Origin of the sequence: Bradyrhizobium sediminis (assembly GCF_018736105.1) — a bacterium.
GTDB lineage: Bacteria > Pseudomonadota > Alphaproteobacteria > Rhizobiales > Xanthobacteraceae > Bradyrhizobium.
The window spans coordinates 3,364,925-3,421,868 of the sequence record NZ_CP076135.1 but is presented as its reverse complement, the minus strand read 5'-3'; the positions used below and the strand labels follow the sequence as shown (position 1 = coordinate 3,421,868).

Annotated in this window: 51 protein-coding genes and 2 tRNA genes (1 of these 53 only partly in view); 33 read left to right on the top strand and 20 right to left on the bottom strand. The window is 63.6% G+C overall.

Annotation, left to right across the window (positions count from 1 at the left end; all coding sequences use genetic code 11):
* Positions 1-134: 134 nt before the first annotated feature.
* The gene (locus tag KMZ68_RS16400) at positions 135-521 is read right to left on the bottom strand and encodes a hypothetical protein (RefSeq protein ID WP_215612281.1); all 387 of its coding nucleotides are present in this window, start codon (positions 519-521) and stop codon (positions 135-137) included.
* 129 nt (positions 522-650) lie between these two features.
* On the opposite strand from KMZ68_RS16400, the gene KMZ68_RS16395 reads away from it, so the two are divergent.
* Complete coding sequence (locus KMZ68_RS16395) at positions 651-1,298, top strand: trimeric intracellular cation channel family protein (protein WP_215612280.1); 648 nt, start codon at positions 651-653, stop codon at positions 1,296-1,298.
* Between the two features lie 19 nt (positions 1,299-1,317).
* Here KMZ68_RS16395 and KMZ68_RS16390 read toward each other — a convergent pair whose 3' ends face one another.
* Positions 1,318-2,541 carry a cytochrome c gene (locus KMZ68_RS16390; RefSeq protein WP_215612279.1) on the bottom strand — a complete coding sequence of 408 codons (1,224 nt, stop codon included), beginning with the start codon at positions 2,539-2,541 and terminating at the stop codon, positions 1,318-1,320.
* A 265-nt stretch (positions 2,542-2,806) separates the two neighbouring features.
* On the opposite strand from KMZ68_RS16390, the gene KMZ68_RS16385 reads away from it, so the two are divergent.
* The 9 genes from KMZ68_RS16385 to KMZ68_RS16345 all read left to right on the top strand — a co-directional run bounded on the left by KMZ68_RS16385 (position 2,807) and on the right by KMZ68_RS16345 (position 13,840).
* Positions 2,807-6,298, top strand: coding sequence for an indolepyruvate ferredoxin oxidoreductase family protein (locus tag KMZ68_RS16385; RefSeq protein ID WP_215612278.1), 3,492 nt, complete (start codon positions 2,807-2,809; stop codon positions 6,296-6,298).
* An 83-nt stretch (positions 6,299-6,381) separates the two neighbouring features.
* Positions 6,382-7,530 carry a thiolase domain-containing protein gene (locus KMZ68_RS16380; protein ID WP_215612277.1) on the top strand — a complete coding sequence of 383 codons (1,149 nt, stop codon included), beginning with the start codon at positions 6,382-6,384 and terminating at the stop codon, positions 7,528-7,530.
* Positions 7,530-7,919, top strand: coding sequence for a Zn-ribbon domain-containing OB-fold protein (locus tag KMZ68_RS16375; RefSeq protein WP_215612276.1), 390 nt, complete (start codon positions 7,530-7,532; stop codon positions 7,917-7,919). The genes KMZ68_RS16380 and KMZ68_RS16375 overlap by 1 nt, the downstream gene beginning before the upstream one ends.
* A 150-nt stretch (positions 7,920-8,069) precedes the next feature.
* On the top strand, positions 8,070-8,930 hold the full coding sequence (locus KMZ68_RS16370; protein ID WP_215612275.1) for a MaoC family dehydratase: 861 nt from the start codon (positions 8,070-8,072) through the stop codon (positions 8,928-8,930).
* A gap of 23 nt (positions 8,931-8,953) precedes the next feature.
* Positions 8,954-9,835, top strand: a complete 882-nt coding sequence (locus KMZ68_RS16365) for an SDR family oxidoreductase (protein ID WP_215612274.1) — start codon at positions 8,954-8,956, stop codon at positions 9,833-9,835.
* A 126-nt stretch (positions 9,836-9,961) separates the two neighbouring features.
* Positions 9,962-10,918, top strand: coding sequence for a dihydrodipicolinate synthase family protein (locus tag KMZ68_RS16360; RefSeq protein ID WP_215612273.1), 957 nt, complete (start codon positions 9,962-9,964; stop codon positions 10,916-10,918).
* Positions 10,919-11,044: 126 nt separating this feature from the next.
* Complete coding sequence (locus tag KMZ68_RS16355) at positions 11,045-11,854, top strand: NUDIX hydrolase (RefSeq protein ID WP_215612272.1); 810 nt, start codon at positions 11,045-11,047, stop codon at positions 11,852-11,854.
* A 118-nt stretch (positions 11,855-11,972) separates the two neighbouring features.
* Positions 11,973-12,905: an alpha/beta hydrolase gene (locus tag KMZ68_RS16350; protein WP_215612271.1), complete on the top strand. Its 933-nt coding sequence runs from the start codon at positions 11,973-11,975 to the stop codon at positions 12,903-12,905.
* Between the two features lie 35 nt (positions 12,906-12,940).
* A complete protein-coding gene (locus tag KMZ68_RS16345; protein WP_215616365.1) occupies positions 12,941-13,840 on the top strand; it encodes a DMT family transporter in 900 nt (299 codons plus the stop codon).
* Here KMZ68_RS16345 and KMZ68_RS16340 read toward each other — a convergent pair.
* Positions 13,837-14,259 carry a nuclear transport factor 2 family protein gene (locus KMZ68_RS16340; RefSeq protein WP_215612270.1) on the bottom strand — a complete coding sequence of 141 codons (423 nt, stop codon included), beginning with the start codon at positions 14,257-14,259 and terminating at the stop codon, positions 13,837-13,839. The genes KMZ68_RS16345 and KMZ68_RS16340 overlap by 4 nt on opposite strands.
* Before the next feature lie 78 nt (positions 14,260-14,337).
* On the opposite strand from KMZ68_RS16340, the gene KMZ68_RS16335 reads away from it, so the two are divergent.
* Positions 14,338-15,102 (top strand): helix-turn-helix domain-containing protein, encoded by a 765-nt coding sequence (locus tag KMZ68_RS16335; protein WP_215612269.1) that lies wholly within the window; start codon positions 14,338-14,340, stop codon positions 15,100-15,102.
* Between the two features lie 735 nt (positions 15,103-15,837).
* On the opposite strand, the gene KMZ68_RS16330 is transcribed toward KMZ68_RS16335, so the two are convergent.
* On the bottom strand, positions 15,838-17,403 hold the full coding sequence (locus KMZ68_RS16330) for an acyl-CoA synthetase (protein WP_215612268.1): 1,566 nt from the start codon (positions 17,401-17,403) through the stop codon (positions 15,838-15,840).
* A gap of 236 nt (positions 17,404-17,639) precedes the next feature.
* Between KMZ68_RS16330 and KMZ68_RS16325 the strand changes: the two genes are divergently transcribed.
* Entirely contained in the window at positions 17,640-20,312 is a 2,673-nt protein-coding gene (locus tag KMZ68_RS16325; RefSeq protein WP_215612267.1) for a PAS domain S-box protein, read from the top strand.
* A 65-nt stretch (positions 20,313-20,377) separates the two neighbouring features.
* Here the strand turns inward: KMZ68_RS16325 and KMZ68_RS16320 are convergent, their stop codons facing one another.
* Positions 20,378-20,725, bottom strand: coding sequence for a GrlR family regulatory protein (locus KMZ68_RS16320; protein ID WP_215612266.1), 348 nt, complete (start codon positions 20,723-20,725; stop codon positions 20,378-20,380).
* A gap of 260 nt (positions 20,726-20,985) precedes the next feature.
* Between KMZ68_RS16320 and KMZ68_RS16315 the strand changes: the two genes are divergently transcribed.
* A complete protein-coding gene (locus KMZ68_RS16315; protein WP_249779643.1) occupies positions 20,986-21,384 on the top strand; it encodes a hypothetical protein in 399 nt (132 codons plus the stop codon).
* A 13-nt stretch (positions 21,385-21,397) separates the two neighbouring features.
* On the opposite strand, the gene KMZ68_RS16310 is transcribed toward KMZ68_RS16315, so the two are convergent.
* Positions 21,398-21,781, bottom strand: a complete 384-nt coding sequence (locus KMZ68_RS16310; protein WP_215612265.1) for a VOC family protein — start codon at positions 21,779-21,781, stop codon at positions 21,398-21,400.
* 199 nt (positions 21,782-21,980) lie between these two features.
* Here KMZ68_RS16310 and KMZ68_RS16305 point away from each other — a divergent pair, with 199 nt between their 5' ends.
* Together KMZ68_RS16305 and KMZ68_RS16300 are read left to right on the top strand one after the other, a co-directional pair.
* Complete coding sequence (locus KMZ68_RS16305; RefSeq protein WP_215616364.1) at positions 21,981-22,589, top strand: hypothetical protein; 609 nt, start codon at positions 21,981-21,983, stop codon at positions 22,587-22,589.
* Positions 22,590-22,730: 141 nt separating this feature from the next.
* A complete protein-coding gene (locus tag KMZ68_RS16300; protein WP_215612264.1) occupies positions 22,731-23,180 on the top strand; it encodes a hypothetical protein in 450 nt (149 codons plus the stop codon).
* Between the two features lie 71 nt (positions 23,181-23,251).
* On the opposite strand, the gene KMZ68_RS16295 is transcribed toward KMZ68_RS16300, so the two are convergent.
* Both KMZ68_RS16295 and KMZ68_RS16290 read right to left on the bottom strand, forming a co-directional pair.
* Positions 23,252-23,521: a DUF3551 domain-containing protein gene (locus KMZ68_RS16295; RefSeq protein ID WP_215612263.1), complete on the bottom strand. Its 270-nt coding sequence runs from the start codon at positions 23,519-23,521 to the stop codon at positions 23,252-23,254.
* 184 nt (positions 23,522-23,705) lie between these two features.
* Positions 23,706-23,782, bottom strand: a tRNA-Arg gene (locus KMZ68_RS16290).
* Positions 23,783-24,123: 341 nt separating this feature from the next.
* On the opposite strand from KMZ68_RS16290, the gene KMZ68_RS16285 reads away from it, so the two are divergent.
* The gene (locus KMZ68_RS16285) at positions 24,124-24,570 is read left to right on the top strand and encodes a hypothetical protein (protein ID WP_215612262.1); all 447 of its coding nucleotides are present in this window, start codon (positions 24,124-24,126) and stop codon (positions 24,568-24,570) included.
* 5 nt (positions 24,571-24,575) lie between these two features.
* Here KMZ68_RS16285 and KMZ68_RS16280 read toward each other — a convergent pair whose 3' ends face one another.
* Positions 24,576-25,484 carry a PhzF family phenazine biosynthesis protein gene (locus tag KMZ68_RS16280; RefSeq protein ID WP_215612261.1) on the bottom strand — a complete coding sequence of 303 codons (909 nt, stop codon included), beginning with the start codon at positions 25,482-25,484 and terminating at the stop codon, positions 24,576-24,578.
* 12 nt (positions 25,485-25,496) lie between these two features.
* Positions 25,497-26,624, bottom strand: coding sequence for an S-(hydroxymethyl)glutathione dehydrogenase/class III alcohol dehydrogenase (locus tag KMZ68_RS16275; RefSeq protein ID WP_215612260.1), 1,128 nt, complete (start codon positions 26,622-26,624; stop codon positions 25,497-25,499).
* Between the two features lie 96 nt (positions 26,625-26,720).
* Here KMZ68_RS16275 and KMZ68_RS16270 point away from each other — a divergent pair, with 96 nt between their 5' ends.
* Positions 26,721-27,593, top strand: a complete 873-nt coding sequence (locus KMZ68_RS16270) for a DMT family transporter (protein ID WP_215612259.1) — start codon at positions 26,721-26,723, stop codon at positions 27,591-27,593.
* A gap of 74 nt (positions 27,594-27,667) precedes the next feature.
* Here KMZ68_RS16270 and KMZ68_RS16265 read toward each other — a convergent pair whose 3' ends face one another.
* Complete coding sequence (locus KMZ68_RS16265; RefSeq protein ID WP_249779375.1) at positions 27,668-27,943, bottom strand: hypothetical protein; 276 nt, start codon at positions 27,941-27,943, stop codon at positions 27,668-27,670.
* Positions 27,944-28,105: 162 nt separating this feature from the next.
* Here KMZ68_RS16265 and KMZ68_RS16260 point away from each other — a divergent pair, with 162 nt between their 5' ends.
* The gene (locus tag KMZ68_RS16260) at positions 28,106-28,507 is read left to right on the top strand and encodes a DUF2177 family protein (protein ID WP_215612257.1); all 402 of its coding nucleotides are present in this window, start codon (positions 28,106-28,108) and stop codon (positions 28,505-28,507) included.
* A gap of 67 nt (positions 28,508-28,574) precedes the next feature.
* Here KMZ68_RS16260 and KMZ68_RS16255 read toward each other — a convergent pair whose 3' ends face one another.
* Entirely contained in the window at positions 28,575-29,234 is a 660-nt protein-coding gene (locus tag KMZ68_RS16255; protein WP_215612256.1) for a peroxiredoxin, read from the bottom strand.
* A 376-nt stretch (positions 29,235-29,610) separates the two neighbouring features.
* Between KMZ68_RS16255 and KMZ68_RS16250 the strand changes: the two genes are divergently transcribed.
* Positions 29,611-30,186, top strand: a complete 576-nt coding sequence (locus KMZ68_RS16250) for a hypothetical protein (RefSeq protein WP_371741341.1) — start codon at positions 29,611-29,613, stop codon at positions 30,184-30,186.
* A gap of 34 nt (positions 30,187-30,220) precedes the next feature.
* Here the strand turns inward: KMZ68_RS16250 and KMZ68_RS16245 are convergent, their stop codons facing one another.
* Positions 30,221-32,056, bottom strand: a complete 1,836-nt coding sequence (locus tag KMZ68_RS16245) for an alkaline phosphatase family protein (RefSeq protein ID WP_215612254.1) — start codon at positions 32,054-32,056, stop codon at positions 30,221-30,223.
* Positions 32,057-32,343: 287 nt separating this feature from the next.
* Between KMZ68_RS16245 and KMZ68_RS16240 the strand changes: the two genes are divergently transcribed.
* Positions 32,344-34,992 carry a bifunctional diguanylate cyclase/phosphodiesterase gene (locus KMZ68_RS16240; protein ID WP_215612253.1) on the top strand — a complete coding sequence of 883 codons (2,649 nt, stop codon included), beginning with the start codon at positions 32,344-32,346 and terminating at the stop codon, positions 34,990-34,992.
* 42 nt (positions 34,993-35,034) lie between these two features.
* On the opposite strand, the gene KMZ68_RS16235 is transcribed toward KMZ68_RS16240, so the two are convergent.
* On the bottom strand, positions 35,035-35,778 hold the full coding sequence (locus KMZ68_RS16235; RefSeq protein ID WP_215612252.1) for a thermonuclease family protein: 744 nt from the start codon (positions 35,776-35,778) through the stop codon (positions 35,035-35,037).
* A 241-nt stretch (positions 35,779-36,019) separates the two neighbouring features.
* On the opposite strand from KMZ68_RS16235, the gene KMZ68_RS16230 reads away from it, so the two are divergent.
* The 5 genes from KMZ68_RS16230 to KMZ68_RS16210 all read left to right on the top strand — a co-directional run bounded on the left by KMZ68_RS16230 (position 36,020) and on the right by KMZ68_RS16210 (position 40,592).
* Positions 36,020-36,655: an HAD family hydrolase gene (locus KMZ68_RS16230; protein ID WP_215612251.1), complete on the top strand. Its 636-nt coding sequence runs from the start codon at positions 36,020-36,022 to the stop codon at positions 36,653-36,655.
* Positions 36,656-36,892: 237 nt separating this feature from the next.
* The gene (locus KMZ68_RS16225; RefSeq protein WP_215612250.1) at positions 36,893-38,908 is read left to right on the top strand and encodes an acetyl-CoA carboxylase biotin carboxylase subunit; all 2,016 of its coding nucleotides are present in this window, start codon (positions 36,893-36,895) and stop codon (positions 38,906-38,908) included.
* Positions 38,909-39,043: 135 nt separating this feature from the next.
* Positions 39,044-39,925: an isocitrate lyase/PEP mutase family protein gene (locus KMZ68_RS16220; RefSeq protein ID WP_215612249.1), complete on the top strand. Its 882-nt coding sequence runs from the start codon at positions 39,044-39,046 to the stop codon at positions 39,923-39,925.
* Positions 39,926-40,228 (top strand): acylphosphatase, encoded by a 303-nt coding sequence (locus tag KMZ68_RS16215; protein WP_215612248.1) that lies wholly within the window; start codon positions 39,926-39,928, stop codon positions 40,226-40,228. It abuts the gene before it with no gap.
* Between the two features lie 13 nt (positions 40,229-40,241).
* Positions 40,242-40,592 carry a DUF3147 family protein gene (locus KMZ68_RS16210; RefSeq protein ID WP_215606288.1) on the top strand — a complete coding sequence of 117 codons (351 nt, stop codon included), beginning with the start codon at positions 40,242-40,244 and terminating at the stop codon, positions 40,590-40,592.
* A gap of 145 nt (positions 40,593-40,737) precedes the next feature.
* On the opposite strand, the gene lipB is transcribed toward KMZ68_RS16210, so the two are convergent.
* Positions 40,738-41,466, bottom strand: coding sequence for a lipoyl(octanoyl) transferase LipB (gene lipB / locus KMZ68_RS16205; protein ID WP_215612247.1), 729 nt, complete (start codon positions 41,464-41,466; stop codon positions 40,738-40,740).
* 67 nt (positions 41,467-41,533) lie between these two features.
* Between lipB and KMZ68_RS16200 the strand changes: the two genes are divergently transcribed.
* Entirely contained in the window at positions 41,534-41,776 is a 243-nt protein-coding gene (locus KMZ68_RS16200; RefSeq protein WP_029584764.1) for a FliM/FliN family flagellar motor switch protein, read from the top strand.
* Between the two features lie 148 nt (positions 41,777-41,924).
* Positions 41,925-42,009: transfer RNA gene (locus KMZ68_RS16195), tRNA-Leu, on the top strand.
* 46 nt (positions 42,010-42,055) lie between these two features.
* Here the strand turns inward: KMZ68_RS16195 and KMZ68_RS16190 are convergent.
* A complete protein-coding gene (locus KMZ68_RS16190) occupies positions 42,056-42,283 on the bottom strand; it encodes a hypothetical protein (protein ID WP_215612246.1) in 228 nt (75 codons plus the stop codon).
* Positions 42,284-42,287: 4 nt separating this feature from the next.
* On the bottom strand, positions 42,288-46,343 hold the full coding sequence (locus KMZ68_RS16185; RefSeq protein ID WP_215612245.1) for a BTAD domain-containing putative transcriptional regulator: 4,056 nt from the start codon (positions 46,341-46,343) through the stop codon (positions 42,288-42,290).
* Between the two features lie 163 nt (positions 46,344-46,506).
* Between KMZ68_RS16185 and KMZ68_RS16180 the strand changes: the two genes are divergently transcribed.
* The 4 genes from KMZ68_RS16180 (at position 46,507) to KMZ68_RS16165 (ending at position 49,213) form a co-directional block, all read left to right on the top strand.
* The gene (locus KMZ68_RS16180) at positions 46,507-46,704 is read left to right on the top strand and encodes a hypothetical protein (RefSeq protein ID WP_215612244.1); all 198 of its coding nucleotides are present in this window, start codon (positions 46,507-46,509) and stop codon (positions 46,702-46,704) included.
* Between the two features lie 68 nt (positions 46,705-46,772).
* The gene (locus KMZ68_RS16175) at positions 46,773-46,934 is read left to right on the top strand and encodes a hypothetical protein (RefSeq protein WP_215612243.1); all 162 of its coding nucleotides are present in this window, start codon (positions 46,773-46,775) and stop codon (positions 46,932-46,934) included.
* Between the two features lie 119 nt (positions 46,935-47,053).
* Positions 47,054-47,293, top strand: a complete 240-nt coding sequence (locus KMZ68_RS16170) for a hypothetical protein (RefSeq protein WP_215612242.1) — start codon at positions 47,054-47,056, stop codon at positions 47,291-47,293.
* 1,773 nt (positions 47,294-49,066) lie between these two features.
* A complete protein-coding gene (locus KMZ68_RS16165) occupies positions 49,067-49,213 on the top strand; it encodes a hypothetical protein (RefSeq protein WP_215612241.1) in 147 nt (48 codons plus the stop codon).
* On the opposite strand, the gene KMZ68_RS16160 is transcribed toward KMZ68_RS16165, so the two are convergent.
* Entirely contained in the window at positions 49,210-53,328 is a 4,119-nt protein-coding gene (locus KMZ68_RS16160) for a VCBS domain-containing protein (RefSeq protein ID WP_215612240.1), read from the bottom strand. The genes KMZ68_RS16165 and KMZ68_RS16160 overlap by 4 nt on opposite strands.
* Positions 53,329-53,901: 573 nt before the next feature.
* On the opposite strand from KMZ68_RS16160, the gene KMZ68_RS16155 reads away from it, so the two are divergent.
* Positions 53,902-54,276 (top strand): hypothetical protein, encoded by a 375-nt coding sequence (locus KMZ68_RS16155; protein ID WP_215612239.1) that lies wholly within the window; start codon positions 53,902-53,904, stop codon positions 54,274-54,276.
* A 4-nt stretch (positions 54,277-54,280) separates the two neighbouring features.
* On the opposite strand, the gene KMZ68_RS16150 is transcribed toward KMZ68_RS16155, so the two are convergent.
* Positions 54,281-55,645, bottom strand: a complete 1,365-nt coding sequence (locus KMZ68_RS16150; RefSeq protein WP_215612238.1) for a polysaccharide deacetylase family protein — start codon at positions 55,643-55,645, stop codon at positions 54,281-54,283.
* 89 nt (positions 55,646-55,734) lie between these two features.
* Positions 55,735-56,505, bottom strand: coding sequence for a polysaccharide deacetylase family protein (locus KMZ68_RS16145; RefSeq protein WP_215616363.1), 771 nt, complete (start codon positions 56,503-56,505; stop codon positions 55,735-55,737).
* A gap of 127 nt (positions 56,506-56,632) precedes the next feature.
* Here KMZ68_RS16145 and mgtE point away from each other — a divergent pair, with 127 nt between their 5' ends.
* Positions 56,633-56,944, top strand: the 5' portion of a protein-coding gene (gene mgtE, locus KMZ68_RS16140) for a magnesium transporter (RefSeq protein WP_215612237.1). It continues 1,110 nt past the right edge of the window; the window shows 312 of its 1,422 coding nt (coding positions 1-312); its start codon is at positions 56,633-56,635; its stop codon lies off the right edge, out of view.

Genomic DNA, 56,944 nt, shown 5'->3' with positions numbered 1-56,944 from the left:
AATTCGGTGCCCGCCACGCAGTTTGTCAGCTAGAGCATGATCCGGAAAAGTGGGAACCGGTTTTCCCTCGGGACAAACGCGAAGCGTTTGCCCGGAGATCATGCTCCAACAAAGACATGCGGAATCTTCAGCCGTTACTTGCCGGCCGGGTTCGAAGCCGGCGGGCTCTGCGGGCGCGACGGAGCGGCGCCGGTGGTCGTTCCCGGCTGGCTGTTGGCCCTCGGGGTCACGTCACGCATCCCCGGAGGGGCCGCGGGAGGCGACGACTGGGTGTTCTGCGCCGTCGCCGACGACGGCGAGGTTCCGGCCTGCTCGACCGACGAGCTATTGAGGCCGTAGAAGACCGCGCCCAGCACCACCGCGATGGCGATGGCGAACATCGCTATCTTGCCGCCGCTGACGGCGCTCTCGGCGAGTTCCGGATCGGCCCGCAGCTGATTGTTGAGACGGGCCTGGCGGCTGAATTCGTCGTCGCTCAGGTTGGCGCGATAGGGATCGTTCGGATTGGATTGGGTGGCCATGAGTTGGTTCCTCCATTGCGGCACGACAATCGCCGGAGTCCGCGGAGGTTCCCGGAACCGGGTAACTTTCAGCCTGTTCAGAATGGAACCCGCCACGTAAGTTCCACGAATCTTTTCCATGGGGTTGCGATGTGGAGCCTGCCTGCCAGCGATGTCGTGTTGTACGGGCTCTCGCTGGTGGCGCTCACGGCGCAGGCGATGACCGCGGCGTTGGCTGCCGGAAAGCGCAGCATGGACTGGGCCGGGGTCTGCATGCTCGGCTGCATCACCGCGCTCGGCGGCGGCACCATCCGCGATGTGCTGCTCGGGCATTACCCGCTGGTCTGGGTGCAACACCCGTCCTACCTGCTGCTGACGGCGGGCGCTGCGCTCGCCACCATCCTGATCGCGCGCGTGGTGCACCGGCTGAACACGGCGTTTCTGGTGCTCGATGCGATCGGCCTTGTGGTGTTCACCATGGCCGGCTGCGACGTTGCCTGGCAGATCGACCCATCGTTGCCACTCGTGATCGTTGTGGTGGCGGGGATGATCACCGGCTGCGCCGGCGGCGTGCTGCGCGACATCCTCTGTAACGACGTGCCGCTGTTGTTTCGCGCCGAGCTCTACGCCAGCGTCTCCATCGTCACCGGGCTGTTCTACGCGACGGGTTTCGGGCTGAAGCTGAATGACGAACTCTGGACGGCCCTGACCTTCGTGCTCGGCCTGTCGTTTCGCCTGCTGGCGATCCGTTACAAATGGGAAATGCCGAAATTCGTCTTTGACGAGGAACGCCGGTAGACGCGCGGGAGGTGAAGTCCTATCGGCGCGCTTTCCTGACCTGCGCCGGCGTCACCAGCGGCGCGGCGTTGCCCCAGGAATTGCGGATGTAGTTCGTGACATCGGCGACCTCTCGATCGGACAACTGCCTGGCGTAGGCCGGCATCGATCCGGTGTTGGGCGCGCGCGGCGTCGTCACCGTCTGCGCGCCGTCGAGGATGATGCGGAGCGTGCTCGAGGGATCGGCCGCCTGCAGGTTGGCGTTGCCGGGCAGCGGTGGATAGATCCGAGGCGCGCCCGAGCCGTCGGCCTCGTGGCAGGCGATGCAGGCGCGGGCGTAGATCGCCTTGCCCGCGATCATTTCTGGCTGCGGTGGCGGCGTCACCGCGGGCTCCGGCGCGCCGGCCGGCAGGTCCTTCAGATACACCGCGATGGCTCGGATATCGGCGTCGCTCATCCTGGAGGTCGAATTGACCACCACTTCCGCCATCAGCCCGGCGGCGTGGCTCCTGCCGTTGCGGCCGCTCTGCAGATATTCGGCGATGTCCTCGATGCTCCAGGATTTCAGCCCGCTACGGTCAGAGCCGTCGAGGCGCGGCGCGAACCAGCCATCGACCAATCCACCGCCATAGGCTTGGCCGCGTTTGTCGGCGCCCAGGATGTTCTTCGGCGTATGGCAGGCGCCGCAATGCGCCGCTCCCGTGACCAGATAGCCGCCGCGATTCCATTCCGCGCTTTTCTGCTGGTCCGGCTGGAAGATGCCCGGCCGGAAGAACAGAAAATTCCAGCCCCGCATCAGCACGCGGTAGTTCAGCGGCCAGCGCAGTTGCGGCGGCGGCGGACGGTTGCGAACCGGCGGCAGCGTCGCGAGATAGGCGCGGATCGCCAGCACGTCGTCGCGGATCATCTTGGTGAAGTTCGGATAAGGGAAGGCCGGGTAATAGCGCGAGCCGTCGGGCGCCATGCCGTAGCGCAGGGCGCGGGTGAAGTCGTCGTCGCTCCAGGCGCCGAGCCCGGTCTCGCGATCCGGGGTCAGGTTCGGCGAATGGATGGCGCCGAACGGGGTGTCGATGCGTTTGCCCCCGGCGAACGGTTTTGAGGGGTCGGCGGTATGGCAGCTGGCGCAATCGGCGGCGTCGGTCAGAGCCTTGCCGCGTGCGATCGTCTCGGCCGAGGGGGCTGGCTGGGCATGGGCAACGGCTGATGCGGTGCACAAAAAGACGCCGGCGAGAATCGCCCGGCTTGCGCGATGTCGTCCCTGCACCAATCTGTCTCTCCCTGAGGCCTTATAGCGCAAAACGACACGGCGAGCGCGTCACGTCGTTTCGCCGGCAGCCCGTGCCGTGACACAATGCGAAAAAACCTGCGGCCATTTCCGGCACGAAATTGCGATTTGCGGATGCGGGGCTCCATTGTCGAGAATTGTGATGCGCGGTCCGCAAAAACCGACATAGACTGCCGGCAAGCTGAGAGAATACCTGGCTAAAATCGGGCTAATCGCTTGAGCGAGGCGGCTCAAAGAGGGTGGAATGGGAATCAACCAAGGTCCGATCAGTCTCGACCAGAAATACACCCAAGGCTCCGGCCACGTCTTTCTGACCGGCATCCAGGCGCTGGTCCGCCTGCCGATGGCGCAGATCCGCCGCGACCGCGCCGCCGGTCTCAATACCGCGGGCTTCGTCTCGGGATACCGGGGTTCGCCGCTCGGCGGCTACGACCAGCAACTGTTCGCCGCCCGCAAACATCTCGAGCAGTACAACGTCAAATTCCAGCCCGGCGTGAACGAGGATCTCGCGGCCACAGCGATCTGGGGTTCGCAGCAGCTCAATCTGTCGAAGGGCGCCCGCCACGACGGCGTGGTCGGCATCTGGTACGGCAAGGGCCCCGGCGTCGACCGCTGCGGCGACGTATTCCGCCATGGCAATGCCGCGGGCTCGGCCAAGAACGGTGGCGTGCTGTGTCTGGCCGGCGACGACCACGGCGCCAAATCCTCCACCGTGCCGCATCAATCGGACCACGCCTTCATCTCGGCGCTGATGCCCTATCTCTATCCCTCCAGCATCCACGAAATGATCGAGATGGGCCTCTTGGGTATCGCGATGTCGCGCTACTCGGGCTGCTGGGTCGGCATGAAGGTGATTACCGAGACCGTGGAGACCACCGCGGAGATCGATCTCGCCGACGAGATGAAGCCTTTCATTATCCCGACCGATTTCGAGATGCCGCCGGGCGGGCTCAACCTGCGCTGGCCCGACGACCGCTACGACCAGGACCGCCGCCTGCAGGACTACAAGGGTTTCGCCGCGATCGCCTTTGCCCGCGCCAACAAGGTCAACCGCATCACCATGGATTCGCCGAATGCGCGCTTCGGCATCATGGCTTCCGGCAAGAGCTACGAGGATATCCGGCAGGCGCTGCGCGAGCTCGGCGTCACTCCGGAAGTCGCCGCCAAGATCGGCTTGCGGCTCTACAAGATCGGCATGCCGTGGCCGCTGGAGCCCGAGGGCGTGCGCGAATTCGCGGTCGGTCTCGAAGAGATCATGATTATCGAAGAGCGCCGCGAGATCGTCGAAAATCAGGTCAAGCAGGAGCTGTTCAACTGGCGCGACGACGTCCGCCCGCGCATCGTCGGCAAGATGGACGAGCACGACAAGCGCTTCCTGCCGTTCGCCGAGGAACTCAGTGTCGCCTCCCTGGCAGGCTCGCTCACCGAGCGGCTGCTGCGTCTCAACCTCAATCCCGAAATCGCTGCGATGCTGCGGGCCAAGGCCGACTGGTTCAACGGGCGGCTCGCCACCCAGATGCAGCCGGTGTCGCCGATTTCACGCACGCCGTATTTTTGCTCGGGCTGTCCGCACAATACCTCGACCAAGGTGCCGGAAGGCAGCCGCGCTTTCGCCGGCATCGGCTGTCACTTCATGGCGCTGTGGATGGACCGATCGACCGAGACCTTCACCCATATGGGCGGCGAAGGCGTGCCGTGGGTGGGCGTCGCGCCCTTCACCGACGAAAAGCACGTGTTCGCCAATCTCGGCGACGGCACCTATTTCCATTCCGGCAGTCTTGCGATCCGTCAGGCGGTCGCCTCCGGAGCCAACATCACCTACAAGATCCTCTATAACGACGCGACCGCGATGACCGGCGGCCAGCATGTCGACGGCGAGCTGTCGCCGCAGCAGATCACCTTCCAGCTGCACGCCGAAGGCATCCGCGAAATCTATCTGGTGTCGGAAAATCCCGACGCTTATCCGGCCTCCGATATCGCGCCGGGTACCAAGACCGCGCATCGCGACCAGCTCGACGCCGTCCAGAAGACGCTGCGCGAGGTGAAGGGCGCTTCGGCCATCGTATTCGTGCAGACCTGCGCGGCCGAAAAGCGCCGCCGCCGCAAGCGCGGCACGCTGGAGGATCCGGCGCGCCGCGTCATGATCAATCCGGCGGTCTGCGAAGGCTGCGGTGATTGCTCGGTGCAGTCGAACTGCATCTCGGTGGAGCCGCTGGAAACCGAATTCGGCCGCAAGCGCACCATCAACCAGTCGACCTGCAACAAGGACTATTCCTGCGTGAAGGGCTTCTGTCCGTCCTTCGTCACCGTCGATGGCGGCAAGCTGCGCAAGCGCGCACCGGCCGACCTCGGCCAGATCGGCGAGCTGCCGGAGCCGGCTTCCAGGCCTTCGCTGGACCGGCCCTATAACGTCGCGGTCGGCGGCGTCGGCGGCACCGGCGTCTTGACCATCGGCGCGCTGCTCGGCATGGCCGCGCATATCGAGGGCAAGGCCAGCATGATCCTCGACATGTCCGGCCTCGCGCAGAAGGGCGGGGCGGTGCTCAGCCACGTCCGGCTGTCGGAACATACCGCCGACGTCACCTGTTCGCGCATCGTCACCGGCACCGCCGATCTGGTGCTCGCCGCCGACGAGGTCGTGGCCGCCGCCAAGGAAACCATGACGCTGTGCGAATCCAGCCGCACCTATGGCGTCATCAACACCCATCTCATTCCGATCGCGGATTTCATCCTCAACCGCGATTTCAATTTCCAGAGCCGCAAGGTCAATCACGTCCTCGAAACGGCGCTGCGCAAGGACTCCTCCTTCTTCGACTTCACGAAACCCGCCGAGATGCTGCTCGGCGATTCCATCGCCACCAACATGATGATGATGGGCTACGCCTATCAGAAGGGGCTGCTGCCGCTTTCGGCGAAAGCGATCGAGCAGGCGATCGAGGTCAACGGCGTCGCCATTAAGATGAACACGGAAGCCTTCCGGCTCGGCCGTCTCGCCGCTGCCGATCCGGCGCGGCTGGTGGCGATGATGAAGGGCCAGGACGAGACGGTGGCGCCGAAGACGCTGGAGGAGATGTCGCTCGACGAGATCATCGCCCATCGCAGCGCGCATCTGACCGGCTACCAGGACGGCAGGCTCGCCGACCGCTATCGCAAGATGGTGGCCAAGGTGCGCAACGCCGCGCTCGACGGCGGCTACGGCGAGGCGCTGCCACGCGCGGTCGCGATCAACTACGCCAAGCTGCTCGCCTACAAGGACGAATACGAAGTGGCGCGGCTCTATACCGACGGGCGCTTTGAAAAACAGTTGCGCGACCAGTTTGACGGCGACTTCAAGTTTTCCTTCAACCTCGCGCCGCCGATCCTCGGCGGCGCCAAGGATGCGCTGGGACGGCCGGTCAAGCGCAAGTTCGGCGCCTGGATGATGCCGGTGTTCCGTCTGCTGGCGAAGATGCGGACCCTGCGCGGCACATCTTTCGATATCTTCGGCTACAGCGCCGACCGCAGGATGGAGCGCGAACTGATCGCCGGTTACGAGAAAGACATCTCAACCGTGCTCGGCTTGCTGTCGCCGCTGACGCTCGATACCGCGATCGAAATACTGTCGCTGCCGGATCGCATCCGCGGCTACGGGCCGGTCAAGGAGAAGGCGGCGCAGGCGGCGAAAATCCGCTATGCGGAATTAGCCGCGGACCTCGTCAACCCGCCGCCGGCGCCTCGGCAGATCGCGGCGGAATAGGGCCTTGCGGTCTGGGGCGCTTGCCAATCCCGTTCTGACGCGCGAAGACATTCGCTGGGAAGAAACACCAGCGGAGAGTTTTGTTGACCATCAAGGGCAAGGCCTACATTGCCGGGATTTACGAACATCCAACCCGGCACGCACCCGATAAATCCACCGCACAGTTGCACGCCGAAGTTGCCAAGGGGGCGATCGAAGACGCCGGGCTGACCAAGGCCGATATCGACGGCTATTTCTGCGCCGGCGACGCGCCGGGCGGGCTGTGGCCGATGGTGGATTACCTCGGCCTCAAGGTGCGTCACATGGATTCCACCGAGACCGGTGGTTGTTCCTACCTGATCCATCTCGGCCATGCCGCCGAAGCCATCGCCGCCGGCAAATGCTCGATCGCGCTGATCACGCTTGCCGGCAAGCCGCGCACCGGCGCGATGCCGCCACGTGCGGCGGGCGCCGAGGTCGATTTCGAAGCCGCCTACGGGGCGACCACCCACAACGCCTACGGCATGTGTGCCATGCGCCACATGCACGACTACGGCACCACCAGCGAGCAGCTGGCCTGGATCAAGGTCGCAGCCTCCCATCACGCCCAGTACAATCCGCATGCGATGCTGAAGGACGTCGTCACCGTCGAGGACGTGATCAATTCGCCGATGATCTCCGATCCCTTGCACCGGCTCGATTGCTGCGTCGTCTCTGACGGCGGCGGCGCGCTGATCGTCACCACGCCGGAGATCGCCAAGAGCCTGAAGAAGCCGCTGGTGCGCCTGATCGGCCATGGCGAGGCGATGAAGGGCCCGCGCGGCGGCAAGGATCTCGATCTCACTTACTCCGCCGGCGTCTGGTCCGGACCGCGCGCCTTCGAAGAGGCCGGCATCACGCCGAAGGATATCAAATACGCATCGATCTATGACAGCTTCACCATCACGGTCTTGATGCAGCTCGAGGACCTCGGCTTCTGCAAGAAGGGCGAGGGCGGCAAGTTCGTTTCCGACGGCAACCTGATTTCCGGCGTCGGCAAGCTGCCGTTCAACACCGACGGCGGCGGCCTCTGCAGCAATCACCCGGTCAACCGCGGCGGAATGACAAAAATCCTCGAAGCGGTGCGCCAGCTGCGCGGCGAAGCGCATCCGAAAGTGCAGGTGCCGAACTGCGATCTCGCCATTGCCCACGGCACCGGCGGCCTGCTCGGCGTGCGTCACGCCGCCTCAACCTGCATTCTGGAGCGTGTGTAATGGCCGAAGCAAAGAAATATCCGACGCCGCAAGGCAATCCCGAGACCGCGCCGTTCTGGGAAGCGGCCAAAGAGGGCAAGTTCCTGATCAAGCGCTGCACCGCCTGCGGCGAAGCGCATTATTTCCCGCGCTCGATCTGCCCATTCTGCTTCTCCGACAAGACGGTGTGGGAGGAGAGCTCGGGCGAGGCCACCATCTATACCTGGAGTCTGATGCGGAAATCGCCGACCGGCCCCTACGCGATCGCCTACGTCACGCTGAAGGAAGGCCCGTCGCTGCAGACCAACATCGTCGATTGCGAGCTGGAGAAATTGAAGATCGGCCAGAAGGTGAAGGTGGTGTTCAAGCCGACCGACGGCGCGCCGCTGCCGTTCTTCACGCCGGTATAGAATTCATCCTCATCCTGAGGAGCGCGCTCTTGCGCGCGTCTCGAAGGATGAGACGATAAGAACGTAAGGGCGCGGCAACCTCATGGTTCGAGACGGCGCAAGAGCGCCTCCTCACCATGAGGACACAAAAAATTCGGGAGACGAAACAAAATGCCGATCAAGTACGACGAACTGATGGCGCTGAAGAACCTCGGTCAGAAATACGCCTACACCGACCGCGAAGTGATGCTGTACGCCTATGGCATCGGCATGGGCGCCGACCCCATGGACGAGAAGGAGCTGGCCTTCGTCAACGAGGCCACGGCCATCCCGCGTCCGCTCAAGGTGGTGCCGACCTTCGCCTCGGTCGCGGCATGGGGCGCCGGGCCCGGCGAGATGCATCTCAACCGCCTGATGGTGGTCGACGGCGAGCGCGACATCACCTTCCACAAGCCGCTCGCGATCGCCGCGCACATCACCGCTGATTCCACCGTGCTCGACGTGTTCGACAAGGGCAAGGACAAGGGCGCCGTGATCCGGCACCAGACCGTGCTCAAGGACGAGAAAGGCGAGAAGCTGGCCACATTGGTCGCCTCGCGTTTCGCGCGCGGCGACGGCGGCTTCGGCGGACCCTCCGAAGGCCAGCCCGAACCGCACAAGGTGCCGACCCGGAGTCCCGACAAATCAGTTGATATCGCGACGCGCCAGGATCAGGCGCTGATCTACCGTCTCTGCGGCGATCGCAATCCGCTGCATTCGGATCCCGAATTCGCCAAGCGCGCCGGTTTCCCGAGGCCGATCCTGCACGGCATGTGCACTTACGGCATCACCTGCCGCGGCGTGCTGCAGACCTATGCCGATTACGATCCTGCCGCCTTCCGGCAGCACGCGGTGCGGTTCTCCTCGCCGGTCTATCCCGGCGAAACCGTGACCATGGAAATGTGGAAGGACGGCAACGTGATTTCGTTCGAGGCCAAGGTGAAAGCGCGCAACGTCACCGTCATCAAGAGCGGCAGGACGGTGCTGGCTTAGGAAGAGGCAAGGGAGAGAACACCATGGGGTTGCTCGACGGCAAGGTGGCGCTGATTACCGGCGCGGGGGGCGGGCTCGGCGAGGCCTACGCAAAACTGTTCGCGCGCGAGGGTGCGGCGGTCGTGGTCAACGACCTCGGCGGTCCCCGCGACGGCAGCGGCGCCGATGTCTCGATGGCGCAGAAGGTGGTCAATGCGATCAAGGCCGAGGGCGGCCGCGCGGTTGCCAACGGCGCCGATATCTCCACCATGGCCGGCGGCCAGTCGGTGTTCGACGACGCCATCAAGCATTTCGGCCGCGCCGACATCCTGGTCAACAATGCCGGCATCCTGCTCGACCAGACTTTCGCGAAGGCGACCGAGGCCGCCTGGGACAAGGTATTGAAGGTGCATCTGAAGGGCACCTTCTGCGTCACCCAGCCGGTGTTCCGCTGGATGCGCGAGAACGGCGGCGGCGTCATCGTCAATACCTCCTCGACCTCCGGCCTGATCGGCAATTTCGGCCAGAGCAATTATGGCTCCGCCAAGGGCGGCATCTGGGGCCTCTCCAACGTGCTGGCGATCGAGGGCCGCAAATACAACATCCGGATCTGGACGCTGGCGCCGGGCGCGCTGACCCGCATGACATCAGACCTGCCGCGCTATATCGAGAACCCCGGCGCCGCACTGGGGCCTGATGGCATCGCCCCGGCCGTGCTATACATGGTCAGCGAGCTCTCGGGCGACCAGACCGGCAAGACGCTCGGCGTCTCCGGCCCGCGCGGGGTGCGGGAAATGCGAATGATGGAAATGGAAGGCTGGACGCCGCCGTTCTCGGGGTGGAAGGCCGAGGATATCGTCACCCACGCCAAGGAAATCTTCTTCTCCGAAGAGGACATCAAGAAGTCGGCGCGGAGATTCAAGTAAACCGTCGTCCCGGGGCGATGCGATATTAGCATCGAACCCAGGACCTCGAGATTCCCCGATGTGCAATTGCACATCTGAGGTTCGGTTCTGTGCACCGCCCCGGAATGACCAAGGAGAGAGGCACGAATGACAAAGCTCACCGCCAAGGCCGCAGGCACCTTCGCGATCGCGCCGACGCCGTTCCACGATGACGGCCGCATCGACGAGAAATCCATCGACCGGCTGACCGACTTCTATACCGAGGTCGGCTGCGACGGCGTCACGGTGCTGGGCATTCTGGGCGAGGCGCCGAAGCTCGACGCCGCGGAAGCCGAACAGGTGGCGATCCGCTTCGTCAAGCGCGCCAAGACCATGCAGATCATCGTCGGCGTTTCCGCGCCGGGCTTTGCCACCATGCGCTCGCTGGCGCTGAAATCGATGGATGCGGGGGCTGCCGGCGTGATGATCGCGCCGCCGCCCCACTTGCGCACCGACGACCAGATCACCGGCTATTTCAGGCAGGCTCAGGAAGCGATCGGCGACGATATTCCCTGGGTGCTGCAGGATTATCCGCTGACCCTGACGGTCGTGTTCACGCCCGCGGTGATCCGCAAGATCGTGATGGACTCACCGTCCTGCGTGATGCTCAAGCACGAGGACTGGCCGGGGCTGGAAAAGATCTCCGCGCTGCGCGCGTTCCAGAAGGACGGCTCGCTGCGGCCGCTGTCGATTCTGACTGGCAATGGCGGGCTGTTCCTCGATTTCGAAATGGAGCGCGGCGCCGACGGCGCCATGACTGGCTATGCCTTCCCGGAATTGCTGATCGATGTGGTGAGATTATTCAAGGAGGCCCGACGCGACGCCGCGCACGATCTGTTCGACGCCCATCTGCCCCTGATCCGCTACGAGCAGCAGCCCGGCGCCGGCCTCGCGGTTCGCAAATATGTGCTGCAGAAGCGCGGCATCATCGCTTCATCCGCGCAGCGCAAGCCCGGCGCGACCATTACCGCCACCGCGAAAGCCGAGGTCGATTATCTCCTGTCCCGGGTCGCCCGCGTCGACAGGCGCGCCAACCTGCAGCCGCAATCCAGCGCGGCGGAATAGTAAAATCCTCATGGTGAGGAGGCGCACTTGCGCCGTCTTGAACCATGAGAGCCCACATGTCTCATCCTTCGAGACGCGGCCCAAGAGGGCCGCTCCTCAGGATGAGGGAACCGAGGAACGAAACCCATGTCCACCGAACCTGCCAAACCGCCGCGTCCCGCTTCCACCATCCTGTTGCTGCGCGACAGCGCGGAGACCAAAGGTGAAATCGAGGTTTTCATGATGGTGCGCCATTATGAGATCGACTTCAATTCCGGCGCGCTGGTGTTTCCCGGCGGCAGCGTCGACAAGGGCGATCAGGATATCATCGCCGATCCCTCGCTTTATGCCGGCGGCGAGGGGCTCGACGCCAGTGCCTTGAGCTTCCGGATCGCCGCGATCCGCGAAACCTTCGAGGAGAGCGGCATATTGCTGGCGCGTCCCAAGGGATCGAAGGTGCTGGTCGACGCCGGGCGGGCAGGCGAGATCGAGGCCGCGCATCGCGCCGATCTTTGCGACAACAAGATCACCTTCCTCAAGGTGCTGACCGACAACGGCATGGTGCTGGCGCTCGACGAACTCGTGCCCTATGCGCACTGGATTACGCCGGAGGGCATGCCGAAGCGCTTCGACACCTGGTTTTTCCTCGCTGCAGCGCCCCCGGAGCAGGCCGGCGCCCATGACGGCAAGGAATCTACCGATTCGATCTGGGTGTCGCCGCGCGAGGCGCTGGAAGGCGGCGACAGCGGACGGTTCAAGCTGCCGTTCCCGACCACGCGCAACCTGATCCGGCTAGGCAAGCAGTCGAGCGTACAGGCCGCGCTCGACGACAGCAGGGGCAAGTCCATCGTCACGGTGATGCCGGTGATGACCAAACTCAATGGCGGCCGTCAGCTTCGCATCCCGCTGGAAGCCGGCTACGACGGTGACGTGTTCGAGGTTGGCGCGGTGGGGTGAGCGAGTTCCGCCGGACACGAAGACACTTCGATCCGTGACGAAATATAAACGCCGAACCATCGGCTAGTTTCTGCGTCAATGACCTGACTGGGCAAATTCGCCCGACAGAGGAGTTGACGTGGCTGACTCAGCGCAAACCTATCTGAACCTTCCCGGCGGCGAGGAGGCCGACACGCTGCTGCTCCGCCGCTGGCCGGGCGGGGGCGATCCCGTACTCTACGTGCACGGTGCGACGTTCCCGTCGGCGCTGTCGGTGGGCTACCGTTTCGGCGGGCTGTCATGGGCCGACCAGCTGCATGATCGCGGCTTCGACGTCTGGGCTTTCGACTTCGCGGGCTTCGGGGATTCGACGCGTCCCGCGGCGATGAACGGGCCGGCGCAAGCCAACCCGCCGTTCGGCCGTGCGCCGGAGGCCGCCTTTCAAATCGGCACGGTGATCGATCACATCCGCAAGGCGCGAAACGGTGCGCAGGTTCATGTCGTCGCACACTCCTGGGGCACCATGGCCGCCGGACTGTTTGCCGGCGACCGTCCCGAGGCCGTCGGACGCCTCGTATTTTTCGGCCCGATCGCACAACGGCGGATCGAAGGACTGCCATCGCCCGGCCAGATCGGCGCATGGCGGGACGTATCGGTCGCGGACCAGTTGAAACGGTTCGTCGAGGATGTGCCGCCAGATCATCCGCCGGTCCTTATCGAACCGGAGCTGGCCCAATGGGGCCCGACCTGGCTGGCGACGGATCCCGATGCGGGATGCCGGACGCCGCCGGCGGTGAGGATTCCGAACGGCCCGCAGGCCGACATCATCGCGGCGATGTCGGGCCAACTGGCCTATGATCCGCGCCGCGTCGTTGCACCCTTGCTGATCGTCCGCGGCGCTTGGGACAATCTCTGCCGCGACGCCGATGCCGCCTCGCTGATCGATACGCTCGGCGCGAAGGAAAAAGCCGACGTCGTCATCCCGGCGGCGACCCACCTGATGCATCTCGAACTTGGCCGCGAAGGGCTGTTTGCGGCAGCCGCCGACTGGCTCTTGAGGCCGACGGCGTGACCGGCACCAACCCGGCGGCTGTGCGCCAGCCCAACATGGCCATCGAGCTGGCGCTGCTCTTGGTTCTCGCGACACTGTGGGGCGCGTCCTACACGTTCATCCGGCTCGGCGTGGCGACGATTCCGCCGGTTACCCTGATCGCCGCGCGCACCCTGATCGCCGGGCTGCTGCTCATCGTCATCATGGGCTGGCGCGGGATACGCCTGCCGGCGGATGCCGCCACCTGGCGGCGATTCCTGTTCCAGGCCTGCCTCAACAGCGTGATCCCCTGGACCATGCTGGCCTGGGGCGAGCGCGCGCTCGATGCGGGTCTCGCCACCATCCTCAACTCGACGTCGCCGATCTTCACCTTCTTTCTCACGCTCGCCGTCACGCATCATGAGACGCTGACACCGCGAAAACTGCTTGGCGTCGGGGCCGGGATGGCCGGCATCTGCCTGATCGTCGGCGTGCAGGGGCTCGGTGGATTGGGCGAGCAGCTGGTCTCGCAAGTGGTGACTGTGCTGGCGGCAATCTGCTATGCGGGTGCTGCGATCTTCGGCCGCGGCTTCAAGGGCCTCGATCCGATGGCGCCGGCCGCCGGCTCGCTGTTGTGTGGCGCGGCGATCCTGATTCCCGTCAGCCTGGCGGTGGACCGGCCATGGACGCTGGCGCCGTCGATGAGTTCGATCTGGGCGCTGCTTGCGCTGGCCGTGTTCTCCACCGCGCTGGCCTTCGTGATCTATTTCCGGCTGATCCAGACGCTGGGTTCGGTCGGCACCACGGCGCAGGCCTATTTGCGGGTGCCGATCGGCGTCGCGGTCGGCGTGGTGTTTCTCGGTGAAACGCTGTCCGCGACAGCGTGGATCGGCCTCGGCTGCGTCGTGATCGGCGTAGCCGCGATGACGATACCGGCGCGGAAGGCCGCGATATCAGCAGCAGGGCGATTTTCCTAGGCGAGAAACGAATCCACCAGCGCCTGATCCTGATCATAGACCCAGCATTGCCACAACAGCCCGTCGCGAACGCTGTAGACCAGCAGGCGCTCCACCTCGGCAGTCCTTCCGTCGCGGCTGAACAGTTCGCGAGCCAGTAATGCGCCGCGCTCGGGCCCAACCATGATATCGACAATGCCGAGCAGCTTTCGATTGGTGCGGCGGGTGACCTCCGCAAGAACGGCAAGTGCCGCCGGCTTGCCCCGGTGCACCCCGGCCAGCGGATTGCCGCCGAAATAGTGCAGGGTGAAGTCGTCATGATAGCTTGCCGCTATCGCCTGACGGTCGCCGGACAACCATGCCGCCGCATAGCGCGAGACCGCCTGACGGATGGGGTCGCCAGCCGGATGATTGCTGGCTGCCGTACTTGAACTTTCCATGGATTGCTGTCCTCTGTAGGGGCGCATTCGACATAGGCCGCAGGGAATATCCGGCGCTTTCAGAAACTGGCTATCGGCATGGTTGCGAGGGCAAAATTGATCGGCTGGGGGCCGCGCGTGCTCTATCTCGGGCCGGCTTTCGGATTGACGCCGCACCGCAATGCCACCGCTGTGCTGGCGGTCGCGCTCGATGGGAAGCTGGAAGTGGCCGGCGATCCCGCAAAGCCTGATGGAGCCTGGCGCTCCGCGCGCAGCGTCCTGATCCCACCGAACACGCTGCATCACCTCCGCATGGCCGGCGGGCCGATGGCATTTCTCTATGTCGATCCGCTCAGCCGCGATCTGGCGGCGCTCAAGGCGCGGATGCAGGACGTCTCGCCTCGCGCTGCCTTCGACCTGATCGGGGAGGCCGCCGTGATCGGGGTTCTGACCAGGCTTGCGGAAGGCCGCATCGCCGATGGCGACGGACGGAAGGCGCTCATGGAATTGCTCGGCATCGGCGTGCGCGCCGATCCAGACGTTCGCATTCTTTCGGCGCTGCGTCGCATGCGCGACCAACCGTGTCGATCGCACTCGATGGCGGAACTCGGGGCATGCGCGGGGCTTTCGGCGTCGCGTTTCCTTCATTTGTTCAAGGCGGAGACCGGCGTGCCGCTGCGGCGTTACCGGCTTTGGAATCGCATGGGCGCGGCGGTCGCGGCGTTCCAGGATGGCATGTCGCTGACCGAAGCGGCCCACGCCGCGGGCTTTGCAAGCTCGGCGCATTTCAGCACCGCGTTCCGCGACATGTTCGGCATGATGCCGTCGGAATTGTTGAAGGGCCTGGAGGCGGCCCAGCGCTGAGATGTCACGTTGGTTGCTTTGACTTTCGATCATCGGGCCGCGGTTTGTGCGACCGATGGGTCAATCCGCCCTGCCGATTTGCTCTGTGACTACCCGACGGGCAAATCAGTGCCGCGGTCTGTCGCCGGCTTGTCCAGCCTGTTCGGAAAAGATATTTCTGTTTTTCCGAAATGGAAATCAGGCTATATGAGTAGTCATCCCGTCCTATCAAGAGGGGCGTTGGCCATCGTCACGAACGTTGGGCGGGTTGCGGTGGACGCGGATGGTGCGACTGACGAGAGCGCCTGAAGCGGACGGCGAAGTCGTGTGGTCCTGACACCCCGACGCTGGTGTCAAGTTCTTGAGAAGCAAGCTTCTCAGGGGCGACGGTGGCAAGAAAGCCCGGTCGCCGGGGAGATCACGTATAAGCCGTAAACCATTGCGTGGGGAATGCCGGGTGATACCGGTGTGACCTGACTAACGCGTGTGTGTTCTACCTACTACCATTGCACACGCGGCTATCGGGCGCATCGGGCGCCCGGCATTCCCTGCGCCCTCCGATCAAGAGGGTAAGGAATTCAGAGCAAACCTCGGGCGGATCGCGCTGCGAGATCGCGAAGTTGCGTTTGAAGTCGTAGGGTGGGCAAAAGCGCAGCGTGCCCACCTTGGTCAAGGTGAGAAAATGGTGGGCACGGCGCAAAGCGCGCCTTTGCCCACCCTACGGGTTTCACTTCGCTCGCAATGACGCCAAAACAATTACCCCGCCTTCGCCTGCATCGGCGCGCCGTCCTCCGCGTGAAGCCGGCGCAATTCGCGCTTGAGCACCTTGCCGGCGCCGGAAAGCGGGAACGGTTCGGTCCTGACGTCGACGCTGCGCGGGCATTTGTAGCCGGCAATCCGCTCCTTGCAGAACGCGATGATCTCAGCGGCGTTGACGCTGGCGCCGGCCTTGGGGATCACGAAGGCATGCACGGTCTCGCCCCATTGCTCGCTCGGGATCCCGATCACGGCGCATTGCGAAACTGCCGGATGCTGGGCGATGACGTTCTCGACTTCCATCGAATAGACGTTCTCGCCGCCGGAAATGATCATGTCCTTCACGCGATCGACCAGATAGACGAAGCCTTCGTCGTCCATGTAGCCGCCGTCGCCGGTATGCATCCAGCCGTCGATCACCGCCCTGGCGGTTTCTTCCGGCCGCTCCCAGTAACCCATCATCACGTTGTCGCCGCGCACCGCGACTTCGCCGACCACGCCCGTTGCGACCGGCTTGTGGTCGGCATCGACGATCCTGACCTCGCAGCCGATCGCGGCGCGGCCGCAGGCGCGCTGCCGGTTCTTCTTCTTCGCATCTTCGCTGGTGTGCTGTTCCCAGTTCAGATGCGTCGCCAGCGGCGACAGTTCGGTCATGCCGTAAAGCTGGTGGAACGCGGTGCCGGGCATTCCGGCCATGGCGCGATTCAGCAAGGCTTCGCTGATCGGGGAGGCGCCGTACATGATGCGCTTCAGCGACGACAGGTCGGCGGTCTTGAAGGCGGGATGATCGGTCAGCATCTGGATCATGGTCGGCACCAGCAAGGTGGCCGTGACCTTCTCCTTCTCGATCGCGGCGATCACCAGTTCCGGGCTGAAGGTCCGGATGATCACATTGGTGCCGCCGCCAATCAGCGAAGCGAACATCGCGCTGCCATTGGCGAGGTGAAACATCGGCGCGGCGTTGAGATAGACCGTGCCGTCAGGCAACAGGCCCTCGCTCAGCATGTGCAGCGCGTTGCAGGCGATGTTGGCGTGGCTCAGCATCACGCCCTTGGAACGGCCGGTGGTGCCGCCGGTGTAGAAGATGCCGGCCAGATCCTCGCGCGAGGCCATCGCGTCCGGAACGGGCGCGCTCGCGGCGATCAGTTTCTCGTAATGCTGCGCCTCCGACGGTCCCTGGTCGTCATCGGCATAGATCAGCTTCATCGTCACGGCTTTCGCCAACTCGACGCCCATCGCGGCAAAGGCCTTGTCGACGACGAGCACCGAAGCACGGCAGTCGTGCAGGGAGTCCTCGATCTCAGCGTGGCTCCAGCGGATGTTGGTAGGGACGATCACGGCGCCTGCCCAGGGGATGCCGAGATAGAGTTCGAGGTAGCGGTCGGAATTGAGCATCAGCACCGCGACCCGATCGCCGCGCTTGACGCCGAGCTGCTGCAACCCGCCCGCGAGCCTTGCGACGCGCTCGCCGATCTCGCACCAGGTGCGGCGGCGATCGCCGTCGACGGTGGCGATGCCCTCGCGGTTGGTCTGCAGCACCCTGCGCAGGCCCTGGGTCACATTCATCATAGCTCTCCCTGCTGTCGCGGGCGCTCGATGCGCCTCTTGGTCGGGGCGATCATACCGGCGTGGGCGGACCTCGCAAGCGGGCGGCCGACGCCGCTGCGGCGGCTGCCGGCAGACCCGGAGCTTGCGAAAGCGCCAAAAAGACGGTCAGGGCGGCGCGGGGGGATCGAGCATGTTCCCCCCGGCCTCCAATCCATCGTATATTGGGCGTCTGATTGGAGCCGGTCTCAATAACCATGCCTTCCGAAGCGCCGCAAAAGCCAAGGTCGTTCTCGCTCTCGATCGGTCAGCTGACATTTGGCAGTTTCCTGCTGGTGCTGGCCGTGATCACGATCACCAGCATCGCCAGCGTGGTCGCCATCCGCCACATCGATTCGACCTTTGCCGAACTGCAGCGGCTGCAGAGCGTCGGCGACCTCGCGCAGGACATCGACCGCCGGATGAACGAATTGCGCCTTGCGGCGCGCGACTTCGTCACCGATCCCGGCACGCAATCGACCCAGGTCGGCGACGCGGCTTCGGCGCTCAGCGAGATCCTGAAGAAGACCCGGCTGGAGCTTGCGCCGGAGCAGCAGGACATGATCGACGGCGTTACCGCGCGATTGACAACCTATCGCAACGGCATCGAACGCATTTCGTCGCTGATCAACCGGCGCGCCGAACTGATCGTCGGCCTGCCACCGCTGCGCGAAGGTTTCGATTCGGCGATCGCCGGAACCCCCGATCCGGTGATCGCCTCGACCTTGTTCCAGACCCAAAGCCGCATCGCCTCGGCGCTGTTGGCGCGCAATCCGTCGGCCGCCGAGCAGGCGGCGCAAAGCATGCGGGCGCTGACGATCCCGGATCGCAAGCTGCGCGCCGCCGTCGACAATTACGCCGAAGCAATCATCGCGATCTCGATCCGCGAACGCCAGATCGCGGATATCGACAGGGAAGTGCTCGGCTCCGAAGGCCGCCTGATCCAGCGCGTCACCGAACTGTTGCGCGACGTCAGCGAACGCCGCGGCCGCGTGCTGTCCCGCGATTTCGCGCGGACGCTGGCCGAGGCCAAATGGCAGAGCATCGTTCTTGGTACTGCCGGCGTCCTGATCGGGCTGTGGGCGGCGGCGGTCGTGGTGCGGCGGACTGTCCGGCCGCTCGCCTCGATCTCGGCCTCGATCCGGGCGCTAGCGGCGGGCAAGAAAGACACCTCGATCCCCGCCACCGACGTGGAAAACGAGATCGGCGATATCGCGCGAGCCGCCGAAGTATTCCGCCGCACGCTGGTCGACGCCGATGCGGCGCGCGAGGCGGCGGTGCGCGCATTGGCCGAGCAGCGCCTTGCCGAGGAAAGCTATCGCAAGCTGTTCGAGGGTTCGGTCGACGGGATCTACGTGACGACGCCGGGCGGCGCGTTGCTCAACGCCAATCCGGCGCTGGCGCGGATGATGGGGTACGACACGCCGCAGGACCTGATCGATGGCATCAGCGACGTCGCAAATGCGGTCTACGTGCATCCGGCGGCGCGGGCTGAATATCAGGCGCTGATGCAGCGCGACGGCATGGTGCGCGAGTTCGAGTATCAGGTTCGCGCCCGCGACGGCCGGGTGCTCTGGCTTTCCGACAGCGCAACCGTCGCCCGCGACGAAGCCGGCAAGATCGTCCGCTATGAAGGGACGGTGCGCGATATCACCGATCAGAAGCGCGCCGAAGACGCGATTGCCGAAGGTCGGCGGCTGCTGCAACAGGTGATCGACACCGTGCCCGCCGTCATCAACGTCAAGGACAAGGAGCTTCGCTACGTCCTGATGAATCGCTACATGGCCGGCATCTTCGGCGTCGAGCCTGTGGATGCGATCGGCCGCACCACCACCGACCTGATGTCGCGCTACGGCGCGGAAAAGACCGATGAGCACGACAAGCGGGTGCTGGAAGCGGGCAGGGAACTCGGATTCTACGAGGAGGAATATAAGGATTCCTCGGGCAACATGCGGCAATGGCTGGTCAACAAGCTTCCGCTGCTGAATGCCGAAGGCGAGATCGAAAACATCGTCACCGTCGCGCTCGATATCGGCGAGCGCAAGCGCGGCGAACTGGAAATGCGCAAGGCCAAGGACGCGGCGGAAGCGGCGCTGCGCAATCTGCGCGAGACCCAGAATTCGCTGATCGAGGCGGAAAAGCTCGCTGCCCTCGGGCGGCTGGTGGCGGGCGTCGCCCACGAGGTCAACAACCCAGTCGGCATCAGCCTGACTGTGGCCTCGTCGCTGGAGCGCAAGACCGCCTTGTTCTCCGCCGAAGTCGCCCGGGGCGATCTCCGGCGGTCGAGCCTGACCGATTTCCTCGAGGCCAGCCGCGATGCCTCCTCGCAGCTGGTGGCCAATCTCAACCGCGCCGCCGAACTGATCACCTCGTTCAAGCAGGTCGCAGCCGACCGCAACTACTCGGATCAGCGCACCTTCGACCTCGGCGATCTCACCGAGCAGGTGGTGATGAGCCTGCGGCCGGGTCTGCGAAAGCATAATCTGACGCTGACCGTCGACTGCCAGCCCAACCTCACCATGAACTCCTATCCCGGGCCTTACGGCCAGGTGCTCACCAACCTGTTCCTCAATTCGGTGGCGCACGCCTTTCCGGACGGCAAGGCCGGGCAGGTCGATATCCAGGTGCGGGAGTCCGGCAAGGACAATGTCGAGATCATCTTCTCCGACAATGGAATCGGCATGAGCCTCGACGTCCGGCGCCGCGCGTTCGATCCGTTCTTCACCACCCGCCGCGACCAGGGCGGCACCGGGCTCGGCCTGCATATCGTCTACAGCATCGTGACTAACCGGCTGGGCGGCCGGCTCGACCTCGATTCGGAGCCGGGCGGCGGCACGCGGATCCAGATCATCCTGCCCCGGGTCGCGCCGCTGGAGCAGGCGGCGGAATGACGCGCATTTCGCAAGAGGGGATAGAGGTTCGGCGATCGGAATACGCGCAGCCAGGAAGGAATTGGCTAGTCGACGTCGGCCAGCTTGTGCAGCGTCGCGCCGAAGATCTGGCTGGCCTTTCCGACCAGCGCGGTGCCGTTCATGACGCCTCGCGTATCGGTGAAGGTGCCGGACACGCCGATGCCGACCGGACTGGGGCCGCCGAACAACGGGTTGGCGTCCGGGCTGGAGGTGTGACGCTGGACCAGCACCTCGCCCTTGAAGGTATCGTCCTTCACCGTGTAGCTGCCGGTGTAGAACAGATACGCGTCGCCGCCGAGGATCTTGCCGTCGCGGAACAGGATCACGCCGCTGCCCTTGCCCGTGCGGCCATCCTGCAGGCTGACATGGATCGAATACAATCCGTTTTTCATGATGTTCCGATTCCGACGCCCGTCGTCCCCCGGAGTCGGCAACTTGTTATGCCAAAGCGGGGCACGCAGCGTCAACGCGGCAGCTTGACCGCACCCGGCAGCAGACGTTCAAATTCTGCCAAATCGTGTAACACTGCGATGACGGCGGCCAAGTTGGCCCGCGAAATGCATAACCCTTGTTGCACCGGCCGGTGGGTGCTGGAGCAAGGGACAGGTGACCAACTGGATCGATTCCGGCGGCGATGCGCCGCGACCACGCACTGACGAAAACATCCGGCCGAACGGGAACCGCCGCCGCGCCCGCAAGATGCGGCTCGGTATGTAGTGCGATATGGCTCTCAGTGTTGGCCTCCGATGTCGGGACAGCCCGCGACCGCGGCCAATTCGCCAATGCCAATCCCGAGCTGAAAGCGTGGTTCGAAAGCCTGAAGAGCGGCAGGGGGCCCTGCTGTTCGGACGCCGACGGCACCGCGATCAGCGATGCGGACTGGGAGTCACGCGGCGGCCATTATCGGGTGCGGATCGAAGGCGAGTGGGTCGACGTGCCCGAAGAAGCCGTCATTACCGAACCCAACCGCGTCGGCCGCACCATGGTCTGGCCGATCCGCGGCTATCTCGGGCTGACGATCCGCTGCTTCATGCCGGGCAGCATGACCTAGGCGCGTCGCGACCTCACGCGTATTTCTGGTCGCGCTCCAACAGCTCGATCGAGATGCCCTGTGGTCCGCGGATGAAGCAGATGCGCACGCCCGGCCGGATCGTGGTGGGTTCCTTGGTGAACTCGACGCCCTTGGCCTTGATCTCGGCGGCGACCGCATCGATGTCCTTCACCGTCAGCCCGAAATGATCGAGCCCCTGATAGGGCGTCACCGGCGGGGTGTTGACGCCGTCGCCCGCCGTGACCGTTGCGATGAACACATTGGCGCCGCCCAGCTTGACGTCGATCCGCCCGGGGCCGCGGACGATCTCGCCGCCCAGGATATTTTCCAGCCAGGCGGCCGTGGCCTCGGGGTCGGGACTACGCAGATGGACGTGATCCCAGGTGACGATCGGCATTGTTGGTCTCCCCGTTGGCTATCGATAATTTTAGCGGCCGCATTGCGGCAAGACCATCCCTCCGGGGGATGCATTCCAATGTTGACACATTTGGATGGAACCATTGCCGGGTTTCCTGGATTGACGGGATGCTGGCGGCGCCAATTGACGGTGCGGCGCAGCAGCCAGCATTCGTTTCGCCGCTGTCGATGGCATGACGATGAACGCAGGGCTTGATCGCATCGAATTGACCGGGCTTGCCGGGCTCGCGAAGCTCGCCGGGTTTCGCGGCAGTTCAGTTGGGCCCGAGGGCAAGACGTTCACGCCGGGATTTATCTGCTTGCTGGCCATCCTGATCGCCGGACTGGGGGCATGGGTGCTGTCCGGCAATGGCAGTAACACCGCCGAAAGCGAACCGGTGCGCCTCGCGGCGGCGGTTGCGAGCGAACCGGCGCCACCGCCGAGCGCGGACCTCGGGCTGGACCTGTCCTTGTCCAACCAGGCGGCGCCCCCCGCCGATCCCCCAATCGAAGCGGCTCCCGTGGACGGGTTGAGGATCGCATCGCAGTCCTGGCGAAGGGGCGGACTGGGGTCGAAGGCCCTGGTCACCCTGACGCTCCGCAACGGCAACGATTACGCGGTCAAGGACATCGAGATCTTCTGCTCGTTTGCGCGCCGGGACGGCGGCCATCTCACTGACCGCAAGCGCATTATCCCCGACACCATCGCCATGAAGAGCCGGAAGACCTTCGCGCGCCTGCATGTCGGCTTCGTCAACATTAACGCGAATCAAGCGAAATGCTCACTGGTCACGGCCAGCCGCATCTGACCCGCTCTTCACGAAAAGTTAACCGCTCACAAAAAGTTAGCCCAACGGGTGAACCGTGCGGGCAGCTTCGGAACTAATTATGTAACCAGCAGTTGAGAGAACGATCCGCGCGGTTCCCGCACGGATGGAGCAGTCCTTAAGATGCCCGTAGCACGATACTTCTTCTACGTCGGCGGAGTGCTGCTAGCGCTGCTGTTTGCGGTTGACGCCTACGTGCCGAAGGAGCCGGCGGTGAGTTCTGCGGCCGCGGAGGCGACGACGATCGAGAATCCCACCCTTAGGATCCGCTCCGACCGGAAATGGCCGGAGCGTGTCGTATACGATACCAGCCTTCCCACCATCGTTCCGCCGCCGGCCGCGATAATCGAGGCTGCCGCCGCGGTTCCACGGCCGGTTGCCGAAATGTCGGCTAAGGCGCGCGTGCGGGAGTCGTTTGCGCAGTTCAGGCCGGCCGATGATTCGAAGCCTGACGCCAAGCCGCATCCGAAGCGCAAGATTGCCAAGACCCGGGTGGCCCCGCCGCCGATGTCGACGCCGATGATGCGGGTCGCTCAGCGCCCGAATTTTGGGTTCTTTACCAGTACCTGGTGAGGCAGACGCGTCGTAACGGTTTCGCTGCTGGCTGGCGCGCCACGGATGGGGTGGCGATGCGCTGGACTAGCTCAATAGTCGCGGCGATACCGCCGGTCGCGTCCTCCCGGCGACGCTGTTGCGCCCGCGTAAAACGGGTTGACGATGCACTGGGCGGGGAGGCCCGATGCGGCCTGAGCGCACTGTGCCAGCGAGGTATAGGCGCATTCGTAATGTTCACCGCCGAACATTTCGATGACCTTGAGGCAGACCGGATAGTTCGGATTATAGGTCTGGGCGCGAACTGACGGCGTTGTCGAAACCGTCACAATCGCCAAGATCGCCAAAGCCAGAATGCGCATTAGAATCTCCATCGGGATGACGGCACCATATCTCACACTCGCGGCGTCTAGTCACGCTCCGCGCGGCCTCGGCGCATTCATGGGCCAGCGCGATATCGGAGTGGCCCGGCTTCGCGGCCTTGGCCTCCCGGAGCTGCAGCTGGGCAGCTCCAGCTCCACTGAGCCTCATTGAGCGGGACGCCGCTGGCGCGCTCGGAGAGATTCGAACTCCCGACCCTCGGAATCGAAATCCGATGCTCTATCCAGCTGAGCTACGAGCGCGTGCGGGGCTCGCTTACCAGACTTGTCCCGACAGGGCCAGCAGAGGCCGCCGGACCCGGCCTGAGGGGGCCTGGCGTCCGGGAATCGGGTTGATCTCCACCCAAACGGCGAGCGGATTGGGGGGATTACCCTGCCGCTCCGGCGGTCCAGGCCGGCCCGGGGCCAGATCCAGCGACAATTGCCGCCTAAACCAGTGAAATCCGCCTGCGGGCGCCCATTTTTGGCCCCATCCGGATGCTTAACGGAATCCCAACACACTAACGCCAGAGTCCTGCCCTCTGGTTCTCTGGCGGACCGGATTTCCCGGGTCCCGACAGGCTCTATCCGCGTCCGATCGATTCATGCGCATCACGTTCTTGCCCCTGCTGTTGCTCTTGCTGCTGGCCGCGACGCCGGCGCGTGCCGATCTGCATATCACCAGGGATCACGGCGGCTACGTCACCGAATACAAGGCGAAGTACGAGCGCATCCGTGACCGCAAGGAGCGCGTCATCATCGACGGCATCTGCAATTCGGCCTGCACCTTGGTGTTCGGCATCGTGCCGATGAACAAGGTGTGCGTGACGCCGCGGGCCAGCCTCGGCTTCCATCAGGCCTATTACGACAAGGCGTTCACCTTCGGCATCAAGGTCACCAGTGCGGAGGGGACATCCGATCTGATGTCCTACTACCCGCGGCCCGTGAAGGACTGGATCCGGCGTAACGGCGGGCTGACCACCGAGATGAAGAAGATCAAGAACGGGACCGAACTTTGGAAGATCGTCGACCCCTGTCCGGAAGAGTTCTGATCCTCTCAGGCCAGATCAATCGTTCCTGACATCACGGGCACGCAGCGGCCGCCGATCCAGGTCGCGGTAACCGCGCCGTTCTTCTTCTCGGCCTGCGCCTGCAGGATGCTCGGCCGTCCCATCTCGACGCCTTGCGCGATCGTCTTCGACAACAAGAGGTTCGCCTCCGGACGCAGGCTGGCGAGCAGGCCGATCAGCGCGACGTTGGCAGCGCCGGTCGCCGGATCCTCGGGAATGTTGAGGTGTGGCGCAAACATCCGCGCGCGGATGTCGATGTCGCCCTCCTGGACCTGCGCATAGATCATGATGCTGACGACGGGGTGTTTGGCGACTTCGAGCCGGAACACGTCGGCATTCGGGTTTGCCCCGAGCAGCGCGGTGCGGCTCTTCAGCTCGGCCAGAATGAACGGGGCGCCGCAGGACGCGATGCATGGGCGATGATGGGCCGTCTCGATATCGGCGAGCGAAATCCCGCACGCTGATGCCACCAGTTCGCCCGCAACCTCCGCGCCGACCGCGAGCGGCTGCGGTGCCGCGACCTTTGAACCTACCGCCGTCGCGCCATCTCGCAAGATCTCGATCGGGACCAAGCCGGCTTTCTCCTCGAAGACGACACGGTCGCCGCTGACCGGTCGGCCGTAGCTGACGCCGGCGCGCGCCAGCACGAAGGCCGTGCCGACATTGGGATGGCCGGCGAACGGCATCTCGCTGCGCGGGGTGAAGATCCGCACTTCGGCGGTGTGCGCGGGGTCCTTCGGGGGCAGCACGAAGGTGGTCTCCGCCAGATTGAATTCGGCGGCGATGGCCTGCATCTGCCCGGTCGACAACCCCTCGGCGTTGAGCACGACGGCAAGCGGATTGCCCACGAATTGCGTGCCGGTGAATACGTCGACGGTCTGAAATTGCAGGCGCATAGTAACTCCTATCTAGAAGGTCACCACGCCGCGGATCGACTCGCCGCGCTTCATCAGTTCGAACGCGTTGTTGATCTCGGCAAGCGGCATCACATGGGTGATCATCGGGTCGATCTGGATCTTGCCCTGCATGTACCAGTCGACGATTTTCGGTACGTCGGTGCGGCCGCGTGCGCCGCCGAAGGCGGTGCCTTTCCAGACCCGGCCGGTCACCAGCTGGAACGGCCGCGTTGAAATCTCCGCGCCTGAAGGCGCGACCCCGATCACGATCGACTGGCCCCAGCCGCGGTGGCAGGCTTCCAGCGCCTGCCGCATCACCGTGACGTTGCCGGTGCAGTCGAAGGTGTAGTCGGCGCCGCCGATCTGGTCGGCGCCGGATTTGGTCATGTCGACGAGGTGAGGGACGAGATCCTTGCCGAGTTCTTTCGGGTTGACGAAATGGGTCATGCCGAAGCGTTCGCCCCAGGCCTTGCGGTCGTTGTTGATGTCGACGCCGATGATCATGTCGGCGCCGGCCAGCCGCAAGCCCTGCAGCACGTTGAGCCCGATGCCGCCGAGGCCGAACACGATGGCCTTGGCGCCTTGCTCGACCTTGGCAGTGTTGATGACCGCGCCGATGCCTGTGGTGACGCCGCAGCCGATGTAGCAGACCTTGTCGAACGGCGCGTCCTCACGGATTTTTGCGACGGCGATTTCGGGCAGCACCGTGTAGTTCGCAAAGGTCGAGGTGCCCATGTAGTGATGGATGGGCTTGCCTCCAAGCGAGAACCGCGAGGTGCCGTCGGGCATCAGGCCCTGGCCTTGCGTGGCGCGGATCGCGGTGCAGAGATTGGTCTTGCGCGACAGGCAGGACGGGCACTGCCGGCATTCCGGCGTATAAAGCGGAATGACGTGGTCGCCTTTCCTCACGCTGGTCACGCCTTTGCCGATATCGACCACGACGCCGGCGCCTTCATGGCCGAGGATCGCGGGAAACAGGCCTTCGGGATCGGCGCCGGAAAGGGTGAATTCGTCAGTGTGGCAGACGCCGGTGGCCTTGATTTCGACCAGCACTTCGCCCTCGCGCGGGCCGTCGAGCTGGACCGTCGTGATCTCCAGCGGCTTGCCGGCAGCAACGGCGACGGCGGCGCGAACATCCATGGCATTCCTCATTTCTTCGATCTGCGTTTTCCGGCGAGCGGGCCCGCGGGATTCTGGATTGCCGGATAGCATATGTTCAGGCAATCAGGGCCGCAAATGAGCAGAGACCTCGAAAATTTGGCCGCGCGCGCGGCGCCGGCGATTTTTGTCGTGCTCTGGAGCACCGGCTTCATCGGCACCAAATACGTCATTCACAATGCCGACCCGCTGACCTATCTGACGATCCGCATGGTTGTCGTGGTCGGGTTGATGGCGGTCATCGTCGCAATTGCCCGCCCGGCATGGCCCGACCGCACCGAGATCGGCCATAGCATCGTCGCCGGCATCTTGGTGCATGGGTTCTATCTCGGCGGCACCGCGGTTGCGATTTCGCTTTCGATTCCGGCAGGGCTTTCGGCGCTGATTCCCGGCCTGCAGCCGATCCTGACGTCGACCATCGCGAACCGCTGGCTGGGCGAGCGCGTCACGCCGCTGCAATGGTCGGGGTTGCTGCTCGGGCTCGCCGGCGTGGTGCTGATTCTGCACGATCGTCCGATGAGCGGGCAGGCGGGCTGGGGCTGGTTCGCCTCCGCGGTCTCGCTGGTGAGTATCACGTTCGGGACCTTGTACCAGCGGCGCTATTGCGGCCGGATCGACTGGCGCAGCGGCAATCTCGTGCAGTACATGGCCGCGGCGGTGTTCTTCACCGCCGGAGCATTCATGTTCGAGAACCGCGTGGTCCACTGGACGGCTGAGTTCACCCTGGCGCTGGTCTGGCTCGCGGTGGTGCTGTCGATCGGATCGATCGGGCTGTTGTACTGGCTGATCCGGCGCTCGGCGGCGACCTCGGTGGCGAGCCTGTTCTATCTGGTGCCGGCGGTGACCGCGATCATGGCCTATGTGCTGTTCGACGAGCGGCTCGATATCATCGCCATTGTCGGCATGGTGTCCTGCGCCGCCGCGGTGTTTCTGGTCAACCGGCGCGCGTAAGCCAGGCTGTCTCTCCAAAAACAGAAGCCTCCGGGCCCTGACCCGGAGGCTTCGTGCGAAACGGCTGCTCCTGGTCAGCGCTTCGACTTCCTGGCCTTCTTCTTCTTCTTTTTGGGGGCCTTCTTCGCAGTCTTCTTGGCGGCCTTCGTGGCCGACTTCTTCGCTGGTGATTTCTTGCCGGCTTTCTTGCCGGCCTTCCTGGCCTTTTTGGATTTCCTGGCCGTCTTCTTCGCTACCTTCTTGGCGGCTTTCTTTTTCTTTTTGACGGCGGGCTTGGCAGCTGCTTGCGGCGCAGGGGCGGTGTTGCCCATCGCGTCCGTCATTGGTTCTACGGGTTTGTCGTCGTCCATGTCGTCCCCCAACGTTTGACAATGCAATAACGATAGCGGGATTTGCCGACGTGTAAAGCGGACGCTGCGACACGCTCGACCGCCGCCGAGCTTCGCATTGCAACTTTGCCGGCCCCGATACGTACTACAAATCAGGATGCGCAGGAGCGCTGGAGGCCGCCCATGAACCGCTATGTCGTTCTTTATCTCGCTACGCTGATCGTCCTCGTCCCGGCCGATTTTCTGTTTCTTGGCGTCATCGCCAAGGGCTTCTTCACCTCACAGGTCGGCGACATGCTGGGCGAGATCAGGCTGGCGCCCACGATCCTGTTCTATCTGCTCTATGTGGCGGGCGTTCTGATTTTCGTCAGCGGCTCGGCCGCCGCGACCGCGCAATCGACGGTGCTGTACGGCGCGCTGTTCGGATTGTTCTGCTATGCGACCTTCGACCTGACGTCGCTGGCGCTGCTCAAGCACTGGAGCTGGCCGGCCGCCATCGTCGACGTGAGCTGGGGATCGTTCGTGACCGCTCTGTCGTCGACCGCGGGCTTGCTGATCGCCAACTGGCTTGCGCCGAAGGTTTGACTCCCGTCATTCCGGGCCTGGTGCAGGCGCACCACCCCGGAATGACAGCCTCGACGAACCCGAGCCGCTACTTCGGCTGCGGCACGATCCGCAGGTAAGGCTTCGGCGCTTTCCAGCCTTGCGGATAGATCGTCTTGGCCTCGTCGTCGCTGACGGAGCCGGCGATGATGACGTCTTCGCCCGGCTTCCAGTCGGCCGGCGTCGCGACGCGATGCTTGGCGGTCATCTGCATGGAATCGATCACGCGCAGGATTTCCTGGAAATTGCGTCCAGTCGTCATCGGGTAGACCAGCAGCAGTTTGATCTTCTTGTCCGGCCCGATGATGAAGACGTTGCGGACGGTCTGGTTGTCGGCGGCGGTACGGGTGGCGACGTCACCCGAAGTGGCGGCCGGCAGCATGTCGTAGAGCTTCGATACCTTGAAATCGGTGTCGCCGATCATCGGATAATTCGGCGCAGCACCCTGCGTCTCCCTGATGTCTTCGGACCATTTGGCGTGGTTGGTCACGGGATCGACGCTGAGCCCCATCAGCTTGACGCCGCGCTTGTCGAATTCCGGCTTCAGCTTGGCCAGCGCGCCGAGCTCGGTGGTGCAGACCGGTGTGAAGTCCTTGGGGTGCGAGAACAGGAGCGCCCAGCTGCTGCCGATCCAGTCATGGAATTTGATTTTACCTTCGGTGGTTTCAGCCTCGAAATCCGGGGCTACAGCGCCAATCTGGAGAGCCATTTTACGACCTCATGTCCTTCAAGTTGCAGGTGAATTCGCCTTTGCCAGTATAGTGGGCGGCGCGCCTGATGTGAACGGCCGGCAGGCAAAAGGGTAGATCCTTCTCCGGGAGCGGGGACTCCTAGCATCTTCTTGCGATCCGCGCGCGTGCGGCGAAAAGGCCGCAGCGGCGGCAAAAAGTCCCGGCTGCCCCGATATTGCCTTTTATGCCGCCCATCACGCCGGGCCCGGTTGCGATAGCCGAACCGTGACCGCTGTCACAGCGACTAATCGGCAACCATTTAAAAAACTCGCGAGCCGATTTTCGAATCCTTAACCACTCGTTTACGCCCGCGTGAAATTGCTCAACCAGAACAAGAAAATGAGAAGTGTGCCAATGCCTGCCTCTGCCGGAATACTTGCCGACCGTATCGGCGCCCTTGAGCCGTCCGACATCTCCTGCCGCGATACCGCAGCGCTTGCGCTGGCCGTCGTGCGCGATGGCGTGATCACCGGCGAGGGCCCCACCACCAAGGGCCGCGTTCATTTTTCCCGCGCGCTGGATGCCGATGACGCCGCCTGGTGCGCGCGCATCCTGACCGCGAGCGCCGTCGAGCATCAGCCGGTCAGCCGCGCCGAAGCCGAGACGCTGTTCGAGATCAACGATGCCGCCGCCGAACGCAGCGACGACGGGATGTTCGACGATTTGCTGGCCAAGGCCGTCGTTCATCATGCGGCATCCGCCTCCGGTCTGCCGGTGCCGCCGCGCACAGTCGCGCTGTCGCCGGAAACCTCGATCGAGAGCTGGGCGCCGACCCAGGCCGTTGGCGTCGATATCGAAGTGCTGCAGTGGATCGCAAGCCAGATGCGCGGCAAGCGCCGCAGCAACCGCACGCTGATGAGGATGGTCGCTACCATCGTCGGCGCCGCGACGCTACCACTGCTGCCGAACGTGTTCGACATCGGGATGTGAATTAGCTCGCGATCACGAGAGGAGGACGGCGGGGTTATTTCCCCGCCGTTTTTTGTTTGCCGCCGTCGACTTCGAGCCCGACTGTCCGGCCCGGGAATCCCGCCGCGTCGAAATAGCGTTGCGTTCCGACGCGCTGGAAATTCAGCACCGTGCGCAGGCCGTTGGCGGCGACCTGCGATTTGACCGTGCCGGAATAGGCCTGCGGCGTCGCGCCGTTCGGCAACGCCTCGGTCATCACCCGGCCCACCAGATTGCCTTTCGGCTTCTGGGTCAGGCCGAGCAGCCGCGCCGCAGTGATGCCGACATCGGCATTGCTGACGGGCAGGGCATCGACATAGCCGGCCTTGAAGTCCGGCCCGATCGCCGCCATGAAATTCATGGTGTCGCCGCGGCCGAAGCTGCCGTGCATGCCCTGGCCCTGGCGCAGCACGGTATCGGCCACTTCGACCGAACAGTTGGTCGGCTCGTCGCATCCGCTGGCATAGGAACGGAAATTGACCACGATCGACGGGTGCGGCGTCACCGCCTTGCCCTTGAGGCCGAGCTGCGACATCGGCAGGGTGCCGGGGAATGTTCCGAGATCGTCGTGGACGAAGATGCCGCTGACATAGTCCTGTTCCAGCAGCGCGTTGATGGTGCGCCTGGCCAGCTTGCGTTCCTGGCTCGGGATATAGATCAGGTCCGATCCGCCGTTGGTGGCGACCACCAGATCGGGCTTGGCCGGGTTCTTGCCGATCAGGCCGTTACCAGCCCTGGGATGGGCGTTGCCGGCGACGGCTGCGTTCCTGTCGTTCGGATCGAACAGCGGCAGGTCGAGCGCTTTGGCAAGGTCGAGCGCCAGAAATCCCATGGGCAAGAAATCCTTCGGCGTGTCCGTATAACTGACTTTGGCCGCGGGACTGGTCTTGCTCTCCTTGGAAATCGTCGAGAAGCCGTGGTCGGAGGCAATCATGATGTTGGTCGAGGCGGCCAGACCGAGCTCGTCGAGCGCCTTGCGCAATTGCGCCAGATTGTTGTCGGCATTCTTGATGCCGGCGAGCGAGGTCGGGCCGTTGATGCCCGGCGTGATCGTGTTGAGGCTGTCGCCGGTGTTGTGCTGGCTGCCGTCCGGGTCGCGCGACCAGAACACCAGCACGAACGGCTTGTTGCGCGCCTTGAACATCGGCAGCACCACCCTGGCGGCGACGTCGGCCATATAGGCCTGCTGGGGCACGTTCGCCGACGTCGTGCCCGGCGTCTTGGCGTCGCCGGCCTTGCCGTTGTCGCCGCGCGAGGGCGTCGCCAGCGGCAGATTGGCCTTGGTCAGAGCGGCCTGCATCTCCTGCGAAAGCGGCACGCCGTTCTTGCCGCCGGTGGCGTCGTCGATCACGATCGAATGCAGGCCCTCGGCGCCGGTCTTGTCGGTGTGATCGAACAGGAAGGTCGGGCCGAGTTTGCCGATGGCCGCGGTGCTGTAGCCTTTGGCGCGGGCCATCTTCAGCAGCGTCTCCTCGTTCAGATAGTCGCCGCCGAAATGCTCGTCGACGTCGAGCAGCACCGGGTCGACTTCGAGGAACGGCGTGACGGTGCCGTTGGCGTGCGCGACCGGGTAGGCGGTGTAGATCGTGTTGCTGAAGGTTCCGGTATCGCCGAGATAGTGCCCGGTCGCCATCGCCGACCCGTTGGCCATGGTGAAGGTCGGAAACAGCGAGTGCGAATTCCTGAAATTGACGCCCTTGTCGCGGACCTCGGCCATCGCGGGCGCGGTGTCCGCAGTGACGATCCGTCCGCGCAGCCCGTCCGGCACGAACAGGATGAGATTGTTCTGGGCGAACGCCATGCCGGCGGACAGCGCCATCAGGCTGGCGGACAGCAACAAGGTTGCGCGCATGGAAATCCCCCCGATCGGAAGCGGTTCCCGGTCCCCGGGCCGTTGCCTCCGTTTAGTTTTGGTCTGCGACGGTATTGTTACATGCGACCTGCGGCCTCGCAACGTGCCGCCGGTGTCCACCGGATTCCGCACGCCGTCTTAACCCCCCGATAACTCACTTTCCTAACCGCCTCTTGGTGCCGGTCCCGTTACAAGGTCGCCAGTGGGGGCTGGAAATGTCGGGTCGTTTATCGGATAGCGTCAAGCGCGGGAGCCGACGGCTGTTACAGGCCGGAGCGCGCTTTCGTATGCGATGGGGCGCGATCCAATGGCTTATTCTGTGCGGCGCCGCGCTCGTGATCGCGATCGCGCTCGGTACCGGATATCTCGCCCTGCAATTCCGCGAGCGCGCGCTTGAGGTCGCCGAACGGGAATTGACCAACAGCGCGCTGCTGCTGTCCCGTCATTTCGACCAGCAGCTCGCCGATCTCCAGCACGTTCACGACGACGTCGTCGCCCATATGCAGGCCGGCAGGGTCGACACCGCCGAAACCTTCGAACGGCAGATGTCGACGCTGGCCGCGCACGAGATGCTGCGCACCAAGCTCGCCGCACTTCCGCATGTCGGCGGTTTGAACCTGTTCAACCTCAAGGGTATGCTGATCAATTCTTCCGAGATGTGGCCGGTGGCGGATGTCAGCATTTCGGACCGGCGCTATTTTCGCGAATTTACCTCGGGCAGGCCGACACCCGATGTGATCGTCGAACCGGCTGTCAGCAAAGTGACCAGGGTCTGGACGACGATCTTCGCGCGCAGGATTGTCGGCCGTCACGGCGAACTGATCGGCTTTGCGACCCGGGGCGTCGAGCCTTCCCATTTCCAGAATTTCGTTGCATCTCTGGCGCTGAACAGCGGCACCACAATCTCGATGATTCACCGCGACGGCACCGTGATCGCCCGCTATCCGCACGATGAGGGGCTGATCGGAAAGAACGTCACCAATTCTCCGGCGTTTGGCAAGGCGCTGGCGCTGGGCGGCAATGCTTCGGGGCGCTTTGCACATACCCTTCAGGGCGAGGAACGGGTCGGCTCGATCCGCTCGCTGACGAATTTTCCGATTCTGATTGTCGCGACAACCAAGACATCGGCTGCACTCGCCGATTGGCGGGCGCAGGCCAAGCTGCAGTTTTTCGCGGCGCTTCTCGCGGTGGTCGTCGTCATCGCCACCATCTTCCTGATCGTGCGCCAGTTGAAGCGCCAGCACGAGGGCGCGCAAAGGCTGCTCTCCGAGAAGAGCCAGCATCTCGACACCGCCATCAACAACATGACCCAGGGGCTGCTGTTATTCGATGCCTCGGGCCGAATCGTGATCTGCAACCAGCGCTACATCGACATGTTCGGCGTGTCGCCCGCGGTGGTAAAGCCCGGTTGCCATCTGCGCGACCTCGTTCTTCATCGCCAGCAACTGGGCTCGTTCGTCGGCGACGTCGATGCTTACTGTGCGAAATTTCTCGATCCCGAGAAGGATCTGGTCAACGACACCCTCATCTCAACCCCAGACGGCCGCATGATCCGGCTCATCTTCAAGCGGTCGCCGGACGGCGGCTGGGCCACGACGCTGGAGGACGTGACGGAGCGGCGGCGCGTCGAGGCCAAGATCGAGCATCTCGCCCACTATGATGCGCTGACCAATCTGCCGAACCGGACCCTGTTCCAGCGGCACGCGGAGGCGCTGCTTTCGCAGCCTGCCGCCGCTCAGTTCGCCATCCTTTATATCGACATCGACGAATTCAAGCGCATCAACGATACGCTGGGTCATCTGATCGGTGACGAGTTCCTGAAGGTCGTATCGGAGCGGCTGCGCCAATCGGTCGGGCCGGACGACTTCGTCGCCCGTCTTGGCGGCGACGAATTCGCCATCGTGCAGAATGGTATCGCTTCCGATTCCGACGTCGAAGCGCTCATCGCGCGGATCTATCAGGCGCTGCGTACGCCGTTCGACTGCCACGATCATCGCCTTTCGGGCGACGCCAGCATCGGTATCGCGATTGCCCCGCGTCATGGCTCCGATCTTTTCGGACTGCTCAAGAGCGCGGATCTGGCGATGTACGCCGCAAAGGCGGCCGGCCGCCGGACTCACCGTTTCTTCGAACCGTCGATGGAAACCCTGGCCAACAGCCGCCGCGAACTCGAGGGCGATCTGCGGAGCGCGATTGCCGAAGGCGGCTTCGAAATCCATTACCAGCCGCTGGTCGATCTGCGCAGCGACGAGATCGTCGGGTGCGAGGCGCTGTTGCGCTGGCGGCACCCGGTGCGCGGCATGGTCTCGCCGACCGAATTCGTTCCGATTGCCGAGGAAACCGGTCTGATCGAGGAGATCGGGCAGTGGGTGTTGCGTACCGCATGCGCCGAAGCGGCCGCGTGGCCGGCTCACATACGCGTTGCCGTCAATGTTTCGCCGGTCCAGTTCAAGTCGCCGACGCTGTCGCTGAAGGTGGCCGCGGCGCTCGCCGAGACGGGGCTCGATCCGCGCCGGCTGGAGCTCGAGATCACCGAGGCCGTGCTGATTGCCGATGATGACGCGGCGCTGGTGGCGCTCAATCAGCTCCGCGCGCTTGGGGTTCACATCGCGCTGGACGATTTCGGCACCGGCTATTCGTCACTCAGCTATCTGCAGCGGTTTCCGTTCGACAAGATCAAGATCGACCGCAGCTTCGTCAAGGAACTCATGCGCGGCACCGGTTCGTCGTCCATCATCAGGGCCGTGGTCAGCATCGCCGCCGACCGCAACATGATCACGACCGCGGAAGGGGTCGAGACCGAGGAGCAGCGCGAAACCGTGCAGTCGCTGGGCTGCACGCAGATGCAGGGATACCTGTTCAGCGCGGCGCGCCCGGCGGCCGAAATTCGCAAGATGCTGGCTTGCCGCCAGCCAGCGGTCGAAGATGCGGCTTGAGCGGCGGATGACGGCCCGGCATTTCCGCAGCCCGGCTATCCGTCACTTGCCCTTGGCTCCGCAATTATACGCCTTCCGGAATCCCGCGGCCTGGGCATCTTCCTCCGAGCAGAACCAGCGGTCCGGCTCCGTCAAACCGGGGTAGCTGCGGCAGCCCCGCAAATGATAGACACCGCGATTGCCGGTGACGCGGGCGCGCACGGCAAATTTGCCCTTGATGTTGCATCCCGGCGGCATCGCCGGTTGCTCGGCAAACAGCACTGCGCGTATCTCGCGGTCTTTGTCAGCCCTGCAGGAATCGCCGAGCAAGGCGCCGTCCTTCCGCCCGCGGCGGAAATCGGACGGCGCGACAAAGCAGCCTTTCCAAAGTCCCTGGCGCTTGTCCTTGGCGCTGGCTTCGTCCTCCTTGAAGCGTCCCTTTGCGGCGGGATCGAAATTCAGCGCGAAGCCCTGGCGCACCACGAGCTGGTTCAAGCTGGTGGTTTCGCCCACAACGGTGCAAACGCCGATGCGCCGCTTCTTGTAGGCCGGATCCGCGCCCAGATCGCCGCAGCGGATCTCGCGGCCGACGCTCAATTTGGCCAGTTGGTCGCGCGCTTCAACGCCGCAAGCCCAGGTATCGGCGTGCTCGTCGATGCAGATCTGGTCGAACTCAGGGGCATCGATGCCATCGAGCCGGTAGGTGACGCCGGCGAGCTGAAGCGTGCCGCCGTCCTTGACGACGGCGCCGGCGGCCCAGCTTTGGCTTGCCGAGAGAACCGCGAGGATCAGGATGAGAACGCGCATATTGACCGTTGCCTCTATTTGGTTTTGCCTTGCGAAGGAATTGCTGCATCCGTCGCGGCGCGCCGGATCGTGGCCGGAATCTGCGGGAAACGTTACGTTAAGTCCGCTCGCTGATCGAGGGGCCTGTTGGCCTTCGAGAGCCGCCGGCGGCGCTAAAGTTGGGAATAGCCGGGCTGCGAAGCCATCCTCGCGACAAGAATTGCTGTAATGGCGGTACACCGCAACGGGAGCGTCGGCCAGGATGACCACTATCTACTTCGATCTCGACGGCACGCTGACCGATCCAAAGCCCGGCATCACGCGTTCGATCCAGTACGCGCTCGGCAGGCTCGATCGGGCGGTTCCGGCGGAAGATGAATTGACCTGGTGCATCGGCCCGCCGCTGCATGCCAGCCTGAAGAAGCTGCTCGGCGCCGACGATCTGGCCGACAGGGCGCTGTTGCATTACCGCGAACGGTTCGCCGACATCGGGATCTTCGAAAATCAGATCTATCCCGGCATCGAAGATACCTTATCCGTGCTCGCCCGGTCGGGCCGGCGCCTGTTCGTGGCGACCAGCAAAGCCCACATCTTTGCCGAGCGCATTATCGATCACTTCAAATTGCGGGTCTATTTCGAGCGCGTGTTCGGTGCCGAACTGGACGGCAGGCATTCCGACAAGACCGACCTGTTGGGCTATGCGCTGCAGTCCGCGGGTGTCGACCCGTCGCAGGCCATGATGATCGGGGACCGCAGCTACGACATGGTTGGCGCCAGAAATAACGGAATGACCGCGATCGGCGTCCTCTACGGTTACGGCAGTGAAGCCGAACTGCGCGACGCGGGAGCGCATCATGTTTGCGCCACGCCCCGGCGATTGCTCGATCACACCGGCTGATCGAACCCCTCCGAGGCGACGTTCAGGAAGGCCCTTCGTCTCGAGACGGGATTTTGCCGGTCTGTCTGCCCCTGCGGCGGGACCGGATCGGGCATTAAATCCCGCTCCAGGGCGGATTTCGGTCTCATAAACCGTTGCCTCCGTTGAGTTTTGCTGTACGACGGGGAATTGTTACCGCCGCCCCCGCATGCCAGATTGCGGGTGAGGATCCCGCCCAAAGGTCGCAAGCAAGAAAACATGTTCAAACGAATTCTGATCGCCAATCGCGGCGAGATCGCCTGCCGGATCATCAAGACCGCCCGCCGTATGGGGATACAGACGGTCGCGGTCTATTCCGAGGCCGACCGGGACGCGCTGCATGTCGAAATGGCTGACGATGCCGTATTGATCGGACCGCCGGCGGCGGCCGAGAGCTACCTCGTGATGGAGAAGATCATCGAGGCCTGCCGCAAGACCGGGGCCGAGGCCGTGCATCCCGGCTACGGCTTCCTGTCGGAGCGAGAATCCTTCCCGCGGGCGCTCAGCGAGGCCGGGATCGTCTTCATCGGTCCCAATGCCGGTGCGATCGCCGCGATGGGCGACAAGATCGAGTCCAAGAAGGCGGCCGCCAAGGCCGACGTCTCGACGGTACCCGGTTTCCTCGGCGTCATCGAGGACGAAAAGCATGCGGTGAAGATCGCCGACGCCATCGGCTATCCCGTGATGATCAAGGCCTCCGCCGGCGGCGGCGGCAAGGGCATGCGGATCGCGCATTCGACGTCGGAAGTCGCCGAAGGTTTCGGGCTCGCGAAAGCGGAAGCCAAGTCCTCGTTCGGCGACGACCGCGTGTTCATCGAGAAATTCATCGTCGATCCCCGCCACATCGAAATCCAGGTACTCGGCGACAAGCACGGCAACGTGATCTATCTCGGCGAGCGCGAATGTTCGATCCAGCGCCGCAATCAGAAGGTGATCGAGGAAGCGCCGTCGCCGCTTCTGGACGAGACCACCCGCCGTCAGATGGGCGAGCAGGCGGTCGCGCTCGCCAAGGCGGTGAACTACGATTCCGCCGGCACCGTCGAATTCGTCGCCGGCCAGGACAAGAGTTTCTACTTCCTGGAGATGAACACGCGCCTGCAGGTCGAGCATCCCGTGACCGAATTGGTCACCGGCATCGATCTGGTCGAGCAGATGATCCGGTCGGCCGCGGGCGAGAAACTGTCGCTGGCGCAAAAGGACGTCACGCTGACCGGGTGGGCGGTGGAATCGCGGGTCTATGCGGAAGACCCGTTCCGCAACTTCCTGCCCTCGATCGGGCGGCTGGTGAAATACCGTCCGCCGATCGAGAGCTCGATCGACGGCATCACCGTCCGCAACGATACCGGCGTGCAGGAAGGCGGCGAGATCTCGATCTTCTACGATCCGATGATCGCCAAGCTGGTGACGCACGCGCCATCGCGCGCCGCCGCCATCGAGGCGCAGTCGACCGCGCTCGATTCATTCTATGTCGAGGGCATCCGCCACAACATTCCGTTCCTGTCGGCGCTGATGAATCATCCCCGTTGGCGCGGCGGCAAGCTTTCGACCGGCTTCATCGCCGAGGAATTCCCGAAGGGTTTTGCGGTTCGCGTGCCCGAAGGCGAGATCGCCCGCAGGCTGGCGGCGGTCGGCGCCGCCATCGACCATGTGCTCGGCGAGCGCAAGCGGCAGATTTCCGGCCAGCTGACCGGCCGGCTGGTGCAGCGCGAGCGCCGCCGCGCGGTCTGGCTCGATCGCAACGAGATCGCGCTCGATATCGTCCGCGAAGCCAGCGGCATCGTGGTGCGCTTCGTCGATGCCGACGGCACACCGCGCAATCCGCATCATCTGGTCTCGCCGTGGACGCCGGGCGATCCGGTCTGGCAGGGCACTATCGACGGCCATCTGGTGGCGATGCAGGTGCGCCCGATCCCCAACGGCATCCGCCTCGCGCATCAGGGGTTCGAGGTCGCGGTCAATGTCTTCACCGAATCCGAGGCGACGGCAGCGCGGCTGATGCCGATTGCGACCGCGTCCGATACCGGCAAGAAACTGCTGTGTCCGATGCCGGGACTGGTGGTGTCGATCGCAGTGGCCGAAGGCCAGGAAGTCAAGGCCGGAGAAACATTGGCCGTGGTGGAAGCGATGAAGATGCAGAACGTGCTGCGCGCCGAGCGCGACGGCACGGTCAAGAAGATCCACGCCGCCGCCGGCGCCACACTGGCGGTGGACGCGCTGATCCTCGAATTCTCGTAGTCACGTCATTGCGAGCGTAGCGAAGCAATCCATACCATCGAATCCGACGGACATGGATTGCTTCATCGCTTCGCTCCCTTGCGCAAACACTTCGCGTTTGTCGCAGGCAATGACGATCAATTGAGAGGTTCCGCGATGGCCTTCCGGAAGCGCCGCGAAGCTTTGCGCTCGCTCCTGTCGGGATCGGCATGCATCCGCCCCGGCTCGGTCTATGACGCGGTTTCGATCCGTATCGCTGAGGACCTCGGTTTCGAACTCGGCATGTTCGGCGGTTCGGTGGCTTCGCTCGCTGTGTTAGGGGATCCCGACATCGCGCTGATTACGCTGACCGAACTGGCCGAACAGATGCGCCGGATGGCGCGCGCGGCAAGCTTGCCGGTGCTGGTCGATGCCGACCACGGCTATGGCAATGCGCTCAATGTCCGACGCACGGTGCAGGAACTGGAGGCGGCGGGCGCCGCCGGTCTCACCATCGAGGACACCCTGCTGCCGCAGGCTTACGGGGAGCCGAAAACCCAGCTGATCTCGCTGCAGGAGGGTGTCGGCAAGATGAGGGCGGCGCTGGACGGGCGCGGCGATCCCTCGCTCGTCATCATGGGGCGCACCGGAGCGGCGTCGGTGACCTCGATCGAGGATGCGATCGCGCGCGCCCGGGCCTATGAGGCTGTTGGCGTCGATGCCTTGTTCTTCACCGGGGTGAAGACGCGGGGCGAGCTGGAAGCCATTGCTGCCGCCACCCGGCTACCGATCGTGCTGGGCGGTTCGCCCGAGGAAATAACCGAGCCCGCTTACCTCGGGGGTCAAAGGGTGCGGATCGCCTTGCAAGGCCATGCGCCGTTCGCCGCCGCTGCGTTAGCCGTTTACGAGACGCTTAAAGCGTTGCGCGAGGGCCAGTCGCCCAAGGCCTTGAAAGGCCTTGCCTCGTCCGGACTAACCGGCCGCATCATGCGTGAGGCGGATGTAAAGGCGCGCAGCACCGAATTCCTGGGGCTCAAGAACTTGGGGCTCAAGAATTAGATGAGCGGCGCGATCTGTCAGGTGACGGTGCGGGGCCGGGTGCAGGGGGTCGGTTATCGGGCCTGGGTCGAGCACCGGGCGAGGGGGGTGCAAAGTCTGGAGGGATGGGTGCGCAACCGCAGGGACGGCAGCGTCGAGGCGTTGTTTGCCGGGCCGGCGGATGTCGTGGCGGATATGATCGCGGCATGCCGGCGCGGTCCGCCATCGGCGCGCGTCGAGTCCGTGACGGAAGAACCCGCCGGTTCCGACGCGCTGAATTTGCGGTGGCCGGGCGAACGGTTTTCGGTGCTGCCGACGATCTAGGATGGGGCCACGTATGACGTACTTCATTGTCAAATGCCTGTTATCCGGACTGATCGTCGCGATTGTTTCCGAAGTGGCAAGGCGCAGTCCTGCTCTCGGCGCGCTGGTCGTGTCACTGCCGTTGGTGTCCTTGCTGGGGATCCTTTGGCTCTGGCGGGATACCGGAGATATCGAGCGCATTGCCGATCATGCGCAGTCGACCTTCTGGTATGTGCTGCCATCGCTTCCGATGTTCCTGGTATTGCCGGCGATGTTGCGGGCCGGTGTGGGCTTCTGGCCGAGCATTGGCGCAAGCTGCGTGCTGACGACGGCGCTGTACCTCGTCACCGCGTGGGCTCTTGCCAAGTTCGGGATCAGTCTCTGACGTCAGGTCGAGCCGCTGGACCGCCGTGGCTGTCTAGCTATCGAAACATGGAAGCCGATCCAGGCGCAGCCTGTCTGCCGGCGGCATCGCACGCGGCCTGAACCTGGATGGCGCGGCATGAAGTGCCGATGGCGTCGCCGGGCTGTTAGATGGTCGCTTCCGGCAACGGAGCCTTCGCCGATCCAAACACCTCGCCAAAAGCCTGCCGTAGCGCGATGTCGACATCCGCCATGCTCGCGAGATGGCCGAGATCGGCAAGGCTGGTGACGCCGTAGCGCGGATCGGCGATGCCGCAAGGCACGATGGCCTGGAAATGGGTCAGGTCGGGTTCCACATTGATTGCGATGCCGTGGAACGACACCCAGCGCCGCAGCCGCACCCCGATGGCGGCGATCTTGTCTTCATGGCCCGGGCCCTTGTCCGGCCGCTTGACCCAGACCCCGACCCGGTCCTCGCGGCGCTCGCCGCGCACGTTGAAGGCGGCAAGCGTCCGGATGATCCATTGCTCGAGGCCCGCGACATAGGCCCGCACGTCCGGCCGCCGTCGCTTCAGGTCGAGCATCACATAGGCCACCCGCTGGCCGGGGCCGTGATAGGTGAGCTGGCCGCCGCGCCCGGTGGCGAACAGCGGAAAACGGGGATCGAGCAGGTCGGCATCCCGGCCGCTGGTTCCGGAGGTGTAGAGCGGAGGGTGCTCCAGCAGCCAGACCAGTTCGGGGGCCTCATGGGCCGCAATGTCAGCGACTCGCGCCTCCATGGCCGCCACGGCCTCCGGATACGGTACCGGCACGTCCGAGATCAGCCATTCGACCGCGCCCGCGCCGGAAGGGCCCGAAAACGGCGTCAAATCGAGGTCTTGGCGGTCATTAACCATTGGCTAACCATAACGTGGTGATCTCAAAATCAGCAATTTTGCCTCTGTCAGTCAGTCCGGGTCGCCAGTGCCAACCCTCGATAAAGTCAGCGTCGACCTCATGGTGGTGCTCGGCACCACCACGATGCCCATCCATCAGGTAATGCGGCTCAGCCGCGGCGCCATCATCGAACTGGACGCCACCGAGGCGGACGAGGTCAAGATCCTCGCCAACAACCTGCCGATCGCCAGCGGCGTGGTGCTGGTCGACCGCAACCGGATCGCGGTGGAGGTCAAGCAGATGCTGCCGAAATCGCCGGGCACCCGGTAGGCCAGCTTCCGGGCCGGGATTCCCCTGCATTTCCACAGCTTTCGGCCGGACCTAATCCCGCGACGGCAGCCCTTGTCCCCCCACCATTGATTTGTTACATCCCGCGCCGTTGATCCGGTCTGGCGCGTCCTGCGCCGATCCCAACAAAGCGCTCGTGGCGGAATTGGTAGACGCGCTGCCTTGAGGTGGCAGTGAGTAACATCGTGGGGGTTCGAGTCCCTCCGAGCGCACCAACCTAACGTCGAAATCATTGCATAATCGGGTTTAAGACTCTTACCTCTAGGAAGGTGGGAGTATAGCGGTTCGCTTTTTTGTCCGGGACAGCTTTGTGATCGCGCCTGCCGCCAGCCGTTTCCGGTTCGCGCTCTCGGTATAGAGCGATGCCATCTGATCGCCCTTCCATCCAAAGATCGAGTTCAACTGCGCGTGCGTCGCCTCCTTGTCGGCCACCTCGGTCGCCGCCGCCTTGCGCAATCCCGTGCGGTAGATCATCGCGGCCGGCGACATGAGCTTAGGCTAGCTCGTTCAGTAGCCCCTTGGCGTTCTTGAGATCGGGCACGTCGAAGCCCTCGGTGAACCAGCCATAGACAGGCGCGAGTAGATCACGGGCTTCAGCATGCCTCCCCTGGTCGCGCCATAGGCGGGCGAGGCTGACAGCGGCGCGCAGCTCCCATAGCTTTGCCGACTGTCCGCGGGCAACGTCGATGGCCTTTACAAACTCCGCCTGCGCCCCCGCGAAATCCGGCACGGTGCCCTTGAGGAGCAGCTGGCCACGGAGGCGATGCAGTCCGGCTGCGCACCAGAGCTCACCCGTTTCCTCGACGAAGACAATCTGTTCGTCCAGCAGGGCAAGCGCCTCGCCCGACTTGCCGTCTTTCTCCAGGGCTTCGCCGAGCGGAATAGCGAAGTCAGCGTTAAAAAGGGTCACTCCAGTTGCGCGACGGGCGTCAAGGCCCTGGCGAATGAGCGTGACCGCTGCCTTGGCCTCACCGCGCATTAGCTGCAGTTGGCCGCCAAAGATGGGAACGAGCGCCGACCACTGGGCATACCCGTGCTCCTCGGTCAATGTGCGGAGCTCTTGCTCACAGTGTGCGAGTTGCGCCTCATCCCCAAGAGTCGATGCCCGCGCAGCACCAAATGCCAGGCATTGCGCCACCGTCGGTGCATGCGCCAATTGGCGCGCCTGTCTGATCGCCGCTTCGGCACGCATAAGCGCCTGGTCGGGGTAACCCAGAAACAACAGAACCTGGCCAATTGAGGCCAAAGCTATGGCATAGGGATCAGTACCAGAATACCGAAACAATTGGCGGTGGGCCGCCAAATCGTAGAGGCCGATCACTTCCTCCAGACTCGCGCGCGCCGACTGCAGCTCTCCACGGTACGCATGTGTCAGGCCGCGTGTGAAATACCCGAGGATCAGGCCGGCTGTGTCACCACCATGCGCCCGGCCGAACTCCAGGAGATCCTCGGCAACGGACTGCGCCTCAAGCAATTGAGAGCGATTGGTGTGGAGTGACCACCTGCCACGAGCCGTCCTCAGGAGGAACTCCGGCGGCCGGTCGAGGCGATCCCAGAGATCTCGTGCGCGGGCGTATACCTGACCGGTCTCGGCGGCCGCGAAGCCCTTCACCGCTATAAGAACGGCGCCTCGGGCAGATTGTACTTCCAGTTCCATGCGGTCGCGCGGCGGACCGGTTGGGAGCTGGGCCACTTTCCCCAGCGACTTATCGAGCAATACCGCAGCCTCGGTCAGCGCCGAGCGGGCGACCGCCTGCTCGGACGCCTTGAGATAGTGGCGCACGGCCTCCTCGGCCATGCCCGCCTCGGCGCAGTGGTGCGCCAGCAGTTCCGGCTTGACCTCAGTGTCGCTGACGCCGACGAGCTGCTTCACGATCGTCGCATGCAGCGCGCTGCGGCGGCTGCGCAGCAGGCTGGCGTAGGCCGCATCCTGCACCAGCGCGTGCTTGAAGCGGTAGGTGGCATTGGGTGGCGCCCCGCGCTGAAAGATCAATTCTGCGGCTACGACCTTGCGGAGTGCGGCCGCGAGCTCCTGCTTCGGCATCGCCGATACGGCAGCGATCAGCCTGAAGGAGAACTCCCGCCCGATCGCCGCCCCGATCTGAGCGATGTCTTTCACCGATGCGAGCCGGTCGAGACGCGCCAGGAGCGAGGCCTGCAACGTCGTCGGTATAGCGGGCGACGGTAGCGGCCCATCGAGGACATAACCGTCGGCGGTCTCGCGCAGGTGTCCGCTCTCGAGCAGCGTAATGGTCAGCTCTTCGATGAAAAGCGGCACGCCGTCGGTGTGCGCGAGGATCTGTTGGACGACTACGTCGGGCAGCGTCTTGCCCTGGGCAACGCCCCCAATGATGTCGGCGCTGTCGCGCCGGCCGAGGCGGTTCAAGGGCAGCATCGTCACGTGTGGCTGACCGATCCAGGCTGGCTGAAACTCCGGCCGGAACGTGACGACCATCAGCACTGGCAGCTTAGCAATACAGTCAATCGCTCGATCGAGCAGGTCCAGCGATGTTGGATCGATCCAATGGGCGTCCTCAAATAGGATCAACACGGGACTTTGCGCCGCCATTCCTTCCAGCTGGTGCAGTAGAGCGCTGAGGGTCATCTCTCGCTTCTGCTCCGGACTGCCCTCTACTACCGGGTAGCGACTGTCCGTCGGCATAGACAGGAGATCGGCCATTAATGCCAGATCGCGTGGCGCATTTCTCGCCGTCAGCTTGAGTAAAGCCCCGAGCTTGTCGAGCTTCGCTGCCGCACTGTTGCCTGGCTCGAAGCCCGCGGTGCGCTCGAGCTGCGCAATGAACGGGTAGAGTGGGCTGTTGGTATGGTGGGGAGAGCAGAAATAGCGCATGCGCGCATGCGGCTCACCCTCGAGCGCTGCCAGCAGGCTTTCAGCGATTCGGGATTTGCCGATGCCAGGCTCGCCGGAGAGCAGCAGCACCCGTCCCTCGCCGAGCTTGGCCTGATTCCAACGGCGCCGCAGTAGATCCATCTCCTCCTGCCGGCCAACGAGCGGGGGCAGCGCGCCTACGCGCCGCGCCTCGAACCGGCTGACGCCGGCCGCTTCGCCGCGCACCTGCCACGCCTCCACCGGTTGCGGCAGCCCCTTCACCTCGTGGGCACCGAGCGCGCGGCAGTCGAACATCCGTCCCACCAGCCGCCGTGTGCTGCCCGCGATGACGACCTCGCCGGGCGAAGCCACCGCCTGCATTTGCGCCGCGAGGTCTGGCGTCTTGCCGATCGCAACGGCTGGCACGACGTCGGCGCTCCCCATCTGCTCGCCAACGACGACTACGCCGGTGGCAATGCCGGCGCGTGCCTGAAGGGGAATGCCGGAAGAGACTTTTAGCGAGCCAACAGCGGCAAGGATCGCAAGACCGGCGCGCACGGCCTGCTCAGCTTCGTACTCATGCGCTTCAGGGTAACCGAAATAGACGACCGCGCCATCGCTCTGGTACTGAGCGACAAATCCGTCAAATCGCGCCACCGCGTCGGCGATCACTTTGTGGAAGGCAGCGATCACATCACGCATGTCCTCGGGGTCGAGGCGCGCCGAAAGCGGCGTTGAGTCGACCATTTTGCAAACCAGGATCGTTAGCTGTCGCCGCTCGAGGCCACCCGCGCGGACTGCCACCACAGACGATACCGCATCGCTCCGCGCTTCGGGGGTGTTGGTGTTCACCTTCTGCTCGTGGTCTCCCCTTGTATGTGCCAAGGGCAGCACAGCGGCCGAAGGCCGGTCGTGCTCTGGCAGCGCAGGCTTAGCGATCTCCCCAACGGCGGGAGATCTGCCTGACGATGGCGTGCCGCGCAGCGCGGCAGCGAGAGATCTGGTCGCTCCGTCGGGCTCCGTATTCAGCTCCCGCTTCAACAGGACAACGAGGTCCTGGTAGTGGGTGAGCGCTTCGGCTTTGCGTCCGGTGGCAGCCAGCGCCTGTACGACCAGCCGATGGGCGTCCTCTCGCATGTCGTTGAGCGCGATGGCGCGCTGGCCGGCCTTTAGGGCATGTTCGGCACGGCCTGCGGCCAGCTCCTGTTCGCCGAGGCCCACCAGAGCGCCAAGGGCTAGTTCAAGTAACCTTTCGCGTTCGCCGGCAATCCATTCGTTCCAGCCCGCTTCACCGACAGTAACGTCATCGATCAACCGGCCCCGGTAGAGATCGGTTGCCGCACTCAGGGCCTCTCGGCTGCCCTCACGAACTAGGGTCTCGAAGCGGCGGACATCGCACGAAACGCTCGCCGCGTTCAGTGATACGACCTCGCCGTCGCTCTCCAGAGTATTCTGACCGAGCACTTTGCGGAGCCGAAAGAGGGCCTGGCGCAGGTTCTGTTTTGCCTGCGCTTCGAAATGCGAACCCCACAGCAGGGCCGTCAGCTTCTCACGCGACTGCGGCCGGAGGTTGCAAGCCAGATAAGCCAGCAAACCTGCAAGTTTCTTGCTCGGCAGCTCGACAACGCCATCAGGTCCGGTCAGTTCGAAGCCTCCCAGCAGCGAAAGACCAAACTTTGGGGAGGGCGCTCCGTCGATTGGCAGACGCGAGATTTGCACGGCAATCCCCTTTAGGAAAATTCTACACCTTTTTCCGGCCCCAAGCAAAAATAACGTCGTTGTAACGGCCGACTAACGCCGGCGACGACGGTGGCAAGCTTCAATTGGTTTCATTCGATCGATTGGCCGGGATATCCCCGGCCGCGAAAATCGGAGAACCATCATGCGCTCCCATCCCGTTATCGCGATTGCGACTGTCATCCTGGTCGGATTCGGCGTGAAGCTGACCTTCTTCTCCGCTCCGAAGGCCGCAGCGAACCTCGGCTCCGCCGGGAGTGTGGGTGTCTCCGTGGCGCAGACCAAAATCCTTCCGGTGGAGAAGGTCCACGACATGACATTCGTGTTTTCCGACGGTGATTGAACCCGACGATCTCACCCGACCACGAACGCCATATCCATTTTCATGTCCCTCCTACTCAGGAGTAGACGATGTCCACCACTCTCACGCGAACCGTTCGGGCAGCATCTGCCGCAACCATCGCACCGGATCTGGCTACTGTATGCCTGTTCACGCTGCTCGGGCTGATGCTTTCACTGGCTGTTTTGTCATGCTTATCGTCAGAAATGATCTCCGCGATCATCGTCGGCTGACGGGGCGTCCTGGCAGCACGGCCGAAAAGCAACGGAGCAACGCCACCGATTGCATCATCCAATCGGATGATGCGGCGCCTTCAGCGAGCCTAGACATCAGCGGCGCCCCGGAGGTCATCATGCAGACCACAGCAAATGCGATACAGATGGACCGAAACCGCGCCGATGAGCGGCGGCGGCGGCAAGCCGCAACGCAATCAGTTCGGTGCCAGCGCGATCTCATCGCATTCGACAAGCCCCGGACCGGGCAGGACCGCATTCCGCCTTACGATCATCGGGGAACGATCATCGTGGCGAGTGTTTGGCTCGCATTCTACCTCATCACCGCTATCCATCATTTCATTTTCAGCGGCAATTGAGATTGCGGCACAGCGCGGATGCCGCCGGCCTTTCGCAATCAGAGCATCGGAGCTAGCAGTGAAGAGATATCTACCAGAACTAAGTCCGACGGACAGGAAGACGTGGCGACGGTGGAAAGCCTGGTCGATCTGCATCTACATCCTGATGACCGCGGTTCTGCTGGGAATCGAATCCCTTGTCTCGAGATCAGGCGACGCCGTACGTAGTCATTCTGCGTCGATCAACCAAGATTCGTGGTCGAAACAACCGGTGGTGTCCGCTCGCGCTGGTTCCAACTCGGAAAGGAAGCCTGCCGATATGTACAGTGTTGGTATCAAGGAGCCATTGTAAAAGTCGTTGACCGGGTCTCATCCTCGGAGGGCTATCAATCTTAAGATTGTCAAGGCACCAGGCTCAACGCGCCACCGACAATATTCCCGTGCGCCGACAAAGTCATTGAATGAGCAAATGTCCGCTTCTGCGCAAAGCGGACGTGAACGGTTGCGTTGCGGGAAGTCCGCTGTTGAGGGGATATTGTTGCAAAAGTCGAACAGCGAAAAACCCCAAAAATCTCGCGAAAGTTGATCTTTTGACCTCTCTGCCGCGGCGTCGCTTGTCAACGCCACTACGGAGGCCGGTGATCGATTTTGGATGGAGCGATAAGGTCCCTTCCGTCGTCGCGCGTAAAGCGGATCAGCGGCACTAAGAATTTTCCTTCGCGACCCCGAAAAGACCTTTGCAACAATATCGAGGGAAAAGCGTACATTGCTAGCGATCGGGTGACGAGCAGGACTTCGAGCGGCGACATTCCGACAGCAAACCTGCAAGCGCACCGTTGCGCACGGTCGGCTTGAGATGACTTTGTTATTTGCGCCGAGATCGTTCCTGATCCTGTCGGAATTTCTGGCGGCGTAGAAAATATCAAGATCGACAAGTCTCACTGATTTCATTGGTGGGCGGGACTCGAACCAGGAACCAGACCGTTATGAGCGGGTCGCCCTAAATGTTCGAATCGGGTCAACAGCTGCCTTGACACCGAAGTCTGAGGAAGGGCGAGTACGTGGTTTGAAAATAGCTATCCGGCGATCAAGTCGCCATAGCTCCATGTCGTTGGCGTCAACTAATTGCTGGGTGCTTTCTTTTGCTGCCTGCTCATCGGCGCAATAAAGATTAGCCGCGGATATAACGTGGCGGTGTTCATCCAGAAGGTAAGCCCGGTAATGCAGCATCCCCAAGTCCCCCATGGAAACGGTGCCTCATTAGGCGACGCTGTCCTTGACTTGGATCAAAGAGACGCCGTGCGGGCTAAACAATCGGAAAACCTTGGGGTCCGGTGGCGATGATCATCGCCTTCATGCGCGGGTACCCACGACCGTCAATGCCGGTTTTGCCCCATTCGGTAATTGGCCCAATGTCCGGTTCGGGTCAAAAGCTGACGTGACGGCCCCGAAATACGACTTCCGCTTCACCCTCGATAACGGACATGCCGCTACTACTGCGGCATGTCCGACTCGACCATCACCCGTCGCATCTCCAACCCCATGCCTTTGATGTCGTCCTCAGGTGCAGCGGCTTTTTCTGCTGGGTGGGAGTACTCCTCAAAAAAGTCGTTAGGTCTTAACGGGCCGGTACGCTCCCACCTGAATTCCAACCGATTGAAATTGCTCGCCTATGAGACACCCTCCGAGCGCACCATAAATCAACGTTGACATGCCTCCGATTTCGGTTCCATTGCCCAACCTACGGCTGGTCTCGCTTTCCGGTTGGTTTTTGACAGCCAGCGATCAAGCCACATGGAAAACTCCGGCATGCGCCTGAGGCGCGTGACCGCTCCCCATGCGCTTGCCGGAATCGCCGACACATCCCGCGAACGAATTTTGATCGACCTTGGTGATTTCATTGCCGAAATCGAAGCCGGCGCCGGCAACGGTGCTTGCTAGACGTGAACGATGAAGTCGCTGGTACCCAAACTGCTGTAAGCGACGTTGCGCAGGATAATGCTGTCGTTGCTGTCGAGCGTGATCAGAGTGTCGTTGCCGAGCGACGTCACATTATTCGTCAGGAAGGTGTTGATATTCGAGGAGTCGACGATCGAGGAAAGCGCGCTCAGATCGATGTGATCGGTTCCGGCGGTGAAATCGATGATCGTGTCATGATTGGAGTTGGCCGCGAAGACGAACTGGTCCTCATAGCCGGTGCCGAACAGCACGTCGTTTCCGGATGTGCTCGCCAGGGTCACCGGGGTGCTCGCAGGCGGATCGGCGACGTTGAAGATGAAATTCACCATGTCGGTAGCGCCGGAAGCGTCGGTAACGGTCAACGTGACCATATCGGTCTGCGGCGGCGTCGCGCCGGGATCATAGACGATGCCGGTGCCCAACGTCGTGTTGATGTCGGCGAGGGTGCCAGTGCCTGTCGCAGGCGTCACGCTGCTGCCCGAGGCGGCCTCTGCCGTCACGGCACTAATCGTGAAGCTTTCGGGGGGCGATACGTCCGCATCGGAAATTGAAAGCCCGCTGACCGTCGTCTGGCTGGTTCCGGAAACCTGCAGATTGGCCGTTGAAATCACCGGCGCGTCGTTGCTGCCGTGGATGGTGACGGTGACCAGCTGGCTTGCGGTGCCGTCGGAGGAGACGGCGGTAAAGCTGTCAGTGAGGGTATCGTTGACGCCGAGCTGCTGGATCGCAACCTGGGTGTTGTCGGCGGTGTAGGTCCAGTTGCCATCGGCGGCGAGTATGAAGCTGCCATAGCCGTTGCTGCCGGCGGTGCCGGCCTGCGCGGTGAAGTTGGACTGACCGGTATCGGCGTCGGCGATGGTGAGCTGGCCGGTGGCATTGATGTGGTTGGTACCATCGACCGCGACGTCTTCGGTGACGTCGCCGGAGTTGACGCCGGCGATCGTCGGGATGTCATTGGTGCCGTGGATCGTCACGGCAACTGGCAAGGTGACGATCCCGCCATGGCCGTCGTTGACGGTGGCGGTGTAAGTCAACACCAGCGTCTCGCCGGCGGCGAGGAAATCGAAATTGCTGTCGGCCAAATCATACGACCACGTGACCGAGCCGTCGTGGGCATTGGTCGGCGAAGGCGTCAGCGTCAGCGCGATCGCCAGTGCGCTCTGCTGGGCCGGTGTCAGGGTCAGCGCCGTGGTGCCGTTTGAGGCCGTGTAGCTATAGCTCGAGAATGGTGCGGTGACTGCCGGTAGATCGGTCAGGTCGACATCGGCAAAGGTGATGGTGCCGCCGGCATAGTCGAGCGCGACGTTGTTGGCGCCCGCCAGCTCGGTGAAGGAATCGTTGGTTGCCGTGATGGTCGGTGCGTCATTGGTGCCGTGGATGGTGACTGTAACCGGCGTGGTGACGATCCCGCCATGGCCGTCGTTGACGGTGGCGGTGTAAGTCAACACCAGCGTTTCGTCGAGGGCGAGGAAGTCGAACTGATTGTCGGTCAGGTCATACGACCATGTGACCGATCCGTTGTTGGCGTTGGCCGGCGAAGGCGTCAGCGTCAGCGCGATTTCCAGCGCGCTTTGCTGCGCTGGCGTCAGGGTCAGCGCTGTCGTACCGTTCGCTGCAGTATAGGTATATCCCGAGAACGGCGCTGATATCGTCGGCTGGTCGGTCAGGTCGACATCGGCAAAGGTGATGGTGCCGCCGGCATGGTCGGATATGGCATTGTTGGTGCCGGCCAGCTCGGTGAAGGAATCGTTGGTTGCCGTGATGGTCGGTGCGTCATTGGTGCCGTGGATGGTGACTGTAACCGGCGTGGTGACGATGCCGCCATGGCCGTCGTTGACGGTGGCGGTGTAAGTCAACACCAGCGTTTCGTCGAGGGCGAGGAAGTCGAACTGATTGTCGGCGAGGTCATACGACCATGTGACCGATCCGTTGTTGGCGTTGGCCGGAGAGGGCGTCAGCGCCAGCGCTGTCGCGAGGGCACTTTGCTGCAGCGGCGTCAGCGTCAGCGCCGTAGTGCCGTTGGCGGCCGTATAGCTATAGCCCGAGAACGGCGCCGTTATCGTCGGACGATCCGTCAGGTCCACATCCGTAAAGACGATGGTGCCGCCGGCATGATCGGACGTGGCATTGTTGGTGCCGAGGAGTTCGACAAAGCCGCCGCTGGTCGCCGTGATCGTCGGGATGTCGTCGGTGCCGGCAACGGAGATCGTCAGCGTCAGCGGTATCGTGACGACGCCGCCATGATGGTCGTCGACGACTGCCATGTAGGTCAGGGTCAGCGTTTCGCCGGCTGCGATAAAGTCGAAGTTGCTGTCGAGAACGTCATACGACCATGCCACCGAGCCATCGTGGGTGTTGGTCGTCGCCGGCGTCAGGCTCAGCGCCACCTCGATCGCGGCCTCCTGCGCCGGCGTCAGCGTCAGCGGCGAGCCGTTGGCCGCCGTGTAGACGTAGCCGGCGAACGGTGCGGTCACGGTCGGCCGGTCCGTGAGGTCGACGTCGGTAAACGTGATCACGCCCTCGGCATGATCCGTCACCGGATTGTTGGTTCCGAGCAGTTCGATAAAGGCCGAGCCGGTAGCCGAGACTGTCGGCAGGTCGTTGGTGCCGGTGATCGTGATCGTGAACGGCTTCACGACGACCGTATTGTATTCGCTGTAATTGGTGTCGACCCGCGCCATATAGGTCAGCGTCAATTGCTCGCCGGCGGCGAGGAAGTCGAGCGCGTGATCCGGAACGCTGTAGATCCAGGTCGCGAAGCCGATATTGGTGTTGTTGCCATCCGGGATCACCGAGAGCGGGACATCTACCGCAGCGATCGCGGCCAGTTGCTCCGCCGTCAGCGATGAAGTGACGATGGCCTGCTGGGCGTTGCGGTAGACGAAGGAATCGAAGCTGGCCGTCACCGTCGGAAGGTCTTCGGGATTGATGTCGGCAAAACGGATGATGCCGGACACGGTGTCCAGCGCGGCATTGCCTGTGGTGCCCGACCGCTCGGTGAAGCTGTTGCCGAAAGCGACAAGCTCCGGCGGAATGTTGAGGTGGAAGCGATTATTTCCGCCGCTCGGAGGCGGTGGCGCCACTGGGCCCAACCCGGCCACGTTGACCAGGATCATGGTCAGGCTGATCGGCGTGCCGTCCGTCAGCTTGACCACGAACGTCTCCGGCGTGATCGAGTCGAGCGGCGGAATGCCGATGTTCTTCGGATTGGCGTCCGTGAACTTCAGGGCGAATATTTCGTTGATCAGCCTCTGCGCTTCGCCGGGTATCTGGGCCGACGCGATAAAGGTGACGACACCCTGGCCGTTGACGATGGTTTGCGTTCCGGCCTGGTTCACCGTCGCGATCGGCTGCAGGGTCAGTTTGTCGAGCAGGACATATTCGCCGGTCACGCCGTTCGGCTCGACCAGAACCCGGAATGATACCGGCGGCGCCAGGCCCGACTGCGGGATGTCGAAATCGATCTCCACCAGAACCGCCGTCCCGCGGATACCCATGGTGGCGGTCGGCGTCTCGACTTTCATGTCGCCGTGCTTCGCGGTCGCGCCGGCAACGAACGAGATGGTTCCCTGCACCAGGGTGAGCAGCGAGGAATTATTCGATCCGGTCGGATTATAGATCATCTCGTTCAGCACCATCCTCGCATTCGAGGAGAGGCCGAACACGGTACCGTCGATGAAGGTGATGCCGAGCGACGAATCGGCTCCGGACTGGACGACGTCGCCTTTGTGGACGTTGTCGCCGACGTTCAGCGTGATCGAGACGCCGTTGCGAATGGCGGTCGCGCTGCCGGCGAGCTTGGTGACGTGGCCGATGATCTGGTCCGGAGCCGGGGTGCCGCCGGCCTGCGCATAGTCGACCTGACCGGCGAGCGCCGCGACGGTCTTGCCGGACAGGCTGGCGCCGTCAGGAGAAGCCAGCGCGGCCCGGTTCTCGCCGCGGAAGTAGTCGCGCACCACGAATTCGTGGCCGTCCTTCGATAGCGTCAGATCCAGGCCGGACCGCTTGTAGTCGCCCGAAAACAGCAGATGGGCGTCCGGGACGACAATAGTGTCGGGCCCGCCGTTTCCGGCGCCGCCCTTTGGATGGACATCCACGGAAAACGAGTCGAGCGCGCCGGGGGACAAACCCCGGCCGCTGAACGACTCAGAATCGAATTTTTCGACGAAATTCAAAAGGCCATCGCAAAGGTTAATGAAATCAGACCGTCAGTATCGCAGCTACGGAGCCATTTAGCACAAGTAATGCCCTGTTAACATTACCAAAGAATAGACGGCAATACGTTCACGATGCGCGAGATTTCTCTCTTTGTTGCCGTCCTGGTACTTGAAATGCACGCAGAGATCGCAAGCGCGGCAAATTCGGGCAAGCGTGAATCAGATAAGTCCAGGCCGGAGCAGCCGAAGCGCAGGCGCCACGCGTCGGCCGGCGCCAAATGTAGGCTGACCGCGGGGGCGCCGGCGGGAAACGCAAATGAAAGCATTGGCCCGTTAAGCCTATGCGCCGGTGTCCAACCGCCGGTGCCGAACGGCACGGACGTCGCCGTACAGTACGAAGTCGGCATAGATCGACTGAAGCGGGAGTCTTGGCCAGCGATACCAGCCGCCGGCGGTCATTCCCCAAATTGCGTTCGCTCAAATGCCAGGCTGACTATCGATCGGATCACACGCATGAAAATCCTGGGCTACATCTACCGGATCGTCTCCAACTTCGCTTTCCTGGCGCTGGTCTATTACAGCCTGAATCACATGGAGAAGTATCAGCACCGCGCGATCATAGCGATCCTGGTGCTGGTCTACGCCTCGATGCGCGCGATCTCGGCGCTGCGTTCGTTCCACTTCTTCCAGAAGATCGAGCGGCTCGAGCTCGAGGCGCGCCGCCTCGCGGGGCTGGCGGCGGAAGGTCCAGGCGCTGCCTCCGCGCGCAAGCAAATCGTCGTTGAGGTGGGGGCGCTTCGCCGTGACGGCGAAGCGAAATCCTATATCGACCTGTTCTTCCTCGCCATGGTCGTGCTGCTTTGCGTGGCGAAGATCGTGACGGATTGATCCGTCACACGCTCCCTTTCTTGACCTGAACCAACCGCTTCAGGGAACGCCGGCCCGGCTGCGCCGCGTGCTGGCTTGCGCGACCGGTGGTGTGTGACGCGGCTGCTCGGCTGACGCCTCCGGGATGCGGCTTTCCGGCGACCGCCCGCCGGGACGCGCCAGCCTCCATCGAGACCTGCTGTATGCCAGCCTTGCCATGCCCGGCAGATGCCATTTTTCGGACGCGGCGCGAAGGGAGCGCGACGGCCCGGGCCGCCAGTTGCGGCCGATCCCGGAGTTCGAAAACGCTCTGGGCCGGCACGGGCAGGGCGATGGCGGCGTTTTGCAGCGGCAGCGGCATCTGCCGGGGCCAGGGCTCCTGCCGCGGCAGCGGAACGGCGCCCGCGCGCCCCTTGGCTTTGGCGCGATCGAGAGGCGCCGGCCAGTCGTCATTCCAGTACGAATCGGACACCGCAGGGACCGGCAACATCCCGGTCTCGGCAAAAACGAATTTGGGAATCTTCGGCCAGCGCGAGATCGCGACGTTTTCCGATGGCGGGTGCAACAGCCATTGCTGCGGCTCGGTCGGCGTCGCGGCCAGTTCCGAAGTGGCCGGCACCACGTGCACGACGCGATAGCCGCGCGCTTTCAGCTCATGCAGGATCTTCGGCAAGGCGGCGACCGTTCGCGCCTGGATGTCGTGGAGCAGGAGAATGCCTTTTCCCTTGGCCTGCAGCCGTTGCATCGCGAGTTCATAGACCCGCGACGAGGAGACAGGCCGCCAGTCGTCGGCCGGAAAGTCGGCGCTCCAGATCTGGGCACCCTTCGAGGCGGCGTACTCCTCGGTCCCGTCGGCGCGCGCGAGACCGGGAAAACGAAAGAACGGGGCCGGCGCACTGCCGTCCCCCAGCGCCGCGGATACCGACGCAATGCCTTCGTCGATCTCCTGCCGGGCGCGTTCGATCGGCAAGCGGTGCATGTTGGTCGGATGGTTTTGGCTGTGGGTGGCGACGGTGTGGCCGGCGTCGCGGACCTTGCGGACGCCTTCCGGATTGGCCTGGGCCTGACGGCCGACCAGAAAGAAGGTCGCCTTCACGCATTGCGAAGCCAGGATTTGCAGAATCTGGTTACTGTGCCGCGGCAGCGGCCCGTCGTCGAAGGTCAGCACCACCTCGCCGTCCGCAAGCGGCAGGGTTTCGCCATATTGCATGGTGCCGATGCGGGGATGATCCTTCGGATCGACCACCAGGGTTCGCGAGGTGCCGAGCGCATCGGGATGGCCCGGGCAATCGGCCGCTGGCGCCGCCTGCGCGGCCGTGCAGGCGAACAGCCCCAGGCACAGCGCAATCCGGTGCCGGGTCCGTACTCCAGGCGACACATTACCGATCATGCAACACCGTCATTTCCGTTTACGCGAAAAATTACATCCCGCGCCATGAACGCAGCCTTAACTGCCCGATTTTTGCACATAATTCCAGCCTAGGGGACGCGGGTGAGCCCGACGCTGCGCGCCGGCTCCAGATGAACCACGCGATAGCGATTTTCCCTGAGATAGCGCAGAAAGGCCGGCAGCATGGCCGCGGTCTGTGCCTTGGGGTCATGCAGCAGGATGATGCCCTTGCCGGCGGCCTTGAGCCGGTCGGCAAGCAGCTTCAATTGCGCCTGCGGGGGCATGGGATTCCAGTCGCTTGCCCACAGGTCGGCGCCGAACACCGCAATTCGCCGCGATCCCAATTTCTCGAGCGCCTGAGGGGACATCTCGAAATAGGGAAAGCGAAAGAATGGCGTGCTCGGGGTCGACGTGGCGGCCCCGTGAAGCGCCTTCTCGACCGCGGCGATGCCTTTGTCGATTTCAGCCTCGGCATCAGCCGGCTTCGCGTATTTGAGGTTGCGGTGCGTCCAGGTGTGGTGGCCGATGGTGTGGCCTTCGGCTGCGAGACGCCGAACCAGGGCTGGATGCTCCGATGCCGATTTGCCGATCAGGAAAAAGGTCGCGCGCACGCATTCTTGCGCCAGCGCCGCCAGCACCCGCGACGTCGTCGCGGGCCACGGGCCGTCATCGAAGGTCAGCACCACCTCATGATCTGCCAGCGGCAGGGTCTGCGGGAAGCTCTTCAGGCCCACCCGCGGCGTGGCGGCGGGATCGACGGTCAGAACGCGCGAAGTGCCGAGCGTCCCCGGGCGCGGACAGTCCGTCGCCTGCGCCGCCGTGGCCCACGCGATCGAGGCGACGAGTGCGATTCCCAGCATCTTCATCAGTTCAGCGCTCATGCTCGTCCGCGCGTATTTTTCATTGCGCTAGGTGTTGCCGATTGGGTAATGCGTCAAGCGATAACTCTGACGAGTTCGCGAATTCTGTCAAACGGCGAGGCGCGGTATGGCCGAAGATTTCGACACTGCCCAGGCCGCCGACGCGTCGCTGCTCGACCGTCACCCGATGCGCGACGAACATGGCGGGATTCGTCACGAATTCGTCGCGGAAATCACGCGCGCGGTTCAATCCGCCGATGCCGCATTTTTGCGCGCCATCGTCGCCGAACTCCATGAAGCCGACCTCGGCGACCTGATCGAGGCGCTCGAACCCGAAGACCGTGTCAGCCTTGTCGAATTGACCGGCGCCGATTTCGATTTTTCGGCGCTCAACGAGGTCGACGACTCCGTCCGCGAGGAGATCCTCGAGGAACTCGAA

Coding starts and splice junctions, on each gene's coding strand:
- KMZ68_RS16335 (WP_215612269.1), top strand. CDS start 14,338: ATGGTTGCGAGGGCAAAATTGATCGGCTGGGGGCCGCGCGTGCTCTAT.
- KMZ68_RS16395 (WP_215612280.1), top strand. CDS start 651: ATGTGGAGCCTGCCTGCCAGCGATGTCGTGTTGTACGGGCTCTCGCTG.
- KMZ68_RS16375 (WP_215612276.1), top strand. CDS start 7,530: ATGGCCGAAGCAAAGAAATATCCGACGCCGCAAGGCAATCCCGAGACC.
- KMZ68_RS16325 (WP_215612267.1), top strand. CDS start 17,640: ATGCCTTCCGAAGCGCCGCAAAAGCCAAGGTCGTTCTCGCTCTCGATC.
- KMZ68_RS16265 (WP_249779375.1), bottom strand. CDS start 27,943: ATGGACGACGACAAACCCGTAGAACCAATGACGGACGCGATGGGCAAC.
- KMZ68_RS16305 (WP_215616364.1), top strand. CDS start 21,981: ATGAACGCAGGGCTTGATCGCATCGAATTGACCGGGCTTGCCGGGCTC.
- KMZ68_RS16365 (WP_215612274.1), top strand. CDS start 8,954: ATGGGGTTGCTCGACGGCAAGGTGGCGCTGATTACCGGCGCGGGGGGC.
- KMZ68_RS16170 (WP_215612242.1), top strand. CDS start 47,054: ATGCAGACCACAGCAAATGCGATACAGATGGACCGAAACCGCGCCGAT.
- KMZ68_RS16175 (WP_215612243.1), top strand. CDS start 46,773: ATGTCCACCACTCTCACGCGAACCGTTCGGGCAGCATCTGCCGCAACC.
- KMZ68_RS16355 (WP_215612272.1), top strand. CDS start 11,045: ATGTCCACCGAACCTGCCAAACCGCCGCGTCCCGCTTCCACCATCCTG.
- KMZ68_RS16340 (WP_215612270.1), bottom strand. CDS start 14,259: ATGGAAAGTTCAAGTACGGCAGCCAGCAATCATCCGGCTGGCGACCCC.
- KMZ68_RS16270 (WP_215612259.1), top strand. CDS start 26,721: ATGAGCAGAGACCTCGAAAATTTGGCCGCGCGCGCGGCGCCGGCGATT.
- KMZ68_RS16145 (WP_215616363.1), bottom strand. CDS start 56,505: ATGCTGGGAATCGCACTCGTCGCCTCGATCGCGTGGGCCACGGCGGCG.
- KMZ68_RS16250 (WP_371741341.1), top strand. CDS start 29,611: ATGCCTGCCTCTGCCGGAATACTTGCCGACCGTATCGGCGCCCTTGAG.
- KMZ68_RS16385 (WP_215612278.1), top strand. CDS start 2,807: ATGGGAATCAACCAAGGTCCGATCAGTCTCGACCAGAAATACACCCAA.
- KMZ68_RS16235 (WP_215612252.1), bottom strand. CDS start 35,778: ATGCGCGTTCTCATCCTGATCCTCGCGGTTCTCTCGGCAAGCCAAAGC.
- KMZ68_RS16150 (WP_215612238.1), bottom strand. CDS start 55,645: ATGATCGGTAATGTGTCGCCTGGAGTACGGACCCGGCACCGGATTGCG.
- KMZ68_RS16245 (WP_215612254.1), bottom strand. CDS start 32,056: ATGCGCGCAACCTTGTTGCTGTCCGCCAGCCTGATGGCGCTGTCCGCC.
- KMZ68_RS16295 (WP_215612263.1), bottom strand. CDS start 23,521: ATGCGCATTCTGGCTTTGGCGATCTTGGCGATTGTGACGGTTTCGACA.
- KMZ68_RS16230 (WP_215612251.1), top strand. CDS start 36,020: ATGACCACTATCTACTTCGATCTCGACGGCACGCTGACCGATCCAAAG.
- KMZ68_RS16320 (WP_215612266.1), bottom strand. CDS start 20,725: ATGAAAAACGGATTGTATTCGATCCATGTCAGCCTGCAGGATGGCCGC.
- lipB (WP_215612247.1), bottom strand. CDS start 41,466: ATGGTTAATGACCGCCAAGACCTCGATTTGACGCCGTTTTCGGGCCCT.
- KMZ68_RS16220 (WP_215612249.1), top strand. CDS start 39,044: ATGGCCTTCCGGAAGCGCCGCGAAGCTTTGCGCTCGCTCCTGTCGGGA.
- KMZ68_RS16190 (WP_215612246.1), bottom strand. CDS start 42,283: ATGTCGCCGGCCGCGATGATCTACCGCACGGGATTGCGCAAGGCGGCG.
- KMZ68_RS16210 (WP_215606288.1), top strand. CDS start 40,242: ATGACGTACTTCATTGTCAAATGCCTGTTATCCGGACTGATCGTCGCG.
- KMZ68_RS16240 (WP_215612253.1), top strand. CDS start 32,344: ATGCGATGGGGCGCGATCCAATGGCTTATTCTGTGCGGCGCCGCGCTC.
- KMZ68_RS16275 (WP_215612260.1), bottom strand. CDS start 26,624: ATGGATGTTCGCGCCGCCGTCGCCGTTGCTGCCGGCAAGCCGCTGGAG.
- KMZ68_RS16155 (WP_215612239.1), top strand. CDS start 53,902: ATGAAAATCCTGGGCTACATCTACCGGATCGTCTCCAACTTCGCTTTC.
- KMZ68_RS16180 (WP_215612244.1), top strand. CDS start 46,507: ATGCGCTCCCATCCCGTTATCGCGATTGCGACTGTCATCCTGGTCGGA.
- KMZ68_RS16280 (WP_215612261.1), bottom strand. CDS start 25,484: ATGCGCCTGCAATTTCAGACCGTCGACGTATTCACCGGCACGCAATTC.
- KMZ68_RS16165 (WP_215612241.1), top strand. CDS start 49,067: ATGGAAAACTCCGGCATGCGCCTGAGGCGCGTGACCGCTCCCCATGCG.
- KMZ68_RS16260 (WP_215612257.1), top strand. CDS start 28,106: ATGAACCGCTATGTCGTTCTTTATCTCGCTACGCTGATCGTCCTCGTC.
- KMZ68_RS16225 (WP_215612250.1), top strand. CDS start 36,893: ATGTTCAAACGAATTCTGATCGCCAATCGCGGCGAGATCGCCTGCCGG.
- KMZ68_RS16285 (WP_215612262.1), top strand. CDS start 24,124: ATGCGCATCACGTTCTTGCCCCTGCTGTTGCTCTTGCTGCTGGCCGCG.
- KMZ68_RS16255 (WP_215612256.1), bottom strand. CDS start 29,234: ATGGCTCTCCAGATTGGCGCTGTAGCCCCGGATTTCGAGGCTGAAACC.
- KMZ68_RS16360 (WP_215612273.1), top strand. CDS start 9,962: ATGACAAAGCTCACCGCCAAGGCCGCAGGCACCTTCGCGATCGCGCCG.
- KMZ68_RS16345 (WP_215616365.1), top strand. CDS start 12,941: ATGGCCATCGAGCTGGCGCTGCTCTTGGTTCTCGCGACACTGTGGGGC.
- KMZ68_RS16370 (WP_215612275.1), top strand. CDS start 8,070: ATGCCGATCAAGTACGACGAACTGATGGCGCTGAAGAACCTCGGTCAG.
- KMZ68_RS16300 (WP_215612264.1), top strand. CDS start 22,731: ATGCCCGTAGCACGATACTTCTTCTACGTCGGCGGAGTGCTGCTAGCG.
- KMZ68_RS16215 (WP_215612248.1), top strand. CDS start 39,926: ATGAGCGGCGCGATCTGTCAGGTGACGGTGCGGGGCCGGGTGCAGGGG.
- KMZ68_RS16400 (WP_215612281.1), bottom strand. CDS start 521: ATGGCCACCCAATCCAATCCGAACGATCCCTATCGCGCCAACCTGAGC.
- KMZ68_RS16330 (WP_215612268.1), bottom strand. CDS start 17,403: ATGAATGTGACCCAGGGCCTGCGCAGGGTGCTGCAGACCAACCGCGAG.
- KMZ68_RS16310 (WP_215612265.1), bottom strand. CDS start 21,781: ATGCCGATCGTCACCTGGGATCACGTCCATCTGCGTAGTCCCGACCCC.